At 42.5% G+C, this 43,408-nt stretch carries 43 protein-coding genes (1 of these 43 only partly in view); 21 read left to right on the top strand and 22 right to left on the bottom strand.

The features are described from left to right. From CYQ88_RS04585 to CYQ88_RS04545, 9 genes are all read right to left on the bottom strand, one after another. The coding region (locus CYQ88_RS04585; protein WP_143483761.1) for a hypothetical protein at nt 1–746 on the bottom strand (746 nt) is incomplete at its 3' end. Nucleotides 747–784: 38 nt separating this feature from the next. After that, nucleotides 785–1,213, bottom strand: a complete 429-nt coding sequence (locus CYQ88_RS04580; protein WP_143483760.1) for a hypothetical protein — start codon at nt 1,211–1,213, stop codon at nt 785–787. A 3-nt stretch (nt 1,214–1,216) separates the two neighbouring features. Continuing rightward, the gene (locus CYQ88_RS04575) at nt 1,217–1,957 is read right to left on the bottom strand and encodes a hypothetical protein (protein ID WP_143483759.1); all 741 of its coding nucleotides are present in this window, start codon (nt 1,955–1,957) and stop codon (nt 1,217–1,219) included. A 162-nt stretch (nt 1,958–2,119) separates the two neighbouring features. Beyond that, the gene (gene pglX / locus CYQ88_RS04570; protein ID WP_101840170.1) at nt 2,120–4,054 is read right to left on the bottom strand and encodes a BREX-1 system adenine-specific DNA-methyltransferase PglX; all 1,935 of its coding nucleotides are present in this window, start codon (nt 4,052–4,054) and stop codon (nt 2,120–2,122) included. Between the two features lie 2 nt (nt 4,055–4,056). Beyond that, a complete protein-coding gene (brxC, locus tag CYQ88_RS04565; protein WP_101840169.1) occupies nt 4,057–7,689 on the bottom strand; it encodes a BREX system P-loop protein BrxC in 3,633 nt (1,210 codons plus the stop codon). Between the two features lie 44 nt (nt 7,690–7,733). Further along, nucleotides 7,734–8,300, bottom strand: a complete 567-nt coding sequence (locus CYQ88_RS04560; RefSeq protein WP_101840168.1) for a DUF1788 domain-containing protein — start codon at nt 8,298–8,300, stop codon at nt 7,734–7,736. Continuing rightward, a complete protein-coding gene (locus CYQ88_RS04555) occupies nt 8,297–8,881 on the bottom strand; it encodes a BrxA family protein (protein ID WP_101840167.1) in 585 nt (194 codons plus the stop codon). The genes CYQ88_RS04560 and CYQ88_RS04555 overlap by 4 nt, the downstream gene beginning before the upstream one ends. Nucleotides 8,882–9,227: 346 nt before the next feature. Further along, on the bottom strand, nt 9,228–9,878 hold the full coding sequence (locus CYQ88_RS04550; RefSeq protein ID WP_101840166.1) for a HEPN domain-containing protein: 651 nt from the start codon (nt 9,876–9,878) through the stop codon (nt 9,228–9,230). A 91-nt stretch (nt 9,879–9,969) separates the two neighbouring features. Beyond that, nucleotides 9,970–11,178 carry a PcfJ domain-containing protein gene (locus CYQ88_RS04545; RefSeq protein ID WP_101840165.1) on the bottom strand — a complete coding sequence of 403 codons (1,209 nt, stop codon included), beginning with the start codon at nt 11,176–11,178 and terminating at the stop codon, nt 9,970–9,972. Nucleotides 11,179–11,324: 146 nt separating this feature from the next. On the opposite strand from CYQ88_RS04545, the gene CYQ88_RS04540 reads away from it, so the two are divergent. The 3 genes from CYQ88_RS04540 to CYQ88_RS04535 all read left to right on the top strand — a co-directional run bounded on the left by CYQ88_RS04540 (nt 11,325) and on the right by CYQ88_RS04535 (nt 13,421). Next, nucleotides 11,325–12,320 (top strand): YafY family protein, encoded by a 996-nt coding sequence (locus CYQ88_RS04540; RefSeq protein ID WP_101840164.1) that lies wholly within the window; start codon nt 11,325–11,327, stop codon nt 12,318–12,320. A 191-nt stretch (nt 12,321–12,511) separates the two neighbouring features. After that, a complete protein-coding gene (locus tag CYQ88_RS11710) occupies nt 12,512–12,790 on the top strand; it encodes a DUF6635 family protein (protein WP_369827531.1) in 279 nt (92 codons plus the stop codon). Between the two features lie 46 nt (nt 12,791–12,836). Beyond that, nucleotides 12,837–13,421 carry a DUF6635 family protein gene (locus CYQ88_RS04535; protein WP_101840163.1) on the top strand — a complete coding sequence of 195 codons (585 nt, stop codon included), beginning with the start codon at nt 12,837–12,839 and terminating at the stop codon, nt 13,419–13,421. Between the two features lie 600 nt (nt 13,422–14,021). Here the strand turns inward: CYQ88_RS04535 and rpoD are convergent. From rpoD to rpsU, 4 genes are all read right to left on the bottom strand, one after another. Next, the gene (gene rpoD / locus CYQ88_RS04530; RefSeq protein ID WP_101840162.1) at nt 14,022–15,806 is read right to left on the bottom strand and encodes an RNA polymerase sigma factor RpoD; all 1,785 of its coding nucleotides are present in this window, start codon (nt 15,804–15,806) and stop codon (nt 14,022–14,024) included. A gap of 88 nt (nt 15,807–15,894) precedes the next feature. Beyond that, nucleotides 15,895–17,649 (bottom strand): DNA primase, encoded by a 1,755-nt coding sequence (gene dnaG, locus CYQ88_RS04525; protein WP_101840161.1) that lies wholly within the window; start codon nt 17,647–17,649, stop codon nt 15,895–15,897. Between the two features lie 141 nt (nt 17,650–17,790). Then, entirely contained in the window at nt 17,791–18,243 is a 453-nt protein-coding gene (locus CYQ88_RS04520) for a GatB/YqeY domain-containing protein (RefSeq protein ID WP_101840160.1), read from the bottom strand. A 28-nt stretch (nt 18,244–18,271) separates the two neighbouring features. Next, nucleotides 18,272–18,487, bottom strand: a complete 216-nt coding sequence (gene rpsU, locus CYQ88_RS04515) for a 30S ribosomal protein S21 (RefSeq protein WP_101840159.1) — start codon at nt 18,485–18,487, stop codon at nt 18,272–18,274. A gap of 157 nt (nt 18,488–18,644) precedes the next feature. Here rpsU and tsaD point away from each other — a divergent pair, with 157 nt between their 5' ends. Then, nucleotides 18,645–19,700 carry a tRNA (adenosine(37)-N6)-threonylcarbamoyltransferase complex transferase subunit TsaD gene (gene tsaD / locus CYQ88_RS04510; RefSeq protein ID WP_101840158.1) on the top strand — a complete coding sequence of 352 codons (1,056 nt, stop codon included), beginning with the start codon at nt 18,645–18,647 and terminating at the stop codon, nt 19,698–19,700. Between the two features lie 224 nt (nt 19,701–19,924). Then, on the top strand, nt 19,925–20,497 hold the full coding sequence (locus CYQ88_RS04505) for a trans-aconitate 2-methyltransferase (protein ID WP_101840157.1): 573 nt from the start codon (nt 19,925–19,927) through the stop codon (nt 20,495–20,497). Nucleotides 20,498–20,549: 52 nt separating this feature from the next. Here the strand turns inward: CYQ88_RS04505 and plsY are convergent, their stop codons facing one another. After that, nucleotides 20,550–21,176: a glycerol-3-phosphate 1-O-acyltransferase PlsY gene (gene plsY / locus CYQ88_RS04500; protein WP_101840156.1), complete on the bottom strand. Its 627-nt coding sequence runs from the start codon at nt 21,174–21,176 to the stop codon at nt 20,550–20,552. A 91-nt stretch (nt 21,177–21,267) separates the two neighbouring features. Between plsY and folB the strand changes: the two genes are divergently transcribed. Then, entirely contained in the window at nt 21,268–21,660 is a 393-nt protein-coding gene (gene folB / locus CYQ88_RS04495; protein WP_101840155.1) for a dihydroneopterin aldolase, read from the top strand. 20 nt (nt 21,661–21,680) lie between these two features. On the opposite strand, the gene CYQ88_RS04490 is transcribed toward folB, so the two are convergent. Next, entirely contained in the window at nt 21,681–22,145 is a 465-nt protein-coding gene (locus CYQ88_RS04490) for a FliG C-terminal domain-containing protein (protein ID WP_101840154.1), read from the bottom strand. Between the two features lie 8 nt (nt 22,146–22,153). Then, nucleotides 22,154–22,618 carry a FliG C-terminal domain-containing protein gene (locus tag CYQ88_RS04485; RefSeq protein ID WP_101840153.1) on the bottom strand — a complete coding sequence of 155 codons (465 nt, stop codon included), beginning with the start codon at nt 22,616–22,618 and terminating at the stop codon, nt 22,154–22,156. Nucleotides 22,619–22,791: 173 nt separating this feature from the next. Between CYQ88_RS04485 and CYQ88_RS04480 the strand changes: the two genes are divergently transcribed. From CYQ88_RS04480 to CYQ88_RS04470, 3 genes are read left to right on the top strand one after another with little or no spacing between them, the layout of a single operon-like run. Next, complete coding sequence (locus CYQ88_RS04480) at nt 22,792–23,982, top strand: class I SAM-dependent methyltransferase (protein WP_101840152.1); 1,191 nt, start codon at nt 22,792–22,794, stop codon at nt 23,980–23,982. A gap of 33 nt (nt 23,983–24,015) precedes the next feature. Further along, the gene (locus CYQ88_RS04475; protein WP_101840151.1) at nt 24,016–24,783 is read left to right on the top strand and encodes an undecaprenyl-diphosphate phosphatase; all 768 of its coding nucleotides are present in this window, start codon (nt 24,016–24,018) and stop codon (nt 24,781–24,783) included. A gap of 16 nt (nt 24,784–24,799) precedes the next feature. Next, entirely contained in the window at nt 24,800–26,263 is a 1,464-nt protein-coding gene (locus CYQ88_RS04470) for an NAD(P)H-hydrate dehydratase (RefSeq protein ID WP_101840150.1), read from the top strand. A gap of 6 nt (nt 26,264–26,269) precedes the next feature. Here the strand turns inward: CYQ88_RS04470 and CYQ88_RS04465 are convergent, their stop codons facing one another. The 3 genes from CYQ88_RS04465 to CYQ88_RS04455 all read right to left on the bottom strand — a co-directional run bounded on the left by CYQ88_RS04465 (nt 26,270) and on the right by CYQ88_RS04455 (nt 29,912). Beyond that, nucleotides 26,270–27,391 (bottom strand): 5-(carboxyamino)imidazole ribonucleotide synthase, encoded by a 1,122-nt coding sequence (locus tag CYQ88_RS04465; RefSeq protein WP_101840149.1) that lies wholly within the window; start codon nt 27,389–27,391, stop codon nt 26,270–26,272. Nucleotides 27,392–27,464: 73 nt separating this feature from the next. Then, on the bottom strand, nt 27,465–27,980 hold the full coding sequence (gene purE / locus CYQ88_RS04460) for a 5-(carboxyamino)imidazole ribonucleotide mutase (protein WP_101840148.1): 516 nt from the start codon (nt 27,978–27,980) through the stop codon (nt 27,465–27,467). Nucleotides 27,981–28,121: 141 nt separating this feature from the next. Further along, a complete protein-coding gene (locus tag CYQ88_RS04455) occupies nt 28,122–29,912 on the bottom strand; it encodes a bifunctional diguanylate cyclase/phosphodiesterase (protein WP_101840147.1) in 1,791 nt (596 codons plus the stop codon). A gap of 382 nt (nt 29,913–30,294) precedes the next feature. Here CYQ88_RS04455 and metK point away from each other — a divergent pair, with 382 nt between their 5' ends. The 11 genes from metK (at nt 30,295) to CYQ88_RS04400 (ending at nt 40,594) form a co-directional block, all read left to right on the top strand. After that, nucleotides 30,295–31,452: a methionine adenosyltransferase gene (gene metK / locus CYQ88_RS04450; protein WP_101840146.1), complete on the top strand. Its 1,158-nt coding sequence runs from the start codon at nt 30,295–30,297 to the stop codon at nt 31,450–31,452. Nucleotides 31,453–31,523: 71 nt separating this feature from the next. Then, nucleotides 31,524–32,387, top strand: a complete 864-nt coding sequence (gene metF, locus CYQ88_RS04445) for a methylenetetrahydrofolate reductase [NAD(P)H] (protein WP_101840145.1) — start codon at nt 31,524–31,526, stop codon at nt 32,385–32,387. A gap of 21 nt (nt 32,388–32,408) precedes the next feature. Next, nucleotides 32,409–33,140, top strand: coding sequence for a 16S rRNA (uracil(1498)-N(3))-methyltransferase (locus CYQ88_RS04440; protein ID WP_101840144.1), 732 nt, complete (start codon nt 32,409–32,411; stop codon nt 33,138–33,140). A gap of 82 nt (nt 33,141–33,222) precedes the next feature. Next, nucleotides 33,223–34,512, top strand: coding sequence for a glutamate--cysteine ligase (gene gshA, locus CYQ88_RS04435; protein WP_101840143.1), 1,290 nt, complete (start codon nt 33,223–33,225; stop codon nt 34,510–34,512). Nucleotides 34,513–34,528: 16 nt separating this feature from the next. Next, entirely contained in the window at nt 34,529–35,509 is a 981-nt protein-coding gene (gene gshB / locus CYQ88_RS04430) for a glutathione synthase (protein WP_101840142.1), read from the top strand. Next, nucleotides 35,500–36,573, top strand: coding sequence for an FAD:protein FMN transferase (locus CYQ88_RS04425; RefSeq protein WP_101840141.1), 1,074 nt, complete (start codon nt 35,500–35,502; stop codon nt 36,571–36,573). The genes gshB and CYQ88_RS04425 overlap by 10 nt, the downstream gene beginning before the upstream one ends. A gap of 89 nt (nt 36,574–36,662) precedes the next feature. Next, nucleotides 36,663–37,238 (top strand): YqgE/AlgH family protein, encoded by a 576-nt coding sequence (locus CYQ88_RS04420; protein ID WP_101840140.1) that lies wholly within the window; start codon nt 36,663–36,665, stop codon nt 37,236–37,238. Further along, on the top strand, nt 37,231–37,653 hold the full coding sequence (ruvX, locus tag CYQ88_RS04415; RefSeq protein WP_101840139.1) for a Holliday junction resolvase RuvX: 423 nt from the start codon (nt 37,231–37,233) through the stop codon (nt 37,651–37,653). Before CYQ88_RS04420 ends, ruvX begins: the two co-directional genes overlap by 8 nt. A gap of 11 nt (nt 37,654–37,664) precedes the next feature. Further along, nucleotides 37,665–38,678 (top strand): aspartate carbamoyltransferase catalytic subunit, encoded by a 1,014-nt coding sequence (locus CYQ88_RS04410; protein WP_101840138.1) that lies wholly within the window; start codon nt 37,665–37,667, stop codon nt 38,676–38,678. Then, nucleotides 38,675–39,961, top strand: a complete 1,287-nt coding sequence (locus CYQ88_RS04405; protein ID WP_101840137.1) for a dihydroorotase — start codon at nt 38,675–38,677, stop codon at nt 39,959–39,961. Before CYQ88_RS04410 ends, CYQ88_RS04405 begins: the two co-directional genes overlap by 4 nt. A 6-nt stretch (nt 39,962–39,967) precedes the next feature. After that, nucleotides 39,968–40,594, top strand: a complete 627-nt coding sequence (locus CYQ88_RS04400) for a hypothetical protein (RefSeq protein WP_101840136.1) — start codon at nt 39,968–39,970, stop codon at nt 40,592–40,594. 10 nt (nt 40,595–40,604) lie between these two features. On the opposite strand, the gene CYQ88_RS04395 is transcribed toward CYQ88_RS04400, so the two are convergent. Both CYQ88_RS04395 and ppk2 read right to left on the bottom strand, forming a co-directional pair. Beyond that, entirely contained in the window at nt 40,605–40,829 is a 225-nt protein-coding gene (locus CYQ88_RS04395; protein ID WP_101840135.1) for a hypothetical protein, read from the bottom strand. A gap of 41 nt (nt 40,830–40,870) precedes the next feature. Beyond that, on the bottom strand, nt 40,871–41,662 hold the full coding sequence (gene ppk2 / locus CYQ88_RS04390) for a polyphosphate kinase 2 (RefSeq protein ID WP_101840134.1): 792 nt from the start codon (nt 41,660–41,662) through the stop codon (nt 40,871–40,873). Nucleotides 41,663–41,767: 105 nt separating this feature from the next. Here ppk2 and CYQ88_RS04385 point away from each other — a divergent pair, with 105 nt between their 5' ends. After that, nucleotides 41,768–42,469, top strand: a complete 702-nt coding sequence (locus CYQ88_RS04385; protein WP_101840133.1) for a YggS family pyridoxal phosphate-dependent enzyme — start codon at nt 41,768–41,770, stop codon at nt 42,467–42,469. On the opposite strand, the gene CYQ88_RS04380 is transcribed toward CYQ88_RS04385, so the two are convergent. Next, nucleotides 42,449–43,408, bottom strand: partial view of a hypothetical protein gene (locus CYQ88_RS04380; protein ID WP_101840132.1) — the 3' portion only. The gene runs 63 nt beyond the window's last position; only the last 960 of its 1,023 coding nucleotides appear in the window; its start codon lies off the right edge, out of view; it ends in the stop codon at nt 42,449–42,451. The two genes, CYQ88_RS04385 and CYQ88_RS04380, sit on opposite strands and share 21 nt — an antisense overlap.

The raw sequence follows: 43,408 nt of genomic DNA, 5'->3' as shown, positions 1-43,408 counted from the left end.
CTTCTATCTTCAAGAAAAAATGGTTTTGAATTTGAAGTTGAATCATTATTGAAGTTTGGAAGCTGGTTAAGACCATTCACTACTGTTAATACAACTGCTGTTTTATGCATAAAATCCCAGAACTTGTGCTTCAAACCTTCGTCATTGACACTATCTTCAAATGCTTCTTTGTTTGTTCTAAACTTACCGAAAGTTGATTCGACAATTTCAATGACTGGTGCGGCGCCTGTTATCTTGAACTCTTCAATTGCATGCCTAATTTTTCGTAACTGCTCTATGAAATAACTTTTTAAGTTGGTTTCTAAAGAGGAATTTATAATAAGATCAAGTAATGCTTGAGAATCTGAGCTAATTTTATCCAACTCTGATTTCTCAACAGAAAACTGCGGTCTTTGCGCAGACAAGAATTCAGAAGTCATTGCTAATGGGTTAAGAATTTGATCAGTAATTGTGTTAATAAATTCAGCCCAAGGTCTGTCAAGCCGACAAGCATTTAATGAGCTTTCTAAGTTCTTAGTCCAACTCATATATGCATTAATTCTATTGTTTTCAACTAGGGTTAATTCTTTATAGATCTCGTCAGGCAACGCAAAAACTTTCCCGATTCTTCCTATGAGCAAATAATCATAATCATCAGGATGGCATAACAATTTTTTCCAAGCATCGCGGTTTATCATTTTGCTATCAATCATTTTGCCTTCTTCGAGAATATTTAGAAGCCTGCCCGCAGGATTATTTATTTCCATAAAGTAAAAACCTTTTTAAATATAGAATTATTAATTTGTTAAATACTTACAGTTGTGGCCAAACCCATTGCAAACAGCTTTTTCATAACATCTTTTGCCGATTCAATCGCAGTATCTGTCAAAGCTTCTTTTGCTTTATCAATCAGTGTTTCGGATTCATCCTGACCACCAACTGAATAACCTAATAACGATAATCCCTTGAGGGTTAAACAGACACCAATACATTTGCCATCCATCGTTCTTTGCATAATGGATATAAAGCCTTCAGATTTAAGCCAAATCAAAGTCTGAAGCCCAAGATCCATAAGCGCCCAAGTTTCATCAACATCTAGGTTTTCTTGCTCTTCAAAGGCTTTAATTGCATTGCCTTCTGGGTCAACATCAACAGGCATGGGAAATTCATCAAATAGTCTTACTAGAGTAAAAAGAGTAATTCGATTAAATATGTCAAAGTTTGAAGGTTTCATTTTTCATTGCTCTCTAGAATGGAGGAATCTATCCATCTTGCATTTTTTATCAGTTAAGTAATCAGCTTTGGATTGTTTTATCTGACTGCATGCCCATTGCCATTTCATCAACGGATTAATTTGTTTTAATTCTTTTAAGCGTTCAATTTCTGTTTCGCAGGTTTTTTCTAAAGACATATAGAACCATTCTGTTAAATCATTTCCATCTGCAGCATCGTCAGAAGTACCTATAAAGTCACCAACTGAGAATGGGTCTACGTGAGATAGACCGTCATCTGACTCAACTAGGAAAACATCTTTAAGTGAGCCATTACATTTTTCTTGAATTTCGTCACTCACTACAATTCGGGGATACACAGCAAGACTAGATTCTATCTTATAGGCTTCAATCAAGCCTTTACCAAAAACAATTCCGTCTTTATGGTGAAGTTCTCCAAAAGAAATACCTCCACGGCATAAATACCCTGACTTCATCAGACTGGATTGGAGCCATGCAACATTCCACAAAACGGTAAACAAAGCTTTTTTGCTATTTGCAACCGATATGACTATTGAGTCTGAAAACGCAGTTATTTCAATTGCTTCATTAGCATTCTCTGGCTTTTCACGGGATTTAAGCTCTTTTAACAGAGTCAGAATCGAATTAAACCTTTCTTCACCATTAGATTCTTGTATGTCAATTTCTTGAACTAGTTGTGAAAACCCAAGAATATCGATAAAAGCCGTTAATCTTTTTTTGTACAATTCAAAACCCTCGAGCACATTCCAGTATTAACAAAGGCCCAGTGTGTCGAGCAAAACACTCACTGTCGCCATAATAAATTGACACAGGCACACTAAACACAATAATCATGACAATCGTATCAACCAACCTGGCGCCTGACCGACGCCAAAACCCACCGTAAACTAAACGCCTAAGCGTTTTCTCTCTTCCTGGATCGCTTCCAGGGTTTTAGGCCCTTGATTTTCAGAACCTTTAAAATCTGATAAACGAATATAAGTTCCTTTCAAGCACGAAATTTTTCCTTTAGTGAGAGTAAATGTACAAATAGGTACCGTCGCACCATCAAACCCTGAATACTCTAGCTGAACTAGGGTTGAAATGGTTTCCTTATCAATTAACCTTGCTCGTAAATTTTCATAGCTTGAAATAAACATCCATACAAATGGCGTCATAAATCCAAGCTGACCATTTGGTTTAGTTAATTTTAAATTTCGGATAATAAATGCTGAAAATAAATCTTTCTCAAACCCTTTGTAGTTTTCTTTTAAGAAATCTTTAACAGGCTTAATATGATATTTACTTCCCATATAAGGCGGATTGGCAATCACGGCATCGTATTGCTGTGCTAGCAATATCGCTTGGTCAAATATGGGGAGCAATTCAATTGCGACTTTTTTTTGCTGAGGGTCTGAGCTTTGTGTAAAAGTAGCCAACTGCGTTTTTAATTCAAGCAGGCCTGCTAAGTTTGTATGGGGAATATCAATTAGGCTACCCAGCGTTTTGGCTTGATGAAAAGCCTCAAGCGTTTGTTTAAAAAGTTGATATTGAGTATCGTTTTCGTCAATTGGCATTTGGTCTTCATCAAACAGCTGTTCACTTGTGCCAGCTTGCCAGTCATTATTGATGTTTAGGGCTTTCCATTGTTTGACAATGGAAATATGGTCGGTTTGTTGAAGCGCCATGATATTGAGCTTAATCTCACGAGTTAGAATACGACGATCGTCTTCTCTGGCTTTCATCATTAAAGCGAAACCTGCAAGCTGTGCGGCACGGTCATCAATGTCCAGACCGTATAGGTTGTTCTCTAAAATTAACTTAGGGATTTCTCGTATGCGGTAGCCACGTTCTTCATAGATGTGTTTGAGGGTGTTGTAGGCTTCTACCAAAATATGGCCTGAACCAGAAGCAGGGTCTAATACCTTGAGTGTTTCTGGATTAATCTCATTTGGTGTAAGTTCGTCTAGCCTTTGCTGTGCTTCCGTTGGTTGTTCTGCCAAAGGAATAAAATATGGCATTTGCTGTTTTAGGTTGGATTCAGGGTAAGTTAACATCCATTGACGACCAATTGAGTTTTGCACGAGATATTGCACGATCCAATTAGGGGTAAACAACTGTGTGGCAGCTGGAATATCTTCACTCTTAACAACCTTACCAATCACTTGGTCTTTCTTCTCTGAAATATAAAACTGATATAGCCAACCAATAATTTCTACATTCTGCCAGTCTTCTTCAGGCACGTCGTCTACCAAACTTCGTAAAATTGAATCGGTACGTGTGAGATTGTCAGGTAACATCAACTCGGTGTCATCGTCTAAGGCTTCAAACAAAAATGGCATATACTCATGCAGTTTATGACATTGACCTAGAAGTAACTCTCTATAGAGTTCTTCGTCTTTATTGGCAAGTTTTAAGTCGATTAGATGGTTACGATCTAACCCTAAGTCTTCGGCGACATCCTGCGGGTTATCTAGAATTTGAAACCCGGTACTTTGAGTTGGGTGAGATAGCACTCGCAGACCATGCTCTAGGTAATCGTGTATTTCCATGTAACGAATAGCACAAAGGCGGTTAAACCAAATGTAGGCTAACTGTTCTGTTAAAACCGAATACCCCAGTTGATTGGCTTTAGCCCTTAAACGCTTAACTGAAGGCTGAAGCGCAATATCATAAGGCTTTTCGTTAATAAGCATCGCAGAACCACTGATACGCGGCTCTTGTATCACAACCTTGCCTTGCTTATCGGCCGAAATTCCAAACTGGTTTAAACGCTGAACAATTGCAGTCAATAGCTGTTCTCGGGCTTTGGGTGCATAAGCCTTTATGTTTTTGGTATTCATCGTTATTTAATTCTCACTCTTTCGCCGGCGTTAATCGCCTTAAGCAATTGCTCACGTAACGTTTCGATAAACACATCCGCTTGTTCTGGGCTTTCAATAAACCCATCACTTGCTAAGCTGGATGCGGCAATATTCTTGACGGGTTTTACAACAACAAGACTGGGTTCAGCCGCTTTTATTGATGTCTTACCAGATTCAACTTCTGTGGGATAATCAAGCGATGATTTTTTGGCAGCTTCTTGCTGTTTTTGCTGTTCTATCAGTTTTTGAATGTATTCATTTATTAAGGCTTCAGCGTCTTCTTCATGCCCAGCCGTCTCTTGTTGTTGCAACATGATTTCAGGAATAGATTCAGTTTGCTGAATTCTTTTTTTACAAGCTTGTAAATGAATTAACGCTTTATTTTTAAGCTCGTCTGGAGCATTTGTGCCCTCTAACTGCTGCTGGATGTTATGAATTCGTTCTTCTACTTTAGAAAGAGAAAATTTTCTTTTTTCTGCAATTAATTTTTCATTCGTCGAGTTAACCGTTTCAATTAAGCCTGCAATGTTTTTTAACTGATTGTAGGGTGAATCCATGTTGTAAATGGACTCTAAAGTTTGTAACGCTTGCAATGCTTTATCGTCTTTTTCTATGGCACTACGGTTCGCTTTAAACTTGATATTGATGGCCTCATTAAGCGTTTTCCACACTTGAAACTGACTATTATAGAAGTTATCGAGGTCTTCGAAATCCTCACTAAAATCCAACAGTTCTTCAGACTGATCAATCATAGACTGAATCAATGCAAAGCTATTGGGCTGGTCCACCAAATTTGCGATTAAGACCAAACCATTTTCAATTTCTTTAATACCTGGACAATGTAGAGCTTGTGATTTGCTTTTGAACTCTTTTAATTGAGTTAAACGATAATTGATTTGAGCGGTAACCGCTTCAGCCAGTTCTTTTTCACTTGTGCCTGTAAAGGTTTTAATGAATAGGTCTTTGTACAGCTTTTTGGCTTTACTTAACATGACATCATCATGTCTTCTTACCTTTAAAACCTGCACTTCTGCTCGTTTACGGAAATTATTTAAAGGCTCGTAGGCTTGTTTAAGATTGAGCGGATTCGCTTGGTATACAAAGCTTATTTTTCCTGCTAAAGCAAGACGCGCAATTAACAACACTACTTCTGACTCTGGCCAGCCATAAGGACGTTTTGCAAAGTGTTCAAGGATATTTTTAATATAGACTTTTTCACTTCTATCGAGCTTTAAGCCAATGTAATTTTCTACTTCTTTATTGGCTTGTGGATTAACCTCATCACTGTCTAAATCCAGCCCAATTTGCGCAACATCATCCGCATTTAAAACCGATTGAATTTCATGGTTAATTTCACCAGGATATGGCTGTAATAATGCAAGCTTGGCAAAGGTATTTTCAATAATGTATTTACAGCCAGCTTCAATTTGAGTTACTGGACTAGAGCCATTGGTCTGAAGCTGTGCCCCTATTGCGTAATAGTCTGCTTCTGAAATCAGTTGCTCTATACCTTGGTGAAGTCGCTTTAAACGGTCATTGTTTTCTAGGTGCTTTTCTCGAAGAAGTTGTGCCTTTTCAGACGAGTTTGCGGTTTGCTTGAGATAACGTTCGGTTTTGACATAGGTCTCCATGTCATCCCAAAGTGATTTATTATCCCCTAACAGAATCAATAAGCAGGTCTGATCAAGTGAATATTGATTGCAATAGGCACTTGATTGAAAACGATCGTAATCCATATCTAAAGGCGTGATAGCCCTTACCACAAGGTCTTCTAGAACACTTCCATCTCGTGGGTGTCCGTTACAAAAACGGCTAATTTTAAATTCTTGCTTGTTGATGGGATAACGGTAAGCTCGGTAGCCTTTTAATGAGGTATCAAACAAAATCTCAGCGAGTTTGTTATTGATTGCCGTTGGCTCAACGTCGGTATGACGAATTTCGTTTTCTATTTCTTTTTCTTCATTGGTTAGAAAGTTATATTCTTCACCATTTCGCGCAATTAACAGTTCGTTTTCTAGGCGAAGCAAACTACTCTCAATCTCTTTTTTAAGATGCAGTTTATTGGCATCAATTTCATCAACCATTAAGGTCGCTAAGTTTTCCACTGTGCTTTTTATGGTATCGACATAACGGATTAAAAAGAGTGTTTTCAATAGGCGGCTATCGAATTCCGTTAATTTATCGAGCGTAACGGCTTGGTCAATGGTTCTTTTGACTGCTGGCTCTAAAAAACTCTCTATTGGTGTATAAAAGCGGTCAAATGGGATTAAAGCACCCGCTTGTTCAAGGCTAATTTGTTTTGCCGCTGACTGAAAAGCATCTAATAAAGAGCGTTCCCCCATGGCCAGATGCTTACCGGTGGCACCTTTTGTACGAATTGACTCAAAGACCTTTTGCACTAAGCCATAGTGATACGGTATGAACGGATAATTATCTACAAAGCTGGTTATATCACTGTAAGAAGACAAGGAGGCGGTGGAATTAAATGAGAGCTGGTTTTTTAGAATATCTTGTTTACTGGCATATAAAGAAGACAACACCTCTAACGCTTCTGGTGTTTTACTGAGTAAACGCTTTTGAATGACTTCTGCGGTATTGGAGCTAGACAGTTGCATACGGGTTAAAAAGCGCCCCTGGATTTTTGAGAAATCATCCCCTTGGTTTTTGTTTAACTGCCCGATTGCAGCATCAATATCCGCCTGAGCGGTCACGACCACCCAAGCTCGACCTTGAGTTTCAACCCCCATGGTTTCGACAATGGTTTGTAGCTGCAACATCATCTGCGAGTTCTTACCAATGAACTGCCCCACCTCATCGACCAAAAATAATAAATTCTTTTCTTTAGTCTGGTTAAGGTACTCAGCGACCCATTTACTGAAGTTTAGAATACTTAGAGGAAAATTATTTTTTAACGACTCAAACCAACTTGTAGAGGATTCAACTGACTGACCTGTTGCAGCTGAAAGTGCCTGCACCATTTCATCTTGATAAAACTCATAAGCGTCTCTTTCAGCCTCCCATTTTGATGATGACAGCTCATTAAACTTTTCTTTAAACGCTGTGTATTGGCCTTTTTTATCTAGCTCTCGTTCTAAATGAGCCACATGCGGGTGTTCTGCACAGTAGCCTACTCGGTCGTTAAAGACTTTCAAAAATACTTTGAGAATTGCATTGTCTCTGTCATCAGTATTTGCTCGAGAATCAATATTAAAAAGAATCACTTCCGTAGGACGTTTCACAGAGCGGTGAATATCACCATATAGAAGTGGATCAGCAATTTTGTCTTTGAAAAAATCAATTGCCAACTTTTGGCTGGCATCGTCGGACGCTACTACTCTGTTTTCAAGCAAATACGAGAGAATTTTTAGAAAGTGTGACTTACCAGAACCAAAGAAACCAGAAATCCAAACCCCTACCTTTTGCGATGCCGTGTCTGGATTTTCAATGGCGGCTAAATAACTTTCAAAAAAACTTCGGAAGTGTTTATCAAGCTCATTGGTTACGACATACTCATCAAGTTCTGTTAAAACAACAGAATCTTTGGTTTCTTCTGCTTTAACAACCCCATTAATATCTCGGTTTAATTGCTTAGAAAACAGTTGTTCAATTTTCATAAAATTCTCTTTCTCAACTCTGCTGAATATTAATTTAAGCTGCTTTAAGGCACTAATTTAAAAGCTCTATAGTAGTTTTGGGATTCAATTTTGCCAAAAAGATGTAAGTCTAATCCGCTGTATTCACCAGGATAAAACAGCAATAATGGAGTCTTTCCCATCACATCTTGTAAAGCGCTTAAAACTTCGTGCCCCCTGATTAAAGGCCAGGCATTGCCAATGCCGCACAATATGACAAACTCTTGTTTATCTAATGAATAATTTTGTGCCATAAACTGTGCAATTTTCTCTTGGCTCAGCGGGGCTTTTAAGGTGGATATTAAGTTTTCTGCGCCAACTTTTTTTTCTCTTTGAAATGTTCTTTCTAAAAGATTGCGTGATTCAAGCATATCGATGATTACTTGAAACAAGTTCAAGACTTTAAATTGCTTACCTCTCTGTACCAGTTTTTCTTGGAGATATTCAATATGTTCTCGAACACGAATTTCGTCTTTGGCGGGATAATCAAATATCCAAAAACCAATCTCATTACCCAAGCCATCACTGTTTAAAAATTTAGGGTTATCGACTCTCTCTAAGATCAAATCAAGGCGTTCTTGTAACTTTTTCAAGACTCACACTCCAAGATATTCAATAGATGTGTTAATTTCTGTGTTGAAGCAAACTCTTGCACCTCTGGCAATATAAAGATGTTTTGCAGCATCATCACTCGGTTATTGTTAAGTAATTCGGCATTTACCAGAACCTTAACAAGATTCGTTTTCACTTTTTTTAAAGAGCTTTCACTCGGTAAACGGCCTGCCGAAATCAAATCAATACGCTCTTCAATAAAGCGGTTAACTTCAATCGCATCTACTGTTGAACGATATAGCTTTTTTGACTCACAATATATCTCTTTAATGAAATCTTTCACGATGGGGGTTCTGTTCATTACCAATAAGAGCAGCATCAATTTTAAATTTTCGCCATAGCTGTTTGTTAACAACTCTAAACCTACTTCATCTATATTAGATAACCGCCCTTTTATAACAGATGCATAGCGTTTTGCTGTAGATTCTGAACGTGCTGGCATTGCTTTTAAGAATGTTTCTATATCAACTTGTCGACCATTTTCAGTCAACGATAGCCAGAGCTTGGTCTCATCTAAAAGCAAGGCACCCGCTGTAATATCTTTTATGTACTCTTTTAACACTCTATAACCTTCGAGGCATTTAAGCTCACACTTAAATTCGTTATTACTGAAAACACTTTATAGGTTGAAATATAGAAGATTAACTTTCCTCTTTAGCCAGATGATTTTTTTTTAAAATACTCTTATGAATTTGGCTATATTTGATACTTCTCAAGCAGCACTATGTTCGCCCCTTAATACAGCTCGTTTAGCTGGAATCTCACAAATACCATATTGTAAAAACTTCAATGAAAGGAGTTTTCAAGAACGACAGTAATTATAAAAAAAACACCTGCTCGACAATCAATAGTGACAAATAATAATCAATCAATTTTTCTTCAAAATTAATTTACTTTTTTAATAAATTCTACACTAGAGGGTAGATTAACTCCCCATAATCTTCCTGAAAGTTCTCAACCATCAATGCTAAAACTACGGGGATTAACTGCCTCAATATTTTGCAACCATCCATCACCTGCTGTCGATTCACTTGCGAGTTCCATGTTGAACCACCATGAATAAGTTGATTTCTTAAGACATATAGCCGACTAAATACGATTGATAAAGTGGTCAATGTGTCTTTTTCTAACAGTGAAGACAAAGCTTTCTTTTTGCTCAGTTCAAAAGAATCTTTCCATTGAGTGGAAATTTCTTGATCTCTAAGTGCTCTCCAGAACTGTTCGTAGATAAACTTATTTTCAATCAAGGTTCGAATATGGCCACTGAAGTTTTCAAATAGTAGATTATGGATATGATTTTTTTGATCCATCTCGATTATGAGCGTAAAAAACTGATTAAAGTTTTCTTTTTCAGAATGCTCATACCCAAATAATTGAGCGTAGGCTGCATTGAAAGATATCCAAAGAAATATGAATTCAGCATCATGGTCGCCATTTTCTTTTTCTGAGCGCTCTAACCACTTCAATGCACGATGTATTCTCACATTAAAATTTTCAGTCGCATCTTCTGCTATCAGTTTATGTTTTAGTTTTAAAGCCCTGAAGTTTGTTATGCTCATTCTTTATCTTCACCACACGTAAGTAAAATTGACTGACAAATTACTTTAACAGAATCGATACAACCTCGGCAGATTCAATACATCAACATTTTTAATCATGGATTATTAGTTGTGGCTTAGGTTTGAATTTATTCTGTTCATAAAACCAGGCTTGGATTTCTTCTTCAACCTCATCACTAACCGCATGGTTACGACAGCCTTTTATTTGTTCTATTACAAAACGGTTTTTTCCATTATCAAAACGAATGCCGACGGTTGCCCTTTCTTCACCTATACACTGATATACAAGATATTCTCCTCGCAAAATACGCTGTTCATATAAATATACACAGTGCTTTTGGATCTGCCCTTCTTCATGAAGCATTTTTGCATTGGTGATATATCGAATGGATGGTGTATCTTCAAATGGGCTATCAGGAAAGATTCTTTGTTCGGCCTCTTGGAATTTTTTGTCATTAAGTCTTACAACTAAAGTGTCATGTAATTCTTTTAGAGCTTCGATGGTTGCGCAACCAAAAACACGGTTCTTTCTTCGGGTTTCTAAAAGCGCATCTAACAGCCCTAAAGTATCTTGATGCAAACTCACGATCGACCGGATGTTTGAAGAGAGTTTTGCATTGAGGTGATATATCCATTTTGATTTTAATAGCTCAGGGTTTTGATTGATTGCTTTGACAATATCAAAATCTAAGTATTCAAAACTGGCTAGCTGCTGTGGCGTTGCGGTCTGAAAAAACTGTATTAGCTTGGGAACATAATCATACTGAAATGAATAGCTGAACTGAATGTGCTTCAGGGCCTTGATTTGTGATTTAGTGCCTTCGAAGCCCATTTTATTTAAAATGGTTTTTCTCTTGCTGCCAAAGAGCACAAAGATTTCATCAACCTCTAGGTCTTGTCTTTTTGCATATTCCAATACACACCAAAATATAAATGGTGCATCGATTAATAGCTCCTTAGCTTCTATTGAACGGCTCACAAACCATAACGCTGTACTGGAATGGTTTTCATAGTGCTTTTCAAACTGATTAATGGCTTCTTTTACATCATCTGGAATGCTGAATTGATTACCAGAGTCATTAGCTGCCTTTTCCATATAACCAATGCTAAAGCCTGGAATTTCCCAGATACCATATTCATACTTATGATCTTGTCGCTCTCTTAGTAACCAACTGACGCCTTGATTCCAAGGCGTGATTTCTATTTGGCTGTTGTCTCCCAGTATCTGCCCAATGTTAATGATGATTGAGTCGTTATATTGCTGTGGCATCTTATGTTGAACTAGGTGACTGCTTTGCATTTAAGTTATCTCCGTAGGAAAAGATTGGATTGAGAGATCATATCTCTTTAGAGATTTTTGTCCTGTATGCTGATATTTTATCTATAGATACGACACAATAAGACGCACCTAAATGCTATGCTTATCAAAAACAGTGAGAGAACATTATGGCCGATGCAGTTTTAAGACAGTGGAACTTACTTCAAAAAATCCCCGCACATCCAAGAAAAATTTCTACCTCTGATTTATTAACTGCTCTGAATAATGAGGGCATTGAAATTGGCATGCGAACCTTGCAGAGGGATTTGTTGTTACTCAGTCAGATCTTTCCGCTTGTTCAAGATGACCGTTCAAAACCTTATGGCTGGTCTTGGTCTGAATATGATGCTGGCAAACATTTACCTGGTTTTTCACCCAGTGTTGCGATGGCTTTATTGTTGACACAAAAGTTCTTAACCCCTACTTTCCCTAAAGGCCAATTAGAACTCATTGAAAGACAGTTCAAACAGGCTGAGCATGTTCTTGAAACCCTTAAGTCGGATGACTTGTTGAATTGGACTGAAAAGGTTTACATTCATCCAAGAGGATTTCAGCTTCAACCCTGTGAGATTTCCTCTGAGATTGCTTCTCAAATCTATGAAGCGGTACTCATACAAAAGCAGTTGCATGTTGAATATTTTTCTAAAACATCTAATGATATTCGCTCGTTAACCATTAAACCTTTAGGCTTAATATTTAGAGATGCCATGACCTATGTAATATGCCAATCTGATGAATATGACAACTATATCCAGCTGGCTTTAAGTCGCTTCAAAAAGATTTTAGAAGTGGGTGGCAGTTTTGAATATCCGGCAGACTTTTCTTTAACAAAATTTACTCAATCGGGACGTGTTGGTTTTTCATTAGGTAACGAAGAAATTGAAATCTTACTGAGATTCTCAAACAAAGCAGGGTCGCACCTATTAGAAACAAAAATAAATGACTCTCAGACCCATGAATTGCAAGATGACGCTATTCTAATTAATACTACAGTCGCAAACAATAAAGAGCTGCGTTGGTGGATACTGGCGTTTGGCGATGGCGTTGAGGTCTTAGAGCCAATCAGTCTGAGAGATGAAATTCATTGCACACTCAAAAATGCTCTTAAACATTATGAGAGGTAAATAATGGTTCAGTTGATTTGTTCAATACTGGGGTTTTTGTTCAAAATGGCAACCAGTGCTTTTTGGATGATTGTTATTTTGGTGATCTTAGTTTTGGTTTTTCGATAGCCCCATTATGAAGAGCCCTTCTATTGATCTGTAAAGTATCTTCAGTCATAGACTAAGCGTTTGCCTCAGGGGTTGAAGCCTATATCGGTGAGTGCGAAAACCGTATAGATGACTTTGTTAGCCGTCATTACTCTTTTCGTGGCGCATTAAAGATTCACAGCCATGCACTCGGTTGGGACGTTATTAAAGTGCCAATGAATATTATCTGGTCGGTTGTAAACATTTTCCTTGCATTGCTTAGCTTCATTGCAGGACTGTTAAACCTTAAAAGCCTACAGAATCGCATCAGGAAAATCCCTCAAGGCCTGGAAACTGATATGGATCGTCAGATTAGCCTTGCTAATAGTCACCGAGCTCCTTGAACTGCCATACCAGCAAGGCCAAAAGATCAGTACCAAAGATTCCTTGATGGCTACCATTTTGAGAAACCCTGAATTGCAGTCGTTATTGAATGAAGAGCTTGATGCATTCGTCAAGCCATCACAGTCTCCAGATTTCAGAACTAAGCTTGATGCGAAACTTGCGGAGTACGGCGCAACCCGAACAGCATCATCCGACCTAGCAAGCAACGTCACGCTATTGATCACAAGTAGAATCGCTCTAGGCAATGCTTCATTTGGCGCACTAAGCGCTGGGGCGGCAGTTTCTGCAGCTGTGGCTAATTCAGCTGCAATATCAAGCTTCTGGCTTGGTTCAACCGCTGGTTCATACTACTACGCAATTTTTCCTGTAACTGCTTCCGTCAGACCTCTACTGTCAGTAGCTATCGTGATTGCTGTTGTTCTCGCAATCGTATCGACATTCATCGGGATTCTGACCGACCCACTGCAAGCTAAGCTCGACATCCATCAAAGACGGTTAAGAAAACTTGTCAATGCAATTAGTGACGACTTAAACGGAAAGGCAGGCTCTGACTTCCATCTTAAAGAGACGTACACAGGGCGTCTTTTTGATATAGTTGATGTGCTATCAACAGTAGGAAGGTCACTATGAAAGGCCGAATTTAACTGAAAATAATGACTTTTTATCTGTTATCTAATATATTCAGCGACGTCTTTTTTCATATGTAGATTCGTATTGGGATTAGGCTGTCGTTGAAAGATTCTTTGGCAGTTTAAAGCACTCATATTTATTGACACGGTTTTAAAGATACTCCTCTAAAATGCCTGAGCCCATATGAAGTACGTATTTCTGTATATACAAAAACAAAGCTGCCTGTTTTGTATGACACAATTTTTTCTTAAAAGTGCAGGTTTTCCTAGTAAATCATAGAGTCTTTCGGTCAGAAAAAAAAACCAAAAGTGCAGCTTTGTTTTCAGAAATTTAATCTTATTCGACTTTATTGCCCTCTTTTTCCAAGTTGAAAAAAGGTTAAAAGAATCATTAAATCAGTGAGTTATGGACATTTAGGGGAAATTAGGGATATTAAGATTCTGCCCGGAAAAATGATTATGAGTGGGTGCTCTAACCAACTGAGCTAAGGAGGCAATAGAAAGGGTTTGTACCAAAAACCACCAGGCCTGGTGATTTTTGGTTGGTATTATAGGGGATTTAAAAGTTTTTGCAGGGCTTTTTCAGCCCTGCTTCAACAGATTAGTCTAAGAAGCTTTTAAGGCGTTCTGCACGACTTGGGTGACGCAGTTTGCGCAATGCTTTGGCTTCGATTTGACGAATACGCTCACGCGTCACATCAAATTGCTTACCGACTTCTTCTAGGGTGTGATCTGTATTCATGCCTAGCCCAAAACGCATACGCAAGACTTTGGCTTCGCGTGGCGTTAGCGTGCTCAACATTTCACGAACAGTTTCGCCCATGCCTTCTAAATCGGCTGAATCTTGTGGTGACAGAATATTGGAGTCTTCAATAAAATCACCCAAAGAGGAATCTTCATCATCCCCAACAGGTGTTTCCATTGAAATCGGTTCTTTGGCGATTTTCATCACTTTACGAACCTTATCTTCTGGCATTTCCATTTCTTCAGCCAACTCTTCTGGTGTCGGTTCACGGCCCATTTTTTGCAACAACTGTCGTTGAATGCGGTTCAGCTTATTAATGGTTTCGATCATGTGAACTGGGATACGAATAGTACGAGCCTGGTCTGCGATCGAACGGGTAATGGCTTGACGAATCCACCAAGTAGCGTAGGTTGAGAATTTGTAACCACGACGGTATTCAAATTTTTCAACCGCTTTCATTAAGCCAATGTTTCCTTCCTGGATCAAGTCAAGGAACTGCAAACCGCGGTTGGTATATTTTTTAGCAATCGAAATAACCAAACGCAAGTTAGCTTCAATCATTTCACGCTTAGCAACACGAGCAATGCCTTCTGCCTTACTTAAGTTTTTATAAATTTCTTTATATTCCTTAATTGGCATTTTTTCGGCTTTTTCAATCATGACCAAACGCTTTTGTGCACGTTTGACATCGCCTCTGACACCTTCCAATTGCTCTGCTTTTTCAGGAAGCGCTTCCTTGAAGCGTTCTAGAATATCGTAGTCTGTTTCAGAACCGACAAAAATCTTTAAGAACTGAGGTCTTGGCACGCCGATTTGACGCATCACAATATTGACAATATTACGCTCTTGCTCACGTATAGCATTGATGCGTAATTTAACTCCTTTAATCATGCGATTAACAAAGACAGGAGACAGCTTAACAGACGCTAGTAATTTAATGATTTCTTCGCGTTTTTTAATCGACTTTGGATCACTATAGCCATGCTTTTCTTCGGCCTTCAGAACATCAGCATTCACTTTTTCTAGTGTGGACAAAAACTCAGCCAATTCTTCTGGGTTAATACCGTCTTCTTTAGGCTCATTGGAGTCACTATCGGGAGAAAGTTCTTCAATTGGAATATCAATCAAATCGGCTGGACGAACGAAGCCTTGAATCAGGTCTGCTGTTTTACCTTCACCTTCTTCAATACGGGCAAATGAGGCGAGTAGTTCAGCGGCGACTTTAGGGTATTTTGCCATGGCTTCCAGCATGTCTCGAATACCGTATTCGATTCGCTTGGCAATCTCTACTTCGCCTTGGCGTGTCAATAGCTCAACAGAACCCATTTCACGCATATACATACGCACTGGATCGGTCGTGCGCCCAAACTCGGCATCCACTTCCGCAAGTGCCAAAATCGCCGCTTCTGCTGCGGCATCATCAAAAGTTTCACCTTCTTTGGTCAGCAATTCATCTGCATCAGGGGCTGACTCAAACAATTGAATACCAAAATCTTTTAGAATGGTTAAGACCTGACCTAGCTGATCTTCTTCAATATCATCCGGTAGGACATCATTCACATCCGAGAAAGTTAAATAACCTAGGTCTTTAGCTCTTTCAATTAAATCGATTAATTGCTGCTTTCTTTCTACTCTCGTCATCTTTGCCTCAACTTTGATTCTATGGAAGGCACCCCTCCCAAAAATAGAACCGCGTATTATACTAAATTATTCATTAACAGTTTGAATTTTAACTAAGAACTTCAGACTTAATTTTTTTGATATCTTGCTCTTTTTTCAGCTCTTTACCGACCTGTAGCACACAAGCAGAAAATTCATTTTGTAAAAAAGCGTCATCTGACTGAAACATAATGCCATCCAGCTGTTGCCACAAGTGCTTTTTATTTGGTTCCGACAGCCAAGCTTCAGCGGCTTCAGTAATATAGTTATTGTTTGCAAGCACTTGGATAAACTGTGCGAGAAAACGATATTCCGCTTTTTCCGAGTCAATTAACTGCTGCTGAGCATCTGCTAAAACACTTGCCCATTGCGGCCTCATTAAAAGCAATTTAATTAACTTTAAGACTAAGCTCGTCACTTTCTGTGTGACAATTGGTTCCGTTTGAGCTGACTCCGAACGCTTAGTTGAAGAGACTCGTATCCCCATAATCTGCCCCAACCGCCAAACGGGCAATTCAACGTAATCTGACAACACCTTTGTCAACAAGTCGGGCATGGCCCCTGTTGCATTCGTAATATAAGGTTTGGCCAAAGCAATTAATTGTTGCTGCCCCTCTACCGTACTAATTGGCAGGGGCAACTGTCCAATTAACCCTTTAAACAAAAAAGCGGACAAGGATAATGCCTGGTCGACCCGTGCTTGAAAACCCTCTAAACCTTCTTTGCGAATCGTAGAATCAGGATCTTCTCCTGGATCTAAAAACAAAAATCGAACCGATTGAGTTCCTTCGATTTTAGGAAGTGACAACTCCATGGCTTTCCAAGCTGCTTTTTTTCCAGCCTCATCGCCATCAAAACAAAACACCACTTCTCCCACTTGTTGAAACAGCATATTTAAGTGCGATTCCGTTATCGCTGTTCCTAAAGTTGCAACGGCATTATGCACGCCAAACTGTGCCAAAGACACCACATCCATATAGCCCTCAACCACTAATATGTGTTTGAAGGCTTGCCGGGATTGCCTTAATTCATACAACCCATACAAAGTATGAGTTTTATGAAACAGAGCCGTTTCGGGGGAATTCAAATACTTTGGCTGATCTTCATCACTTAAAACCCGCCCGCCAAAGGCGACCACTCGCCCACGACCATCACGGATTGGGAACATAATCCGATGCCGAAAGCGGTCATAAGTTTTGCCTTCTGACTTTTCTATCAACATCCCGGTTTCGATTAGTTGCTGCTTAAGAGCGTTATCGGCCTTTAAACCGGAAACTAAACTATCCCACCCTGGCGGAGCAAAACCAATGACAAATTGCTTGGCAATTTCTGAGGTCACCCCCCGCTGCTTTAGATACTGCTTTGCTTTTTCAGCAGCGGGATGATCTCTTAACTGCTGTCGGTAAAATTTGGTTACACTGAACATCACGTCAAATAAATCACGTTTTTGCTGTGCTTGTTGTTGTGCTTGGGGAGACAGTTGCTCTCGAGGCACTTCCATGCCATTTAACGCCGCCAAGGATTCAACCGCCTCCACAAAGCTTAACCCGTCGTAATCCATCAAAAACTTCAATGCATCGCCGCTGGCGCCACAACCAAAACAGTGATAAAACTGCTTTTGCGAACTCACATTAAAAGAAGGGGTTTTTTCATCATGAAAAGGACAACAGGCCTTGTAGCTGGCACCCGCCTTTTTGAGAGGGACTCGTTGATTAATGAGCTGGACAATATCGGAACGTGCCAATAGATCTTCGATAAAAGACCGTGGGATCGACCCTTTAGGCTTTTTATTGCTTGTTGATTGAGAGGCTGGATTTGGTACCACTAAGATCCCTTATAACCTTTATTAACTCGGTTATCCACAATTAATACACAGAACAATACACAATACTAAAACGCAAAAAACCCATTGATGAAAGTTCACCAATGGGTTTTAGCAATTTCCAGAGATCGACTCGCTAGCCGTTTAAGATAACTTTGCCTTAATCAGCTTACTGACAACAGCCATATCTGCTCTACCCTGCATTTTGGGTTTTAGCAACCCCATGACTTTGCCCATGTCTTGCATTGAAGCAGCAGACACAGCTTGAATCGCATCATCCACCATATCGGCAACTTCAGCTTCCGTCAAAGGTTGCGGTAAAAAATCCTGAATCACCGTCATTTCATAAGCTTCTTGCTCAGCGAGTTCAGGTCTTCCAGCATCTTCATATTGCTGCTGTGAATCACGGCGTTGTTTCAGCATTTTATCTAAAATAGCTAAAACCGCCGAATCGTCTTCCAGTGTTGCTTGCGAGTCTATTTCAACCTGCTTAATAGCCGCCAACATTGATCGGATAACGCCAAGACGAGCCTTTTCTTTGGCTTTCATGGCCACCTTCATTTCTGAGGTGAGTTGCGCTTTTAATTCACTTGACATCGATCAAACCTACTTAATAGGGGTTGGCTTAATATAAACGTGATGTACGACGAGTTTCACGAGACAAACGCTTTGCTAAACGCTTAACTGCTGCCGCTTTCATACGTTTCTTAGCCCAGGTAGGCTTTTCATAATATTCACGTTTACGCGATTCAGTTAATACACCTGCTTTTTCACAAGTACGTTTAAAACGACGCAAAGCTACGTCAAATGGTTCAGTATCTCTTACTTTTACGCTTGGCATAATCTACTCTTTAGGTTAAAAATTTGTTCTGACTCCCCGTCGGGAAATCGTAAACCGTGGATTATAAAATTAAGTCCTTTATTTTGCAAACAAAACTTCAGACCTTTCTAAAGTTTTTGTTAAAATTCGGCTTTACGATAAAAACAGTTACGAAACCATGCAATCTAAAGCCCCTGCTTCTCCTCAAATCACTCTTGGCATTGAAACCTCTTGCGATGAAACGGGCATTGCCCTTTATCATTCAGATAAAGGCTTACTCGCACACAATTTATACAGTCAAATCAAACTGCATGCTGAGTATGGCGGTGTGGTTCCTGAGCTGGCGTCGCGTGATCACATTCGTCGAATCATTCCCCTCATCCAACAAACGATTCAAGATGCCAAACTTAATGCGGGTGACATTAGCGGCATTGCCTACACGGCTGGCCCCGGTTTAATGGGCGCCTTACTGTCTGGCGCATCGGTCGCGAGAAGCCTTGCCTTTGCCTGGCGCATTCCCGCGGTGGGCGTACATCATTTAGAAGGCCACCTACTTGCGCCCATGCTAGAAGATACGCCACCGCAATTCCCATTTGTCTGCTTACTCATTTCAGGTGGTCATACCATGCTAATCCGAGTTGATGGCATTGGCCGCTATCAACGATTAGGAGACACTTTAGATGATGCCGCTGGCGAAGCATTCGATAAAACTGCCAAAATGTTAGGACTGGGCTACCCTGGTGGCCCTGAAATTTCCAGAAGGGCCTTGTCTGGCGATCCAGAACGCTATCGTTTTCCCAGACCCATGGTCGATCGACCAGGCCTGGATATGAGCTTCAGTGGTTTGAAGACCTTTAGCTTGAATACTTGGCTCAAAGCGAAAGACGCTGGCGATGACAATGACCAGACCAGAGCCGATATCTGCCGGGCCTTTGAATTAGCCGTTGCCGATACCTTAAGAATTAAATGCAAGCGTGCATTGGATCAAACGGGGTTAAACCGACTCGTGGTGTCGGGCGGCGTCAGTGCGAATCAAGCCATTCGTACCAAACTCAATGAGCTAATGACAAGTCGCCAAGGCCAAGCTTTTTACCCAAGGTTAGAATTCTGCACCGACAATGGCGCCATGATTGCCTATGCAGGCGCACAACGTCTGGCCGCAGGACAAACCTCAGACCTCAACTTTGCTTGCCAGCCGAGATGGGAGTTAGAGTCGTTACCCCCCACGGACTAGGTCGAATCCCTAAAAACAACCAGGCCTGTGCATTATTATCTCAGGCATGGGCCCTCTTTAGAAAAATCCGCACAGCTTTCACTACTTTTTAGCTCGAGTCAATTGCGACCCTAAAAATAAGCTAATATCCCAGTGCACTTCACTCAAAAGAATTATATTTTTTTAAGCATAGCCACTCAGATGGCTGCCTCACTATTCTATAGAAATGCGCTTGGGAGAAATACATGGCGTTCTATAGTGATCCATTGAAAGTCGATGAATACGAAAAGATTTGCATTGATTATGATGGCACAAAACTATATGAGGTTCTCGAGAGGCATCTTGCTAAAAATGCGACATTGTTAGAATTAGGGTGTGGTCCAGGCAACGACATTGAGTATTTTCAAAATCAATACAACGTGACAGGGTCTGATTTATCGGAGGAGTTTCTTGCACGATGTCGAAAAAGATTTACTGACATTCCGTTTCAAAAGCTGGATGCAGCTTTAATAGAAACTGATAAAAAATACGATTGCATCTTCTCAAACAAAGTACTGCATCATTTAAATCGAAAGCACCTTGAAAGCTCGTTAAAACGACAGCAGCAAGTCATAAAATCTAATGGCATCTTTGCCCATACATTCTGGCTAGGGAATAAAGAATTTACCATGGAAGGACTGTTGTTCATATTCCATGATAGAGAAGCCCTACTAAATGTGGTTTCTAACTATTTTACCCTGCTCGAAACTTATGACTATAAAGAGTTCGAGGAAGGTGACTCATTATTAATCATCGCGGAGAATAATATACTGACATAAATAAATGAATTCAGCCCGCCCCAGATCAGCTGGACGTGCTGCAGCATGCTAATTATTTTTTGCTAATAAAACTTTCTTCGCCTTTTAAAAGACGCTCGATATTGCTTCTATGACGCCAAAACAGAATAACCGTCATCAAGGAGGTAACTGTGATCCAAGTCATTTCCGCCCCCGTGTCTGATGACGTTTCGGTTAGCAAATAAATATAAAATGGCGCTAACGCGGTTGCCACCAGTGCGGATAAGGATGACACCTTTAATGCCTTAGCGACAAACAACCAGGTTCCGGAAACAGCCAGTCCAATGGGCAAGGATAAGCCGAACATCACACCCAACATGGTTGCCACCCCTTTACCACCTTTGAATCCAAAAAACACCGGATACAAATGCCCTAAAAAACTCGCCAAGCCAATTAAAATAACCCAAAGCGCATCAACCCCGAGTTGATTTGCCAATAACACAGGTAGAAAGCCTTTTAAGAGGTCGCCTAATAAGGTAATGGCTGCGGGCTTACTACCATAAAGACGTTTTACATTGGTGGCACCTGGATTGCCTGAGCCAGCTTGTCGCGGATCAGCCAAGCCCATTAGACGACAGACAATAATCGCTGACGATAGCGACCCTAATAAATAAGCGCCCAATAACACCAAGCCCCATTGCCCCATCAGCATTAAATCCATTGAAACACCTCTTTCGATTATGATTTTGGGTCGCTATTTTAACGGAGTCTGTGATAATATCGAAATCTTTCTACTACGGATTTAAAAAACGATGACGACATCTTCCTGTGACAGGCCTATCTCAGATATTTTGTTTATTCAAGGATTGCGCGTTGACACCATTATTGGCATTTATGATTGGGAAAAACAGGCTGAACAGCCCTTAATTTTTGATATTGAATTAAGCACATCTTTGATCGACTCAGCACAATCTGATGCAATTAACGATACGGTTAACTATAAAACGGTGAGTGATGACATTATCGAGTGGGTGAAAGCCAGTCGGTTCGAACTCATTGAGACCTTGGCTGAGCAACTCTGTCAGCGCCTTTTCGATCACTATCCCAAAGTCAGCGAAATAGCATTAACCCTCAATAAACCGCATGCCGTTATTGCCGCTAACGCCGTTGGCCTAAAAATTCATCGTCGCCGCTCAAGTCAATGAACAACCTAAGCACCCAATAATCAGGCTTGCTCGAATTGGCGGTTTTTTTGCATTTGAGCCGCCTCTTTAATTAAGGGGAGAATTTGTTCCATATACACACAGGCTTGATGTTCGGTAATTTGATCAAAATCTAAATAATCTTGTTGAAATTGTTTCCCATTTTGACGTGATAAATTCCGTATCACCTTATGAAACAGTCGCTCTCCATCAGCAAGACGCACCATCGTGACTAACTGCTCTGGCTTCATTCTAGGTAAAATTGACTGTAATACGACATCGTCTACTACAATCATTTTGGTCGCTAAATTTCGATAAGTTTTGATTTTTCGCTGCAAGCTTTCGGTGTTGCCGCCTGCCGTTTGAGCCAAACGCCCACCAATCAGTTTTTGTAAAGACCCTATGGCATTTTCTGGCAATTCAAAAGTCACGCCATCAAACCCCAACAGCAAATGTCCGTTTTCATCTTTTTTTGCAGTAATCTCCATAAAAACCTCTAAATATAACGCTTATTTTCATCGTAAAATTCAATTTTTCCTTGCGTTTCAAGATTAAACAAGGTCTCTACGATACGTTTGATGGCGTCTTTTGCCACATCCGTATCTGGCATTGCAGATTTTTCAAAATCGGATTTTAATTGTCGCGCCAAAATGCCACCGGCATTTTTGATAATTGCATCATTCAAATCCTGATCATTAGCAACCTGCATTAATTTCAGTAAATCTTGGTTGTCGGATTCTAAAACCAACAATTGAATACCGGCCGCATCCAATTCTTTAATTTTCAATCCCATGACGATGTAACTTTGCAAAATGGAATGGGTTTCACCATGCTCCAGCGCAATTAAATGTTCAAGGGTAATATTGAGCAGTTCTACAGAAAACCGGTCCAGCTTGACCGTAGCAAAGCCGATATGCACTAACCATTCGTTTTCGTGGTTTTTTTTAATCCCTAGTTTCATCGAATTCGTTCCTTAAAACATTTTCTATATCAACTGAAAGCAAAAACACTGCCAACAACTTCACCCTTAACCACTTTCAAGCTGTAATATAATACCCTAAAAATAAAGTCATACCGTTCTCTCAGCTCGAAGAATGTATTGCAACTAACACATCGACCATAATTGAAAAGACTATGAAACCCAAGTTTACCCTTCCGGAACCACCAGAACCTTTAAAGCAACGCAGCGCTGAACTGACACAAAAAATCCGCCAGACCTTAAAGCGCCATGGCCCTTTGCCTTTTCCACGTTTTATGGAGTTGGCTCTCTATACCCCAGGTCTCGGCTACTATACCAGCGGCTTACCCAAAATTGGGGCCGAAGGCGACTTTATTACCGCGCCCGAAATTTCGCCACTGTTTGCACGCTGTTTAGCCCGTCAGGCCAGTCAAATCTTGACTAAACTGGATCAACCCAATGTGATTGAATTCGGCGCAGGGAAAGGGACTTTAGCCAGGGATTTTTTACTGGCACTCGATGAAGCCAATCACCCCTTGGAAACCTACTATATTATCGAGCTCAGTGCCGATTTAAAACAGAAACAGGCTGAAACCCTAGCAACCCTTCCTCAGTCTTTGCAACAAAAAGTCGTTTGGCTGGACCAACTTCCGCAAGCGCCCATGTCAGCAGTCATTATTGCCAACGAGGTGCTGGATGCTATGCCTGTTGAAAAATTGCGCCTGGAAGCAGAACAGACGCTTCGTGGGTTTGTTGAGTATAACGAAGAAGAACACAGATTTGAATGGAGTTATCACACCATCAGCGAAGCAGATTTACAAACCACCTGCAATCAAATTTTAAAACAAATCGGTACTCCGTCTCCGCAAGGTTATGAAACAGAGGTGAATGCCAACATTCATCCCTGGCTACATTCGATTGCCGATTTCCTTCATCAAGGCGCATTATTGCTCATCGACTATGGCTATACCCGACAAGAGTATTATCAGCCAGCCCGCAAAATGGGAACTTTACGCTGTCATTATCAACACCGAGCACATAGTGACCCGTTTTTTTACCCAGGCCTGCAAGACATTACGGCCCATGTCGATTTCACCCAAGTGGCTGAAGCTGGGTTTGATGTGGGTTTTAAGGTAGCTGGATTCACCACCCAAGCACACTTTTTAATGAGCAGTGGCATTTTAGAAATGTCTGCCGAACTGTCTGATCCAGACAATGTTGTCAGTTCGCTGAAACTGGCCCAACAGATTAAAACTCTAACCCTCCCTAATGAAATGGGAGAAACTTTTAAAGTGATTGCACTCACGAAAAATATTGATTTGCCATTAACGGGCTTTCAACTTCGTGATTTGCGTCACCAGCTTTAAACATACTGACCACACAACAAGGAAAATATATTTATGGAATTGTTTCAAGCCGCTATTTTAGGCATTATTGAAGGTTTGACCGAATTTTTACCGATTTCTTCAACAGGCCATTTGATTATTGCCAGCGAGTGGCTAGGCGTTGAAGCCACTCAGCAAAATAAAGCCTTTGAAGTCATTATTCAAGTGGCTGCTATCCTTGCTATTTTTTCACATTATCAAGACAAGTTTTCGAGCAAACACAGCCGACTTTGGGGACATGTATTTATTGCATTCTTACCGATTGCAGCCGTAGGTTTTTTATTACAAGACCATATCAAAGCACTCTTTACCATTGAAACGGTGGCCTGGCTATTTATCATTGGCGGGGTGATATTCTTAATCATGGAAAAACTCTACGTACCTGGTAAACACCGCACAGACGATATGGAAGACCTTTCTATTAAGCAATCCTTTTGGATTGGGATTGCCCAAATGTTTGCCTTGATTCCGGGAACCAGCCGTGCTGGCGCATCGATTATTGGAGGCATGATTGTGGGACTTGATCGTAAAACCTCTGCCGAATTTTCGTTTTTATTGGCACTTCCCGTGTTACTGGCTGCGTCAGGACTGGATCTCGTCAAACACTACCAGGACTTTGCGGATTCAAGCTGGATGCCACTCCTCGTCGGTTTTATGACTGCGTTTATCTTTGCTTGGCTCACCATTAAACTGTTTCTAAAATTCCTAGAAAACTTTACCTTTAATGCGTTTGGTATTTACCGTATCCTATTTGGCATCACCTTACTGATTTGGTTTACCTAAAATTTGAAATCGGCTTATGAAATTTTATAGCGCACAGCAGAGCAAACAACTCGACCATTTAGCACAATCGCAAATCCCAAGTATTTTGCTTATGAAACGCGCTGCTATGTTTGCCTATAAAACCCTCAATCATCTCGCACCAAAAGCCAAGCATCTGCTCGTTATTGCCGGTACCGGCAATAACGGTGGCGATGGTTTGATGTTGGCACAATATGCGATGATTGAAGGATTAGAGGTTGAGATAGTGCTATTGGGTGATGCATCACATATTCGTGGCGATGCATTGAGCGTCTGGCAGGAATGCCAAGCAATGGGTTTAAGCACATCCCCCTTAACAAAAACCGCACTGACAAAAGCCGACATTATTATTGATTCTGTGTTTGGCATTGGTTTAAATAAGCCGGTTACAGGTGAGCTAGCCCAGCAGTTTCAGCAAATCAATGCCGCACAAAAACCCGTTTTAGCGATCGATATCCCCAGCGGCTTGAGTGCTGACACGGGCGCGATATTGGGAACGGCCATCAAAGCCAATAACACCTGTACCTTTATCACCCATAAACCTGGACTGTACACCGCACAAGGGACCGATACCGCTGGCAAAATTTATTTCAGTGACCTGTTTATTTCTCCTGATTTATTTAATGACCAACCTTTTATTGCTCAAAACCACCCATTAAACTACTGGTTAAAAAAACGCCCCCCACTCAAATCGGCAGCACACAAAGGCAGCCAAGGCAGCCTACTGTTAATTGGTGGCAATCGCAATATGATGGGCGCCATTCAGTTAGCCGGCATGGCAGCCCTCAATAGTGGCGCAGGCCTAGTTAAAATTCTAACCAAACTGGAGCATTGTTTAGCCATCACCCAAGCCCAACCGGAACTGATGGTTTATGACGCAGACGCACCACACCAATTAGTCCCCCTGCTTGAATCCATTAAAGCCATTGCCATTGGCCCCGGTTTGGGGCAGGATGAGTGGGCGCAACAACTTTGGCAGCAGATAATTCCGGTGGATATCGCTAAGGTGGTCGATGCAGATGCACTGAACTTGCTAGCAAAATCTCCACAAAAACGCCATGACTGGGTTTTAACACCCCACCCAGGCGAAGCTGCCAGACTGCTAAACACGACTACCCAAACTATCCAGGGCGATCGTGTTCAAGCAATTCATCAGTTACAAGATCAATATGGCGGTGTGATTGTACTCAAAGGTAATGGCACCTTAATCTATGACGGTCAACACATGGAATTGTGTACAGCTGGAAATGCCGGCATGGCGGTTGGTGGTATGGGGGATGTCTTAACGGGCGCACTTGCCAGCTTTATTGGTCAAGGACTGAATTTATTTGATGCCGCCTGTTTAGCGGTGAGTTGCCATGCCCATAGTGGTGACCTGCTCGCCAATCAAAAAAGCCAAGCAGGCATTTTACCAACGGATGTGATTGAAACCCTAAGCCAATTATTAAAATATGGCGACTAAAAGTGTCTAAGCGTCTGCAACCGGTAAAAAGGCTTTTAATGCATTCATGAGAGAAAAGAGCTCCGTTTCATCACTCGCCAAAACGGTAATATGTCCTAACTTACGACCCGCTCTTTCCGCTTTATCATACAAATGCAAATGCGCATGCGGCATGGTTAAAACCTGATCCACCGGCCCAGTTTCTCCAATAATATTCACCATGGCGGCCAGCGGTTGACGCGGCGTGGTATCGCCCAAAGGCAACCCACTGATCGCACGCACATGGTTCTCGAACTGACTAGTGTGTGCTCCTTCTATCGTCCAGTGTCCTGAATTATGAACACGGGGTGCCATTTCATTGGCAACCAGACCATCAAGGGTTTCAAACAGCTCCAGCGTCAAAACCCCAACATGATCTAGCTCATCGAGCAGTGCCTTCATATAAGCTTCGGCTTGGGTTTGAATTTCGTCAGATATTTGACGCGCTGGCGCGATTGTATAACGTAGGATGCCATCTTCATGGACATTTTGCACCAGCGGGTAATAAACATGTTCGTTTTGTGCATTGCGTACAGCAACAATTGACAACTCACGGCTGAATTCAATAAAACCTTCTAAAATCAGTTCTCGGCCACCAATTTCCTGCCAGGCCTGGGCAATTTGACTTGTTTCCTTGAGTAAAAACTGGCCCTTGCCATCATAGCCTTCCGTGGTGGTTTTCAATACAGCCGGCAACCCTAATTCTTCCACGGCTTGAGTTAGCGACTCGATAGAATCGACAACCTGATAGGGAGCACAAGGAATCGATAGCTGGTCGAATAACGCCTTTTCACGCCCACGATGTTGCGCATGAAATAACGATTTCTCTGCTGGGTAAACCGGTGTGGTTTTCGCCATTTCGCGCACCCATGCCACTGAGGTATTTTCACTTTCATAGGTAATGACATCGGCGAAACCTTCCAACGCCTTGACAGCATTCTGGTCATCCGCTGTTTCCGCCAAAATTAATTGTCCGAGCGTAGCCGCTGGCTCCTCTGCGGATTGAGCTAAAAAGGCGAACTGTTGTCCCAATGGGTAGCCTGAAATGGCCAGCATACGACCTAACTGTCCTGCTCCCAAGACTCCAATTTTTTTGGTAATGGGTGTCATAAAGTATTCCATTCAAAAGTTGTTCATTAAGACCGAATCAATCGCAGCCAATTATACCACCAACCACTTGCCATTAAGCTCTTGGGTCGCCTTGCGCTAGAACGGCTTGTGTTTGCTGTTGTCTAAAGGCTTGCAATGCCGACTTAACGTCAGGAACATGATTGGCAACAATTTGTGCAGCTAAAATACCGGCGTTTTTCGCCCCAGCTTCGCCGATAGCCAGAGTCCCCACCGGAATACCGCCTGGCATTTGTACAATTGATAACAAAGAATCTTTTCCACTGAGCGCGCGTGACTGGATCGGCACGCCCAACACCGGTACCAAGGTTTTAGCTGCAACCATACCGGGTAAATGCGCCGCGCCGCCTGCCCCAGCAATAATCACTTGCAATCCGCGTGATTCCGCTGTTTCGGCATATTCAAACATTAAATCGGGTGTGCGGTGCGCGGAAACCACCCGAACTTCATGCGGAACACCGAATTGTTCAAGCATTTCCACTGCCTTTTCCATGGTCGGCCAGTCGGATGTTGAACCCATAATTACGCCTACCAAAGGCGCCGTTGCTGTTAGCGTATTTACAGAAGCCATTATCTGTACCTGTTTTGAAAAAAGCCGTTAATTTTACAGAACTTCTAAACTTTTGCAAGCAAATCAAATAGATCGCGAAAAAAGGACGTCCCCAGAGAGTTTAACCCGCTTCAGCCCCATTAATCAGAAAATCATAACACCTTATTGTACGGGGGGAATCTTACGCGAATCAACCAAATAGTAAGTATTCCCCCCTTGGTGCTTTGCCCCTTTTTTCGCCTTAGTGGCCAAAGAGGCCAACTTCTGTGTATGCTCAAAGAGACGCGTATCCACTAGTAACACACCTAATGATAACGTCATCATCGGAAAAAACTGGGATTCACCATCTCGACCCTTGGCATCAATCCCCCCTTTCTCACGGTCCTGCTGCGTGTAAAATGGCGCTCTGGCCGTTTGAAACTTTTCTAAGATGGTTTCACAAATGGATTGATAATCCAAGCTTTCTAAAATCAGCACGAAGTCATCGCCACCAATATGACCAATAAACCCAGGCGACCCATTCACTGTCGACTTCAACACCTGAGCAATGGCACTTATAACTTGATCCCCTTGCTCAAAGCTATAGTGATCGTTATAAGCCTTAAAATGATCCACATCCACGTAAATAACGGTAAACGCTTGCTTCCGGTCTAAATACATTTGCAGAGTCTGTTGAATCGGCACATTCCCCGGCAACCCAGAGAGTGGATTAGCATATTGAGCACTACGAACTTTCAAGTCAGTCATCATTTCTAGCAGTGCCATAAAAGAACCACAACCTTGATAAAGACCATCTTTGATGACGATAAACGCTCCCTTATCATAAGAAGTATCACGGGTGATCTCTCGACTCGCTTCAACTAGCGAAGTGCCCGCCTCAAAAATAAAGGGGGTTCGATCCATCACTTTATTGATTTGTTTTCGATGATGTAGCTCACGTCCGAACTGACTGGCCAGTAAATCCATTAATTCACGACGCCAAACCATCCCTAACACCTGTCCCTTCTCAACAATAGGAATACAGGTTCGCTTTGGGTGTTGTAAAAAAACTTCCGCTATCTCTTTAACGCGAGTATTGAGTGGCATTGAAAAAACAGGGTCACATAAACTGGCAATGGTTTCCTCTTCATTGACGGCAACTTGCAAGGTTTCCTGCCATTGATAATCTAAAACGCCATCAATGACCGGAGCAGGACGTTTTAACAAATACCCTTGAACATAATCCACGCCCAGTTTTTCTAAGATGCGTAATTCTGATTCAGTCTCAACCCCCTCTGCAATCACTTTGGTTCCCAAACTCTTTGCAAGGGTTAAGATGGTTTGCATAAAGCGGTATTTATCAGCTTGTTTATCAATTTCGGTAATAAAGTGTTTATCGATTTTGACATAATCCGGCTTCACTTCCGACCAAAGCTTTAAGCCATTATAGCCAGACCCCAGGTCATCAATAGCAACCTTGAATCCCATTTTTCGGTAATATTGAATGGCTTGTAGAAACTGTGCACTATCCTCAACGGGCTGTAATTCGGTAATTTCAATCACCACCTGTTGCGGATCAACATCAAACTCATTCAAACAAGCCATTGTCAATCCAGATGGATGTTCCTGGCTTAGGATTGAACTCACTGAGACATTCAAAAACAAGTGCGTCGCCATATTACGTTCCGGCATCGCTTGTTTAAAACTCTTAATCGCGACACGTCTTGCCATTAAATCCATGGGTAACAAGCACCCTTGTTCACTGGCAAAATTAAACAAATTCATTGGCGAAAACAACGGCGAATTCAAAGGTCCTCGCGTCAAAGCTTCAACAGCAAAGACCTGCTTGCTTTTCAAACTAACAATTGGCTGAAACAACGTCTGAATCGATTCCTCTACAAAAATCTCTTTTAATTCAGATCCCAAAGGCGATTGCTTTAAATGCGCCACCTGCACATCAGATAGGTAATTCATTGTCAAAAAATACTCCGACGTAATCTCACTAGCGCGACCTAACCTAGATAGGCCCTTAAATTGACAGGCATCACCTAGTAAAATTAACCATAAGACAAAAGAGGTTTGATTCTAGCGAATGCACATTGAGCTGCTATGACAAATACATGACCGCTAGATGACAACCAACAAAGCTAACAAATCCTTTTTGAAAAAAACTTGCATCATCCGCTATTTTTCTTCACAATAACCATTATGCGCCGATTTGATTCTACAGCTTGCGGGCGCTTTAAAAATACGGCTAAAGCGAGGAAGTCATATAAACCTCCCTCCAAAAGCCGTTCCAAGAAACTTTTACATTCAAGCCCACTGTGTTTGAATATTAACTTGAGGAACACTCTAAATGACAACCACTGTATTTACCTCCGAATCCGTTTCAGAAGGCCATCCAGACAAGATCGCCGATCAAATTTCCGATGCGATGTTAGACGCCATCCTAAAACAAGATCCCAGAGCCCGAGTGGCTTGCGAAACCTTTGTCAAAACCGGAATGGTCATTTTAGGTGGTGAAATCACCACCGACGCATGGGTGGATCAAGAGGAATTGGTCCGTAAAGTGGTCACCGACATTGGTTACGACCATGGTGACTTGGGCTTTGATGGCGCCACCTGCGCGGTGCTGAGTTCTATCGGTAAACAATCGCCTGAAATCGCTCAAGGCGTTGATGAGACCGACAATCACGAACAAGGGGCCGGAGATCAGGGGTTAATGTTTGGTTATGCCTCTAATGAAACCTCAGTGCTAATGCCGGCACCGATTTTCTATGCCCATCGACTCATGGAAAAGCAAGCCGAATTGCGTCATTCAAAAGCATTGGACTGGCTAAGACCCGATGCCAAAAGCCAAGTGACCTTGCGCTACGAAAATGGCAAACCCGTTGCGATTGATGCAGTGGTCATCTCGACCCAACACAATCCGGATGTTAATAACAAGACGCTTCACGAAGCGGTGATGGAAGAAATCATTAAACCCATTTTACCAACCGAGTGGCTGCATTCTGGTACCCAGTATCACATCAATCCCACTGGAAAATTTGTCATTGGTGGCCCCGTGGGCGATGCGGGTTTGACAGGTCGTAAGATTATTGTCGATACCTATGGCGGCATGGCAAGACATGGTGGCGGCGCCTTTTCTGGGAAAGACCCGTCTAAAGTGGATCGCTCTGCGGCTTATGCCGGACGCTATGTTGCAAAAAACATCGTTGCTGCCGGTTTAGCTGACAAGTGTGAAATCCAGGTTTCTTATGCGATTGGCGTGGCGGAACCAACATCCATTAGCCTAGAAACTTTCGGCACAGAAAAGGTTGCTTTAAGCACCATTGAAGCCTTAGTCCGTGAACATTTTGACTTACGTCCGAAAGGCTTAATTGCCATGCTTGATTTGGTTCGCCCTATTTATCAGGCAACCGCGGCTTACGGTCACTTTGGTCGTGAAATCCCTGACTTTACTTGGGAAAAAACAGACAAAGCGGCACAACTTAGACTTGACGCCGGTTTATAATCCTTTCTCAACCACCTAAAAACACCCAGGCCTGGGTGTTTTTACCGCCGAGCCAAACAAAAGGAAGTAGCATGCATTCGCAACAAAAATACCCTCAACACTTGAGTTTAGAATTTTTCCCGCCTCGCACCGACGCAGGTATGGAAAAACTGAAAACGGTTATTGAATCGCTAAAGGTTATTGACCCACAATATATGTCTGTTACCTATGGCGCGGGTGGCACAACCCAAGCGCGAACCCTAGAAACGGTAGACTATATTCAAACTCAAACAGAATTTGATGCCGCTCCGCACTTAACCTGTATCGGCGCCACGGCAGAGAGTGTCAGAGACCTTTTGGACACTTATACACAAATGGGCATTAAGCGGATTGTTGCACTAAGAGGCGATTTGCCTTCTGGCATGATGGATCCTGGTGAATTTAAATATGCCAGCGACCTGATCGCCTTTATCCGTCAAGAACGAGGCGATCAATTTCATCTAGAAGTCGCCGCTTATCCCGAAACCCATCCGCAGGCACGTAACTGTGACATTGGTATCAAATGGTTTAAGCACAAAATTGCACAAGGTGCCGATTCGGCGATTACCCAATATTTTTACAATGTCGACAGTTACCTCTACTTTATTGATAACTGTGAACGTTCAGGCATTGATTTACCGATTGTGCCTGGGATTATGCCGATTACCAATTATGAAAACCTCATTCGTTTCTCAGAAGGCTGTGGCGCTGAAGTGCCACGTTGGTTAAAGTGCCGTTTAGAGAGCTATGAGAATGACACTGCCAGCTTACAAGCATTTGGGCAGGACGTGGTCACGGATTTATGCCAACGCTTACTGGATGCGGGTGCGCCAGGACTGCACTTTTATAGTATGAACCAAGCTGAACCAACCACCCATATTGTGCAGGCACTAACCTTTAAATCGCCCTCTGAATAGCTTTTGCGAGCACTTTGAATTATGCGAATCCCCCGCTTCTATTTGCCGACTCCCTACCAACCGGGAGCAAAGGTGAGCTTAGAGAAAGCACAAGTACACTATGCGCTCAATGTGCTACGGCTTAAACATAACCGTCCGGTTGAGCTATTTGACGGACAAGGTGTGCAAGCACAAGCACAGTTACAGATTATTGATCGCCGCCATGCTGAAGTCGAAATTATTGCAATTGACACCATCAACCGCGAATCACCGCTTCACACGGTGTTATTACAAGGTATCTCCAAGGGCGACCGCATGGACTTTACCATTCAAAAAGCTACTGAATTGGGCATCACCACCATTCAGCCGCTATTTACCGAACACTGTGATGTCAAGCTGAGTGCAGATAAGCAGCTTAAACGTCAACAACAATGGCAAGACATAGCCATTTCAGCTTGTGAGCAAAGTAACCGTAACCACCTACCTACCATTTTGCCACCCATACCCTTTACCGACTGGCTCACCTCAGCTGAACACACACAGGGGCTGGTATTAGAGCCAAGCGCAGCCCTCAGCCTTAAACAGCTCCCTCCTCCCACGAATGACCCGCTTGCCATTTTAATTGGCCCTGAGGGCGGACTAAGTGAAGAAGAAGTGGCTTTAGCGTGTCAAAAAGGCTTGCAACCCCTACGGTTAGGTCCACGAATCCTCCGCACAGAAACCGCAGGACTGGTCATTTTATCGGCCCTACAAACCCTGTGGGGTGACTTTTAAACTTTGTTCAAATCAACACTTCTGTATAATATTGACATCGATTGATTAACCCCCATTATCATTTCAACTTTTGAGAAAAAATATGCCCTCTACGCATCAAGTGCCACATTTACAAACTGCACTCACTGGCCCGCTACTTGAATTGGAACAACACCTGTTAAATCATCAAGCGGAAATTGAAGGCTGGTTCAGAAAACAATTCAAACAAACGCCTGCTCCATTTTATGCGTCAGTAGACCTGCGCAATGCAGGCTATAAACTGGCACCGGTGGATACTAATTTATTTCCAGCTGGCTTTAATAACCTGCACTCTGATTTACGCCCTCTGGCGATTCAGGCTGCGCAAAATGCCATTACACAGGCTTGCCCAATTGCCGATGGCGTATTACTGATTCCTGAAAATCATACGCGTAACCAGTTTTATTTAGAAAACTTAGCCATATTACAAGAAATCATTACTTCTGCTGGTTATGAAGTCCATATTGGCAGCTTAAATCCAGACTTAACTGAAACCACCCATTTAACCCTACCATCCGGCAAGACCATCACCCAACATCCGCTTAAACGCCAAGGAGCACGGGTGGGTGTCAATGATTTTTTCCCTTGTGCAGTACTGCTGAATAATGATTTATCCAGTGGTCGTCCTGAGATTTTAGAAGAAATTGAACAAACGCTTCTGCCGCCATTAGATTTGGGCTGGGCAACTCGCTTCAAGACGGAACACTTTAATTTTTACACCGATGTTACCAATGAATTTTCGCAAATGATTCAGATCGATCCTTGGTTAATTAACCCTTTATCTGAGCAATGCGGACCCATTAATTTTAAAGACAGAACTGGCATTGACCAGTTAGCCGAAACCGTAAACCAGGTGTTACAGAAAACACAACACTACTATGAACAACATGACATTGACTGCAAACCGTTTGTCATTGTCAAATCAGACAGTGGCACCTATGGCATGGCCATTATGTCGGTCAAAACCGCGGATGATGTTTTGCAATTAAACCGCAAACAACGCAATAAAATGTCTTCCGCCAAGGAAGGACTCGTGGCCGAACAGATGTTGGTTCAAGAAGGGGTTTATACGCATGAAACTATTGATGATGCAGTGGCCGAACCAGTCGTTTATATGATGCACAACCAAGTCATTGGTGGATTTTACCGAGTCCATACCGGGAAAGAGGCGACTGACAATCTCAATTCTCCCGGCATGCATTTCGAACCTTTGTCATTTGAAAATGCCTGTGTGATGCCAGATCAAAATCAATCCCCCGATGCTGGTCCGAATCGCTTTTATGCTTATGGCGTGGTTGCGCGCTTGGCTCTACTTGCCGCAGCACGTGAAATTGCTGCAGCTCAATCCGTCTAAAAAATAAGGACTGTCTATGCAACTGCTTAAAATCGGAATGGTCATGGATCCGATTGATAAAATCAAGCCATACAAAGATAGCTCTTTCGCCATGCTCTTGGAGGCGCAACGCCGAGGGCATCAGCTTTACTATATGCAACCTGAAGATCTGTTTTTAGACAATGCCCAACCTTATGCTTCAGTCAGTGAACTCAAAGTCTGGGATAGAGCGCACGACGATCACACAAGTCAGTATTACGGTTTTGGCGCGACATCAACATGTGATTTAAGTACGTTGGATATCATATTTATTCGACAAGACCCACCGTTTGATGCCGACTATCTTTATAGCACTCATCTATTAGAATTGGCAGAAGCACAAGGCACGTTGGTGGTAAACAAACCCCAGTCCTTAAGAGATTGTAATGAAAAGCTGTTTGCCAGCTGGTTTCCGCATTGTATCCCCCCCACCCTTGTCGCTGCAAATAGTGAACGGATTAAACACTTTATCACCACTCATCAAGATACTATTTTAAAGCCCCTGGATGCGATGGGCGGCGCTTCCATTTTTCGAGTTCGTGAAAACGACCCGAATATTAATGTCATACTTGAAACCATGACTGATCACGGGCAGCATGCGATTATGGCACAACGCTATTTACCGGAAATCGCGCAAGGGGATAAACGCATTTTACTCATCAATGGAACCCCCGTTGATTATGCTTTAGCCCGCATTCCGGCTGAAGGAGAAACTCGTGGCAATATTGCCGCAGGTGGTCGCGGTGTCGGCCAACCGCTAACAGATCGAGATCGTTGGCTGTGTGAACAGGTCGCCCCTACTCTGCGCCAAAAAGGTTTACATTTTGTAGGCTTAGATGTGATTGGCGACTATATCACCGAGATTAATGTGACCAGCCCAACCTGCATTCGGGAGCTGGATGCTCAGTTTGACCTCAATATTGCAGGGCAGTTATTTAATCATTTGGAATCCACACTCAATCGGAAACCATGCGAATAAAGTCTTTTTTTAGCGTTCAAAACAACCAGGCCTGGTCATTTTTACTGTGTTTTTATACCCTTGCCGCACTTATCGGTTGCTCAGAGCCTAAGCCTTTGCCCCCTGTTCAGCAAAGCTTTTATGTGTTTGGCACTCAGGTGAATATCGAAATTGTTGATACGCCAAAGCCCCTTGCGCAACAAGCGATTATCGACATTGAACAACGCTTCCATCAATTTAATCGCGACTGGCACGCTTGGGAAAAAGGCGGTATTCTAAGCAAAATCAATCAAGCGATCGCCCAACAAACCCCAATTGAAGTCCCAAGTGGCGTTAAAGAATTCATTATCAAGTCTCAGCAATTGGCGGCTCAGTCAGATTATTTATTTGACCCCGGCATCGGCCAACTCATCGATCTTTGGGGCTTCCACTCTGAGGACTGGCAAGGCCCTCCACCGTCCAAAGCCCAAATAGCCGCTTGGTTAAAAAACCGCCCTTCCATTATAGCGATTCACTTTGAAGGCAACCAACTCATCAGTAACAATCGCGATGTGCAATTAGATTTTGGCGGCAATGCCAAAGGCTTGGCGTTAGATATTGCCATTAACACCCTGAAGCAGTCCGGGATTCGCAATGCGATTGTCAATATCGGGGGGGACATGCGCATTATTGGCCAAAAGCGTCCCAGTCATGCGGTGAGCCAAGACAACACGGAAGCTTGGCATATTGGCATTCAATCCCCAGCGAACCCAAATAAACCGATTGCTTGGCTGGAAATTTCTGGGGATGAAAGCATTGTTACGTCTGGCAGCTACCAACGCTTTTTTGAGTGGCAAGGCAAGCGCTATAGTCATATTATCAACCCCAATACCGGTACCCCTGCAGATGCTTTTTTATCGGTGACGGTGATTCATCGCGATGCGACCACTGCAGATGCGGCGGCAACTGCTTTAATGATTGCGGGTCCAGACAACTGGCAAGCCATTGCCAAACGCATGGGCATTACCCAAGCCATCCTTATTGATCAAGCCAATCAATTTTACATCACCCCTGCCATGAGCGAGCGCCTTCACTTTATTGAATAGACTGAATCAAGCGACCATTTCAGGATTGTTGTGGTTGTGTTAACAATTGTTTAACTGAATGTGAAAGCAAGCTGATATAATTCCAAGCTATGGAAAACTTAACGTCACTCGAACATCATTTCTTAATCGCGATGCCCAATCTGGCGGACAGCTGGTTTGAAAAGACGCTGGTGTATGTCGTTGAAGATAATCAACACGGCACCATGGGATTAGTGGTGAACTTGCCACATAAATTTAACCTCACCCAATTACTTGAGCACTTTCAACTCCCGACTGAACAGTTAGAAGCCAATGAAACGCTATCAGAACAAGTCATTATGATGGGAGGGCCTGTGGATATGGAACATGGCTTTATTTTGCACCAACCCCCAGGCGATTGGCAAAAGAGTGTCTCTTTAGCTGACAATTTGGCGATGACGGTTTCCGAAGACTTTTTAAAATCTATTTCTGAGGGGAAACTGCCTGAAAAGATGTTAGTTTGTTTAGGTTTTGCAGGTTGGGAAAAAGGCCAATTAAATGAAGAAATTCAACAAAACAACTGGCTAACGATTCCATATAACGAAAGCCTGTTGTTTGATATTGACCCTGACCAAAAATGGCAGGTGGCATTGAACACCTTGGGCATTTTGCCTGAATCCTTAAGTATGGAAGCTGGACATGGCTAAACAGCCGCAATCCGCTGCAGGCGTCTCAGGCGTTTTATTAGGATTTGATTTTGGTCTTAAACGTATTGGCGTTGCCGTTGGTCAAACCATTAGCCGTACAGCATCACCCGAAGCGATTGTTGCTAGCCGAGATGGTCAACCAGACTGGCAACATATCAGCCGGATATTTGAAGCCTGGCAACCCACTGCGATTGTAGTTGGGTTGCCCATGCGGCTCAACGGCGAACCTCAGGCTCTCACCCAACCCGCACGTAAATTTGGACAACGCCTGAGCGGACGCTACCAAACGCCGGTCTTCTTTATCGAAGAACAACTCAGTTCGATTGAAGCAGAACAGCGAAAAACATCATCCGACCAACCCATAGATGACCATGCGGCCCAAATTATTTTAGAAAATTGGCTCAACGCGCTCTAAAAGGAATCATCATGAGACTGACAACTCCGAATCTACAACTCAATACCCAGGGCAAATTGCGTCATTTTTTGACCCTAGAAGGCTTAAAACACCATCATCTCACAGAAATTCTGGACGTCGCCAACACCTTTATTGACTCTGAAACCAAGCAGATTAGCAAAGTGCCAAACCTGCATGGTAAAGCCATTATGAATCTGTTTTTTGAGCCAAGTACACGCACACTGACCACTTTTGAAATTGCTGAAAAACGATTATCGGCCGATGTGGTCAATTTAAACATCGCCACCTCTTCCACCAAAAAGGGTGAGACCTTACTCGATACCCTTTGGAACCTACAAGCCATGATGGCCGATGTATTTGTGGTACGACACAGTGAAAGCGGCGCGGCACACTTTATTGCCAAACACGTTGCTCCGCATGTGCATGTTATTAATGCGGGGGATGGACAGCATGCACATCCAACACAAGCTATGCTCGATATGTTTACCATTCGCAAACACAAAGGCGATATTTTTGACCTTAAGGTCGCCATTATCGGCGATATTCAACACTCACGCGTGGTGCGCTCACAGATTCAAGCTCTCAGTATTTTAGAGGCACGAGAAATTCGAGTGATCGGTCCAAGAACACTCATGCCATCGCATCCAGAAGCCTTAGGCGTTCACGTCTATGAAAACATTGAGGAAGGCCTGGATGGCGTTGACGTCATTATTAATGTTCGCTTGCAAAATGAGCGCATGAAAAGCGCCCTACTTCCCAGTGAAAAAGAGTTTTTTAATCTCTATGGTCTAACCAAAGAACGTCTGAACTATGCCAAGCCAGATGCCATTGTTATGCACCCTGGCCCGGTGAACCGCGGCGTGGAAATTGATTCAGAAGTTGCTGATGGCGAACAATCCGTGATTCTAGAGCAAGTCACCTACGGTATTGCAGTACGAATGGCAGTGATGAGCATTATTATTGATAATGCTAAACAGTTACAAGAGACCAACTTAGCCGCATCTTGTCTGGAGGAATCGAAATGAGACTGGCCATTGAACAGGTTCGCATTATTGACCCAAGCCAAAACTTAGATAAAATCACCAACCTCTATATTGCGAGAGGTCGCATTTTTGCGATTAGTGATACGACGCCAGATGGCTTTAATGCCTCACAAACCATTGATGGTCAAGGCAAATGGTTATTACCGGGTCTGATTGATTTACAAGCACGCTTAGGCGAACCGGGCAGCCATTATGAAGGCAATATCGCCTCAGAAACCAAAGCCGCAGTGTCCGGTGGCATTACCACTATTTGTTGCCCGCCCGACACCCGACCAGTCAATGACAACCAGGCGGTTACGGAATTAATACAACGTCGAGCACGTCAGGCGGCGACGGCTTTTGTACTGCCTATTGGTGCGATTAGTCAAAACCTTGAAGGCAAAATGCTGAGTAATATGGCGGCACTCAAAAATGCAGGATGCATTGCGCTCAGCCAAGCCAACCAGCCGATTCAAAACCCACTGACTTTAAAAAATGCCATGCAGTATGCTGCCAGCAACGATTTATTATTAATGTTACGCTGTGAAGATACGACGCTAAAAAATAACGGTGTCGCCCATAGCGGTGTCATCAGTAGTCGTTTAGGTTTGGCAGAGATCACCGCTTCAGCAGAGACGGTTGCCTTGGCCAGAGACCTCATCTTGGCAGAAGAAACAGGGGTACGTGTTCACTTTTCACAGATTTCCACAGCCAAATCAGTCGAGATGATTGCCGATGCCAAAAAACGCGGTTTGCCGGTAACGTGCGATGTGGCTATTCATCAGTTGCACTTGACTGAATACGACACCTTGGATTTTGACTCACTGTTTCATGTGTCCCCACCACTTCGCCGTCATGAAGATAAAGATGCTTTACGTATGGGCGTTAAGATGGGCATTATCGATGCCATTGTCAGTGACCACACCCCGTTAGATCGGGATGTAAAGCTGTTACCTTTTGGTGAAAGCCAGCCCGGTATCAGTGGCTTAGAAACGCTACTGCCTTTAACCCTAAAATTGGTTGAAGAAGGTGTCTTCGATTTAAGCAAAGCCATTCGTGCACTCACGGAAGGTCCTGCCAAAATACTCGGCATTCAGAATGGCAGTCTAACCTCAGGCTTATTTGCTGACTTCAGTCTTTTTGAACCGGAAGCTTATTGGACGCTTTCCAGAAAAGAAATGGTGAGTCATGGCGATAACTCACCATTTGATGGTTGGGAATTTAACGGCCAAATTGAACTGACCTATTTCCAGGGACGGCCTGTCTATCGCAATAACCCAATTTAGGCCCTTATGATCGATTTCCAACTGGACTTTGAGCAACAGACAGAACAGCCTAATGGATTTTGGCTAAGTCACTGGCAATTACACCGAGATGAAAGCCATCTTGATTCAACCGTTGCTTTGCCATTAAATGCCGTTTTTGAATGGAATCAAACCCGATTTCAACTCATGTCACAACAAGGCAATCGCCTTCAGTTTCTCGCAAAAGCGCCCATCTCGCTGCCGGCGGATACCCCGTTTGTTTTCGTTAAAAACCACCAGGCCTGGTGGTTTTTAGAGGAGTTTTCTGCTCCTTTCAATACTGAAGCACCCTTACTGATAACTGCGTCAAATCATGCCATCGCCACTGCGTTATACCTCAGTCAACAGTTAAAAAGTACCTTTCAAATTCAAGTACTACTTCACAGTGATGCGGATTTCCCATTTATCGTCAAACCCGCACACTTTATTTGGCCAGGTGCGCCAGCTGAAGCAATCGGTGCGGCCACCTTATTGGAAGACTGGCAAATTCCCAACCGGTTATGCCACACCCCTTTTCGGCCCGGCTGTTATGAAGGATCACTTGAAGGATTTTTGACCGAGTGGCAACCCGAACCAAATTATCAAATTATCCATTGCAATAGTTTTTTGTATTAGCCGTCTATCGCTAATCCACTTCATTGGCTTGATGTCGAAGTGCGCTGGCCATTTCTTCCAAAGACTTTGCCGCTTTATGTGATACCTCAGAATAGACCACCCCCAAAGCCGCGGTGATGAGAATTTCCAGCTCATCAAAGTGTTCTTGAGTAATGCCTTCTACTTGTTCTTTCGATAACATTCTTTCGAAGCGGGATACCACCTCTTTTGCGTGTTGTTGATAATGCATGGTCATGGCTTTATTCCTTAACTATAAATAAATAAAAATAATGCGCGTTAATCTTCTTTAAAAACGTCTTCACCCGAACTAATAATTAATGGATCCTGTTGTAGGATTTCATCATTCTTATTGTCATAAGGAAAAGCGTTTAGCACATAGCGAATCGCTTCTAAACGAGCACGTTTCTTATCATTGGATTTAATCACCGTCCAAGGAGCTTCTTTGGTATTGGTGTAAAAAAACATATCTTCTTTGGCTTTGGTATATTCATCCCATCGGTCAAGAGATGCCAAATCCATTGGACTGAGTTTCCATTGTTTTAAAGGATCATGTTGGCGGTTATTGAATCGTCGTAGCTGTTCATCTCGTCCAACCGAAAACCAAAACTTCATCAAATGAATACCGCTTGACGTAATCATGCGCTCCAATTCAGGTGCCTGGTGCATAAATTGATTGTATTCAGGCGGGGTACAAAACCCCATAACCCGCTCAACACCCGCTCGGTTATACCAGGAACGGTCAAATAAAACGATTTCGCCCGCTGTCGGCAAGTGCTTAATATAGCGTTGAAAATACCATTGGCCTTTTTCTGTTTCGGAAGGCTTGTCCAAGGCCACCACGCGTGCTCCCCTCGGGTTCAAGTGTTCCATAATGCGTTTAATGGTGCCACCTTTGCCAGCTGCATCACGACCTTCAAATAAAATCACCAGTCGCTCGCCTTGATGCTTAATCCATTTTTGGCACTTTAGCAATTCAATTTGTAATAATGCTTTGGTTTCTTCATATTCTGAACGTGAGAGTTTTTCTTCATAGGGATAGCTCAAATCACTGGATTGAATCTTCTTCATTCACACACTCCTCATTAATCATCATTGTCATAATTTTCATTTTACACCTTTCAATAACCAAGCGATAATGAGTGCTTCAAAATTTCTTATGAGCTCAAAATTAAAATGATAAACAATTTAACCAACGCCGAACTCATCCAAAACTACCAAACCGTACTCAATCGCATTAAAACTGCAACGGCAGCGGCCAATCGTCCACAACAGAGTGTCCAACTACTGGCCGTCAGCAAAACCAAGCCGCTATCAGCCATTGAAGTCCTTGCCGAAGCAGGCCAGAAGGCTTTTGGTGAAAATTATTTACAAGAAGCTTTAACGAAGATTGAGCAGCGACCAGATTTAGAATGGCATTTTATCGGGCCGATACAGTCAAATAAAACACGGCCAATTGCAGAGCTCTTTCAATGGGTGCACAGTGTGGATCGATACAAAATTGCGCGCCGCCTGTCTGACCAACGCCCAAAAGACTTACCGCCCTTAAATATACTACTGGAAGTCAATATTAGTGAAGAAGATTCAAAAGCGGGTTTTAGTCAAGCAGAAGTAATCGCACAAGCGGCCGAAATAGCCGCAATGCCTAACCTATCGCTAAGAGGACTGATGGCTATTCCAGCCAAGTCAGAAGGATTAGAGGCACAACGCCAACCGTTTCAACAAATGCAGCAGCTGCTCAAACAATTACAAGCGTTATGTCCAGACAGTGAGTTAGATACCCTCTCAATGGGCATGTCAGCGGATTTAGAAGCCGCCATCCTTGAAGGGGCAACCCTCGTCAGAATTGGAACCGATTTATTTGGTGCTCGACGTTAACAAACTTTCATCTGCTGATTCTTTGGAGGATTCCATTTGTTCTGTTGCCTTTTCAGCGAGTGCTTCTTCTGATTGAATCAAGGGTTCCACTTCAAGATTACTGGGCTTTAACGTTTTCTTATCCAAGTTGGCAACTTCAGCCAACTTGTCATGAAAACGACTGACACGATCATACCAAGTTGAAAAGTCTTGTCCTGGCGTTCCTTCGCTCCTTTGCGTTAAACTGCCAGCCATCAACTTATCGAAACTGTCTCGCGCATCAGCAAATTGCTCGTCCATGCGTTGAATGACCTCTTGCCAATTTTTTAAGTAAGGCGGTAATTGGGAAATCTGTCCTTTTGCGCCTGACTCATTGGCTTGGTTTGATTCAACCGATTGATAGGCTTGTGCTTGCTGATAACTAACGGCTGCACTCTCTTTTTTATTGAGATCCAAACTAACGCTACTGAGCTGACCAAAATCCACATTGAGCGCTTGGGCCTTTTCAAAGGCTTTCTCAATATCCCCATTAAAGAATTCGGTCGCCAAACGGTCAACTTGCTTAAAGACATCAAAAACTGCATTCAGTTCAGCTTCATTTAAATCCCCTTCTATCGAAAAGCCAAACCGTTCTTCAAATGCCGTTGCTTCCAGTGTTTCTCGGCTTTCAAAATACCGAACCCCCTCGGGGCCTTGTTGTTGTGCTTGAGATTGTTGCGTCTGTTGATACTGAACATAGAGTTGTCGAAAGTCGACCCGAACTTCATCGCCCTGCTGAGTGGTTAATGCCAGTGTCATGGTTTGGCTATAGGCATAAGATTGTTGAAATTTTTCAGTTGCGGCATACGCTTGTAAGCCTTTCGCCGATCCATCAAACCGATCCTTTGTATCGGCACCCATATTTTGACCCGCTGTCATCTGCAATTGATCAGCTTTATTTTTTGCTTGTAGTAAACCTTC

Source organism: Hydrogenovibrio sp. SC-1, from assembly GCF_002848135.1.
Classification (GTDB): domain Bacteria; phylum Pseudomonadota; class Gammaproteobacteria; order Thiomicrospirales; family Thiomicrospiraceae; genus Hydrogenovibrio.
This window is presented reverse-complemented; position numbering and strand designations above follow the sequence as displayed.

Excerpts from the sequence above, each read along its gene's own strand:
- CYQ88_RS04580 (WP_143483760.1), bottom strand. The coding sequence starts at position 1,213 with ATGAAACCTTCAAACTTTGACATATTTAATCGAATTACTCTTTTTACT.
- pglX (WP_101840170.1), bottom strand. The coding sequence starts at position 4,054 with ATGAATACCAAAAACATAAAGGCTTATGCACCCAAAGCCCGAGAACAG.
- brxC (WP_101840169.1), bottom strand. The coding sequence starts at position 7,689 with ATGAAAATTGAACAACTGTTTTCTAAGCAATTAAACCGAGATATTAAT.
- CYQ88_RS04550 (WP_101840166.1), bottom strand. The coding sequence starts at position 9,878 with ATGAGCATAACAAACTTCAGGGCTTTAAAACTAAAACATAAACTGATA.
- CYQ88_RS04545 (WP_101840165.1), bottom strand. The coding sequence starts at position 11,178 with ATGCAAAGCAGTCACCTAGTTCAACATAAGATGCCACAGCAATATAAC.
- CYQ88_RS04540 (WP_101840164.1), top strand. The coding sequence starts at position 11,325 with ATGGCCGATGCAGTTTTAAGACAGTGGAACTTACTTCAAAAAATCCCC.
- CYQ88_RS04535 (WP_101840163.1), top strand. The coding sequence starts at position 12,837 with ATGGCTACCATTTTGAGAAACCCTGAATTGCAGTCGTTATTGAATGAA.
- rpoD (WP_101840162.1), bottom strand. The coding sequence starts at position 15,806 with ATGACGAGAGTAGAAAGAAAGCAGCAATTAATCGATTTAATTGAAAGA.
- CYQ88_RS04520 (WP_101840160.1), bottom strand. The coding sequence starts at position 18,243 with ATGTCAAGTGAATTAAAAGCGCAACTCACCTCAGAAATGAAGGTGGCC.
- rpsU (WP_101840159.1), bottom strand. The coding sequence starts at position 18,487 with ATGCCAAGCGTAAAAGTAAGAGATACTGAACCATTTGACGTAGCTTTG.
- tsaD (WP_101840158.1), top strand. The coding sequence starts at position 18,645 with ATGCAATCTAAAGCCCCTGCTTCTCCTCAAATCACTCTTGGCATTGAA.
- CYQ88_RS04505 (WP_101840157.1), top strand. The coding sequence starts at position 19,925 with ATGGCGTTCTATAGTGATCCATTGAAAGTCGATGAATACGAAAAGATT.
- plsY (WP_101840156.1), bottom strand. The coding sequence starts at position 21,176 with ATGGATTTAATGCTGATGGGGCAATGGGGCTTGGTGTTATTGGGCGCT.
- folB (WP_101840155.1), top strand. The coding sequence starts at position 21,268 with ATGACGACATCTTCCTGTGACAGGCCTATCTCAGATATTTTGTTTATT.
- CYQ88_RS04490 (WP_101840154.1), bottom strand. The coding sequence starts at position 22,145 with ATGGAGATTACTGCAAAAAAAGATGAAAACGGACATTTGCTGTTGGGG.
- CYQ88_RS04485 (WP_101840153.1), bottom strand. The coding sequence starts at position 22,618 with ATGAAACTAGGGATTAAAAAAAACCACGAAAACGAATGGTTAGTGCAT.
- CYQ88_RS04480 (WP_101840152.1), top strand. The coding sequence starts at position 22,792 with ATGAAACCCAAGTTTACCCTTCCGGAACCACCAGAACCTTTAAAGCAA.
- CYQ88_RS04475 (WP_101840151.1), top strand. The coding sequence starts at position 24,016 with ATGGAATTGTTTCAAGCCGCTATTTTAGGCATTATTGAAGGTTTGACC.
- CYQ88_RS04470 (WP_101840150.1), top strand. The coding sequence starts at position 24,800 with ATGAAATTTTATAGCGCACAGCAGAGCAAACAACTCGACCATTTAGCA.
- CYQ88_RS04465 (WP_101840149.1), bottom strand. The coding sequence starts at position 27,391 with ATGACACCCATTACCAAAAAAATTGGAGTCTTGGGAGCAGGACAGTTA.
- purE (WP_101840148.1), bottom strand. The coding sequence starts at position 27,980 with ATGGCTTCTGTAAATACGCTAACAGCAACGGCGCCTTTGGTAGGCGTA.
- CYQ88_RS04455 (WP_101840147.1), bottom strand. The coding sequence starts at position 29,912 with ATGAATTACCTATCTGATGTGCAGGTGGCGCATTTAAAGCAATCGCCT.
- metK (WP_101840146.1), top strand. The coding sequence starts at position 30,295 with ATGACAACCACTGTATTTACCTCCGAATCCGTTTCAGAAGGCCATCCA.
- metF (WP_101840145.1), top strand. The coding sequence starts at position 31,524 with ATGCATTCGCAACAAAAATACCCTCAACACTTGAGTTTAGAATTTTTC.
- CYQ88_RS04440 (WP_101840144.1), top strand. The coding sequence starts at position 32,409 with ATGCGAATCCCCCGCTTCTATTTGCCGACTCCCTACCAACCGGGAGCA.
- gshA (WP_101840143.1), top strand. The coding sequence starts at position 33,223 with ATGCCCTCTACGCATCAAGTGCCACATTTACAAACTGCACTCACTGGC.
- gshB (WP_101840142.1), top strand. The coding sequence starts at position 34,529 with ATGCAACTGCTTAAAATCGGAATGGTCATGGATCCGATTGATAAAATC.
- CYQ88_RS04425 (WP_101840141.1), top strand. The coding sequence starts at position 35,500 with ATGCGAATAAAGTCTTTTTTTAGCGTTCAAAACAACCAGGCCTGGTCA.
- CYQ88_RS04420 (WP_101840140.1), top strand. The coding sequence starts at position 36,663 with ATGGAAAACTTAACGTCACTCGAACATCATTTCTTAATCGCGATGCCC.
- ruvX (WP_101840139.1), top strand. The coding sequence starts at position 37,231 with ATGGCTAAACAGCCGCAATCCGCTGCAGGCGTCTCAGGCGTTTTATTA.
- CYQ88_RS04410 (WP_101840138.1), top strand. The coding sequence starts at position 37,665 with ATGAGACTGACAACTCCGAATCTACAACTCAATACCCAGGGCAAATTG.
- CYQ88_RS04405 (WP_101840137.1), top strand. The coding sequence starts at position 38,675 with ATGAGACTGGCCATTGAACAGGTTCGCATTATTGACCCAAGCCAAAAC.
- CYQ88_RS04400 (WP_101840136.1), top strand. The coding sequence starts at position 39,968 with ATGATCGATTTCCAACTGGACTTTGAGCAACAGACAGAACAGCCTAAT.
- CYQ88_RS04395 (WP_101840135.1), bottom strand. The coding sequence starts at position 40,829 with ATGACCATGCATTATCAACAACACGCAAAAGAGGTGGTATCCCGCTTC.
- ppk2 (WP_101840134.1), bottom strand. The coding sequence starts at position 41,662 with ATGAAGAAGATTCAATCCAGTGATTTGAGCTATCCCTATGAAGAAAAA.
- CYQ88_RS04385 (WP_101840133.1), top strand. The coding sequence starts at position 41,768 with ATGATAAACAATTTAACCAACGCCGAACTCATCCAAAACTACCAAACC.